Consider the following 57,671-nt stretch of genomic DNA (forward strand, 5'->3'; position numbering starts at 1 on the left):
GGACTTGGTTTTTCTTGTTTGTTAGCACCTTCAGCGTTACAGGCACAAATTACTGTGGATCCTAACGCTAATGCCGCCCATCGCCTAGATATAGTAGCAGCGCCCAATGGGGGGGCCCCTCGCTTGATATTATTACACCCAATGGCAAGGGCTTATCACACAATAAATATTACGATTTTAATATTGGCAATCCAGGTGTCATTCTCAACAATCCTGTCGCATCAAAATATCGCCATTCAAGCACAACCAGAAACAAATGCTCCGGTTCATTTTGGGCAACTTTTAGCTCATGGCAAGGAAAATATTGAGGGTGGGGCGGTTGACTTTTCTTCGCTGATGACAGGTGGCGGTTCAGGGGATCTTGTTTTAGATGAAAAGGGCTTTCTTTTTATTATAGCAAAAGAAGGGGTGAAGGTTGGGCAGATTGCCAGTGGTGGCAATATTGAAATTTTTGCTGGCAACGACATTTATTATGATCAGGTCATTGGCTATGGCAAAGCAACATTGACATCGGTATCTGGAGAGATCAGTGTTGAGAATATGCTGTCTGCTAAGGGGGATGTGAGATTGACAGCAAACACTCTCGATTTAAGCAATAATCGTTTTCATATTTACACGTCGCAAATGCTGTATTTAATTGCAGATCATATTGATGTCTCAGGCAGCGAATTGACTTATGGCGGTTTAGATTTTAACAGCACCAATGCTCTTGAGATTCACAATGCGTGGCTACAAGCCGTGACAGATGAGGGGGACTAAAGATGTTCTCACTATTGCTCCAAGCGTTATGATGGCTGGTAAGCTTTGTTTTTTATGACGTTGTTTGCCTAAGAGCGCGCGTGCTTTTTCTACTGCTTGTAAATCAACATCTAACCCTAATGCAGCCGCATGTTTGAGACAAAGATTAAGACGCATTAGTGCTGTTCGAGCAGTTCCAGCTTTTGTATGCCAAATAGGGGCAAGGGTATCGCGTATCTCTGTTTGCGTAATCTCTGAAACGGGCAGACAGCCTAATTTAGGGAGAATATGGAGGCGTAAATGTAAAAACCAATTACAAGCCTCACCATCATTTTTTAATTCAGCTTTACGGCTTTCAAAAGCATCTAGAGCAATATCTTTTAAATAATGAAGTTTGCGCATTGCCTCACGCTTTTGTTTGTTGCGTTCTTTAATGGGGTCTCGCCCCTCACGTAAAATAATCCGCCACCCAGTTGCCAATTCACGGGCTTGTTTTAAAGAAACATCTCGCAAGGCACCCAAGCCCATTTCGCGGCGCCGACCATGAATGGTATAACGATAAAGCCATTGAGCACCTCCATCTTTACGCTTATGAAGTAATAAGCCGGGCACCATCACACTATTTTCCAGCCCCCAATGTTGCGACAGCCCTTGCATTAAGACGATTCATAAGAACCATTTTTACTCCTTTCTTGTACAATTTTTACCCACACATCAACCCCGCTTGTGACGTGCAAGCAAGTGGTTTTGATTGATTTGAGAGAAGCTTACAGTATTTGAGATCTTTTACTCAAGTGATAAAATGATAAATTATTATAAATCAATATATTATCTTATAAAGCTGTATTTATACTTGAAAATTTAAAACTAACATATAAAGATATAAAAATAATATTATAGTAAAAGGTATTTTTTCTTCCCTATCCATTATGCTCAACAACCCATGTAAGGGAAGATGGGTAACTTCTTATAATTTTAGCGCTTCGAATCTATGCAATATTTTGCAGTGAAATTGTTCCTTTATTGAAACTTCAAAAAGAAGATTAAAGAGTACCTATACAATGATGAAGAAAGGGGGGGAAACGGAAAATTATTGATAAGTGAAGAAAATAATAATATTTTTCTTCAAAAGGTGTTGACCAAATGAAAAGTCGACCGTATGTTCCCTTCACTTTCTGCAAATTAGATAGTCTACAAACTAGATAGCTTGTGTGAGAGCGCGTAGCTCAGCTGGTAGAGCAACTGACTTTTAATCAGTAGGTCCAGGGTTCGAATCCCTGCGCGCTCACCAACTTCAGATAATATCAATAGACTATATAAAAATTTAAGAATCTTTCTTGTTTTGATTCTTTTTGAAGTTTTTTATTGATTCTATAATCACTCATTTTTTATCAGATATTTTGGAATAGAGCGGTGCTATACTGTCTCCTGTCCAGCAAAAAAGAGCTTTAAGCTTACGATACGGGTTGTACCTGCGTTGGCAGCACATGTAGTTGCTATTTTTCTCAATCCATAGGCTGATTTTTTTATACCCACTGCTTTACATGATTCGCAAAACAAGTTGCTAAAATCACCACTTATTCACAGTTTATATTATGAAATAACTTTTCTATAAGATGTTGATTTGTTTAATTTTTATTCTTTTAAACATTTACTATAGTACATTTATTTCTTGCGAAAATCATAAAAAAGTTAACAATGTGTTAATTTCTTGATAAAAGGAGCCAATTCAAGGGTGGTATATGCGCGAGGGAAATCATTTAAAAACGTAAATTCTTCCGTCGCATATAAAAAGCGTGACAGCGTGACGTGGTTTTTACAGTAGTACTTAACAGAAATAAGTGGACTGAATAGATGCCTTCAAATAGAAAAAAGAAATTTACTTTTATTATTAAACCATCACTTCAATTATTTTCTATGATCGTCATTTCTCAGTCACTGGTATCTTGTTGCGCAAGCCAAACTATGAATTTTTCAATAAAAGATTCCTATCATAATAAACCAATTGACGTAAACACTTCTGTACTACCTCAACAAGTATCCAATAAGAAGAATCAATCGGAAGAAAAAAAGCGTGGACGAGCTGTTGTTGGTAAACCTTATCAAATAAAAGGAAAGTGGTATTATCCTCAAAATGATCCAACTTATAAACGTGTTGGCGAAGCATCATGGTATGGTTCAGATTTTCATGGACGTTTAACTGCCAACGGTGAAATTTATGACATGAATCTTTTGACTGCTGCTCATCCTACAATGCCTTTACCGAGCTATGCTCGTGTTACTAATTTGAAAAATGGATCTTCAATCATTGTTAGAGTGAATGATCGCGGACCTTTTATGAAAGACAGAATCATTGATTTATCAAGGCAAGCTGCCGCAATACTGGGGTATGTAGATAGGGGGGTTGCAGATGTTAAGGTAGAATATATTGCTGAAGCACCCGTTGGCTATTATGATGGTGCATATTTAATGGCCTCTTATACTCCTGGAAATGCTGCCTCGTATTCATTAGCGTCAGAAAATGTTTCGAAAAAAAGAGGGACTGTTTTGTTAAAAGACAAGCGCAATACAGGAAACAAAGAAGGATTAGCTAAAGCAGCTGCTGTTGAACAGGAACAACGTAATAAAACTGTTGCAGTTAAATTGCCAGAAATTGGTCCTATCATGGTTGATAAGCCGATGCCATTCGATCAAGTTGCTTCTATAAATAAGCTAAACAAAAAAACAAAAGTCAATTGGCTACAACTGTTTTAAGAGAAAATGCGTTGATTTTTTATCTATATAATTCTCTAGTAAAAAAGATAAGAACTTACGGATTTAGTGGAAGGTTTTCATCTTAAAGCGCGTTGTCCTTTTAAAAAAGCGTGGTTGGGTGCTATTATAAATTCAGTACGTCCTTTCCACTCCATTACTGGTCTATTCGTCGTTTTATGATATTGCTTACTTAATAAAGCGCGTACTTTTCTTGTTGTAATAACTTTTTCTAGACGAGGGTAGATTATTGTATCGGTCTGTTTGTGTAATCTCCAAAGCAACTATACAATCAATTTGATAGGAATAAAAAGCTTAAAAAGTAAAAAAATATTTTCTTTTAATTCGGTTTTGCAGCTTTCCAAAAAACATCCACGGTAATATCTTATGAAGAAATTATGCATTACTTCATGCTTTTGTTTATCATGTTCTTTAATGGAGTAAGTCCCCTCACGAGAAACAGAGCGTCTCAAACAAAATACACTTACATTGCCAATTCACGTATTTATTTAAAAGGGAAATATTTCAACACGTTACAAGCCTATTTTACGATAGTGCCCATGAATGATATGATTGTAACGCCTTTAGACATCACTATCTTAACACTTGAGAGGTTGATAAGAAGTATTTTTACTCTTTTTTTAATAATTTTTATCCATATACGAACCTTACTTATGACGCGTAAGCAAACGATTTTATTAAATTCAATAGAGAGGAAATATAACAAAGAAAACTTACAGTATTTTGAATCATATACAATTAAAATATTATAACTTATCATAATAAGTTACTGTAATGTCAATATAAAATAACAAATAAAAAATCTTTTCTTGAGTTGTTAATAATTCCTCAATTTGCGGAAATAAAAAAGTTTTTTCCTATATAAGGTTCTTTATGTTGATCTTTGGGATGGGAGGAGAGCTATGTATACAACATTAAGGATCTTATTGACTTTATGGGGGATATTGGCATTTGACACGTGGGGGAGAGCAGAAGATTTTCAAATTTCTGCATCACAATTGTTGTTACTCGATGATGATACAGGAACAATACTTTATGAAAAACAAAGTGATATTCCTTTTTTCCCTGCTTCATTAGCAAAATTGATGACAGTAGAAGTCGTATTTCATCACTTAAAGGAGGGACTGTTAAAGAGTACTCAGAAATTCAAGGTCAGTGAAAATGCTTGGCGTAAAGGTGGAGCACCTTCCGGTACAACCACTATGTTTGCAAAAATAAAGACAGAAATCAGTGTTTCTGATCTTTTACGTGGTTTAATTATTATGAATGGAAATGATGCTGCTATTATTCTTGCTGAAGGAATATCTGGACATGAGTCCCATTTTGCAAAACTGATGAATCAGCGCGCGAAAATAGTCGGATTATCTCAGAGTCATTTTGTTAACGCAACAGGGCTACCTGAAGAGGGACAATTTGTAACCGTGCGTGATATGATTATATTAGCACGTCATATTGTTCAGAAATATCCGGATTATTATGCACTTTATCGTGAGCCTCATTTTACGTGGAATAATATTTTTCAACGTAATAAAAACCCTCTTATTTCTAAGGAAATTGGTGTAGAAGGATTTGGTTTTGGTTACAGTGAAAAAGAAGGGTTTTCAATGGTTGCCACCATTTCTAAAAATCATCGACGTCTTTTTTTAGCAATCAATGGTTTGCAAGATGGTAAAAAATATACAAAAGAAATAGAACGCATTCTTCAATGGGGAATGACAGCATTTGATCTCAAAACGATTTTCACAAAAGAAGAAATGGTTGGTCGTGCTTCTGTTTATGGTGGTAAGCAAAATTTTGTTCCACTCATTGTTAAAAAACCAATAAGTCTTATGCTTTCGAATGAAAAAAAAGTAAATGTTAAAGCAAAAATTAAATATCATGGTCCATTGAAAGCTCCCATCGTTTCTGGGCAATCAGTTGGCGTTATTCAAATTTTAGAAGATAAAAAGCTTCTTCTGGAAAAACCGGTTTTTGCCGGAATGAATGTTCAGGAAGGAAGTTTCTTTGCAAAAGTAAAAAATGCATTCTATGAAATAACAATTGGATGGTTACGGAAATATTTGTAGTTACGTGCTAATAAGGTTAAGGTCATACGTGTCAGGTTATTTTATTACATTCGAAGGAGGGGACGGGGTAGGAAAAACGCTGCAGATTTCTTTACTTGCTGAGTCTCTCTCTCACCAAGGTTATGGTGTTGTCACAACACGAGAACCAGGAGGAACGCTAGGAGCAGAAGCAATCCGGCATATTTTGTTGTCGGGGCAGGCGCAACAGTATGGACCGTTGATTGAAGCTGTTTTGTTTACAGCTGCACGTGTCGACCATGTTACCGAGGTTATCGCGCCTTCTTTGCAAAAAGGTAAAATCGTTTTATGTGACCGCTTTATTGATTCTACACGCGTTTATCAAGGACTCAATGATACAGTCAGTTCTTCTCTTCTTGCTGTTTTAGAGTGTATTGCACTCAATGGTATCTTGCCTAATTTAACATTTTTATTAGATATGCCAGCTATGTGTGGTATGAAACGTGCAAATTTACGAAGAAAAAAAACAGAAGAAATTGATTATTTTGAAAAAGATCAGTTGGAAATTCAAGAACAAAGGCGTCAAGCTTTTCTTCAATTAGCTAAACAGGAACCCCATAGATTTCGAGTCATTGATGCCACTGGCTCAGTGGAAGCAATTGCACATCAAATAAAAAATATTTGTCATCAGGTATTGTTGGATCAGCTTTCATGAGTAATGTAAATATCTTACGCCAATATGACGATATTGATACAATTTTGTCACCATCCCAGAATGATGTTGTCTTTGGTCATGAGGGTGTTCGTCATTTTTTGACACAAATGCTTAAGGAAGAGCGTTTGCATCATGCATTATTATTTGAAGGAGAATATGGAATTGGAAAGGCTACATTAGCCTTTCATCTTGCTTGGAACATTTTAAGTTCTCAACAGGGTGCTTTCTTGAAACCCGATCCTTATTCTACTCCATGGCGCCAAATTACACAAGGAAGTCATCCTGGTCTTTTGTATATTTCACGTCGATTTGATGTAAAAACGCAAAAGTTTAAAACAGGAATACTCGTTGATGATATCCGTGATATTATGCATTTTTTAAGCCGAACCTCGCAAGATAATGGATGGCGTATTGTTATTATTGATTCTGCAGATGATATGAATAGAAATGCAGCAAATGCAATTCTCAAAATACTTGAAGAACCACCTATAAAAACGTTATTTGTTATTATCGCGCATTCTTCAGGAAAATTGCTTCCAACAATCCATTCACGGTGTCAAAAAATTTCTTTTCGTCCGTTGAATAACGATGAAATGAAAAAAGTTATTACACATATTTTGGCCAATCAGAACTTACCTGATGAGAAAACAATTGAAATAATTATTAAAAAATCTAAAGGAAGTCCTCGAAAAGCTGCTTTACTTATCTGCCATGGCGGTCTTGAAATTATTAAAACAATTGATGCTCTCTTAGAGAAACCTGTTTGTAATGCAACGATTGTACATACTCTTGCACAAACATTTTCATCTGTCTCTTCTACATTCCAATTTCAACAATTTTGTGACGAAATTCTTAATAAAATTCAAAAAAAAGCAATCATGCTCGTTGAAAAGGGAGACTTATTTCTCTCAAAAAAATATGCGGAAAAATGGCAAGAGATTCATCAAGAAATAGAGGAAATACAACTGTTTAATCTCGATAAAAAGCAGTTTGTTATTAACTTACTTTTCAAAGTTCATAAGATCATTCATGAGGATTAGTTTTTCCGTGACAATATGATGAACAGACGTTATGTCATTATATCTTTTATTTATAGCGTTTTACAACGAGTATGACATGCGTGACACATATTACATAACAACTCCCATTTTTTATCCTAATGGTGCTCCACATATTGGACATGCCTATAGTGCAATTGCAAGCGATGTCTTAGCCCGCTTTCAACGATTAAACGGAAAAAATGTATTTTTTCTTTCTGGTACAGATGAGCATGGTCTAAAGATGCAACAAACCGCAGCAGCATTAGGCATGACACCTCAGCAACTTGCAGATCGTAATAGTGCTGTATTTCAAAAAATGCTTGCAGTATTAAATTGTTCTAACGATGATTTTATCCGTACGACAGAAGAACGCCATTATCAAGCTTGTCAAGAAATTTGGAAAAAGATGGAAACAAATGGCGATATTTATCTCGGTCGTTATACGGGGTGGTATTCGGTTCGCCAAGAAGCCTATTATGAAGAAAAAGATACGGAAATTGGACCAGACAACATCCGTCGTGAGAAGGAGTTAGGCTCTCCAGTTGAATGGAATGAAGAAGAAAGTTATTTTTTTAGACTTTCTCATTATGAAAAGGCTCTTCTTGAATATTATGAAAAACATCCTGATTTTATTGCTCCATTTGAGCGGCGTAATGAAATTATAAGTTTTATCAAATCAGGTTTAAAAGATATCTCTATTTCACGCGCAAGTTTTAATTGGGGCATTGCTGTTCCTGAGAATCCAAAGCACGTGATGTATGTCTGGGTTGATGCGCTTACAAATTATCTATCAGCAATTGGTTTTTTCAATGAAAATTCAAAAAAACGTGATTTTTGGCCTGCAAATACGCATATTATTGGTAAGGATATTATTCGTTTTCATGCAGTCTATTGGCCGGCATTTTTAATGTCTGCTGGAATTGAATTGCCTAAAAATATTTTTGCACATGGTTTTTTACTTAATCGTGGTGCAAAAATGTCAAAATCTATTGGAAATGTCGTTGATCCTTTTGAAATGGTTGATCATTATGGTCTTGATCAGGTCCGTTATTTCCTTCTCCGTGAAGTACCATTCGGACAAGATGGTAGTTATAGCCATGAAAGCCTTGTGAACCGTATTAATGCTGATCTTGCTAATGATCTTGGTAATTTAGCACAGCGCTGTTTGTCTATGGTTGCCAAAAATTGTAATGCACAAGTCCCGAGACCAACTTCATTTTTAGCTCAAGATAAACAGCTTTTAGAACAATCTCTTCAAGTACTTGAAACTGTACATCAAGCTATGTCTTCTTATAGTATGCATTTAGCACTTTCAGCTATTTTTTCAATTGTAGCAGATGCCAATCGCTATTTTGCCAACGAACAACCTTGGAGTTTACGTAAAAATGACCAAGAGCGATTTTCTACAGTTCTTTATATCACTGTAGAAATATTGCGGAGAATAGGAATTATGCTTTTACCTTTCATACCCCAATCAGCAGCGAAACTTCTTGATAGCCTTGCGGTTGCTGAAGATGATCGGTTATTGTATCATATAAGTCATTCAAAAATTCAAGAAGGGCTTGATCTTCCGCCACCAGAACCGATTTTTCCTCGTTATATCTTGAAGAAAGAAGATACTTATCATGTTGATTGATACACATTGTCATCTTGATTTTGAAGATTTTTCACAAGATTTGGATAATGTCATCCAACGGGCTTTAGATGCTGACGTTAAACGTATGATAACAATTTCAACCCATGTTCATAAGTTAGATAAGCTGTTAGCTATTGCGCAAAGCTATGATCAAGTCTTTTGTTCCGTTGGAACACACCCCAATCATGCACATGAAGAACAAAATATTACAGCGGAAAAGCTTATACAGCTCTCAAATCACCCTAAAATTGTTGCGTTTGGGGAAGGGGGGCTTGATTATCATTATGATTATTCTACACCAGAAGAGCAAAAGAAAGTTTTTCAAGAACATATCATTGCTTCTCGAGAAACACAGATTCCTCTTGTTATACATTCACGCAATGCCGATATCGATATGGAGAAAATATTACGTGAACAGATAAAAGAAGGAGATTTTCCCTTTGTCCTTCATTGTTATTCGTCTGGAATGCAACTTGCTCGTGCTGGAATCGAACTTGGTGGTTATATTTCTTTTTCAGGTATTCTTACTTTTAAAAACGCACTTGAAATCCGTGAAATAGCAAAAATTGTGCCCCATGAGCATCTGTTAGTGGAAACAGATGCTCCATTCTTAGCACCTAGTCCCCATCGGGGGAAAACAAATGAACCATCTTTTGTATGCTATACAGCAGCTGTTTTAGCTGAAACAATTGGCTTATGCATTGAAGAAACAGTTCAAATAACAACGCGTAATGCTTTTCGTTTATTTAGCAAAATGGAATAAGGCAAAAGATATGTGTGATCAATACCGATTTACAATATTAGGTTGTGGTCCTTCTCCAGGAGTGCCACGACCCAATGGTGATTGGGGAACATGTGATCCGAATAACCCTAAAAATAAACGCTACAGAAGTTCTTTATTAGTTGAACGTATTAAACCTTCAGGAGACAAAACAACGATCGTTATTGATACAGGTCCAGATTTTCGCTCACAAATGATTGATGCGCGTGTAAGCCATCTTGATGCTGCTCTTTACACACATTCTCATGCAGACCATATCCACGGTATTGATGATTTACGCAGTTATGCACTTGCACAAAAATGTTTAATAGATATCTATGCCGACAGATTTACACTAGAGCATCTCAAAAGTGCTTTCGGATATTGTTTTCAAACACCAAAAGATTCATCTTATTTTCCCATTTTAAAAGAGCATCTTATCAATGAAGATAGCCAATTTATTATTCAGGGGCAGGGCGGAGCAATAAACGTCAATACACATTTACAACACCATGGAAACATTCATTCCTTAGGTTTTCGGATTGGGAATGTTGCCTATTGTACGGATGTTAGTGAATTTCCTGAAAAAACTTTATCCAAATTAAGGGATTTGGATGTTCTCATCATTGAAGCTCTTCAATTTAAATCCCATCCGAGTCATTTTTCTGTTGATCAAGCATTACAATGGATAGAATATTTAAAGCCAAAACAAGCAATACTTACACATATGGATAGATCGCTGGATTACAACAAGGTTATAAATTACGTTCCCTCCTCTGTAAAACCTGCATATCAAGGACTTACTTTTGAAACAGATACGTAAACTTATTATGCGCAATATTTTAAGTTAAATAAAATACTTTTAAATTTATCCTTTATTTTATTTCAATTTTGACATATTTAGTGCTTTTTTATGTCGAAAATGAGGCTTTTATGTATAAGAATTTTAAGCGGGGTGTATGTATTGTGGTTTTAGCGGTTTCCTTGACAGCATGTGGAGGGCGTTTAGAAAAAAACATTTCAACGACAACAATACATGACGGATCAATGAGTTGTGCCGATATTCAACGGGAGTTTTTCGCTAATAAACGTCAGATTAATGATACAATTGTAGAGCGTTCTAAAGCAAGAAATAAAAACGTGGCTTTAGCAGCAGCAAGTGTTGTATTTGTACCTGCTTTGTTTTTTATGGATGTGAAATCAAACGAAAGTAATGAAATTTCAGCTTTAAATAATCGTAATGCTGTTTTGAGTGATCTTGCACGTATGAAACGTTGTAAAATAGTACAGTAACTTTTATTGTTTATACGACGTAATTTCATTACAACTATTTTGGTCTTTGAGGAATATTCTTAAAGACCAAATATTTTAATGTGCTGTTCAATTATTATCGCTGTTACCATATTATTTACCCAATGATACAGCCTGTTGAAAACGTATTAATTCACTATCAGAATAAGCTTACTAGTTTTATTGTTGCGCAATTAAGAGAACATCAATGGGAAACGCAAAAAGATTATGTGGTTAAAGTTATACGAGGTTTTACAACTTTAACACCTATCCATTACGTGTTGCAGCAAGGGACGTCTCCTCTTGATTTTCGTAATATTCCTGCCATTAAAAGCAATATTAAAAAGCTTGTATTCAGCAGCTTTAGAAAATGCTGTTATCCTTTACAAAAGTTTGATTCAGTAGAAGGGGAATTACGATTTGCTCAAATATTAGAGGATGATGTACAAGTATTGAAATGGATGAAACCCGCTCGAGTTTTTTCAAGATAGAATATGATAAAGGATCAATCTATGAATCGGACTTTGTTGTAGAAACGAAGGATGCCAAATATCTTTGTGAGCCTAAAAAAGCCTCTGAAATGTAAAATCCTATTGTGTTAAAAAAGAGAGAAGCTGCAGTTCAATGGTGTTGTCATGCAACGCGCTATGAGGCTACTTATGGCGGTAAAAAATGGTATTATGTTCTTATTCCCCGTGATGCTATTAAAGCAAATAATAGTTTTGAAGGTTTGTGTGCAGAGTTTACCATTGCAGATCTATACTTGAGAGCCATAACTTATTTTCTTAAAAAATAAAACACATAAGTTTTTTAATCGACGGATGTAAGGTTCAATCAAATGTTTGAATAATTATCTTTAATTTTTTGCACTATCGCATTATTAATTTAAAAATATTAGGAGTTTCTTAAATCAGAAAATTAATATTTTTTTCTAACAACATTAAAATAAAAGGAAAAATGTATAGAAACGTTACACAAGATTATGATTTTTTATGGGGATTTTTAGCACATTTATAATTTTTGATAAAAGTACAATCTTACTTTCCTTATGTGAATAAGATCTTTGAGTTTATAGTCACAAATTCAAAAAAATATTTTAATTTTATTGAGTAATTTGATAAATATGCTTTTTTTAAAAAAACTTAAGTAGTTTATTGTTCTTTCATTTAAAATCCTGAATATAATGAAATATCCAGAGGGTGAAAGGGGGAAGTTTTTCATATGACTTTGAATTTAACAAACACTGTTTTTAATTTTTTAAAGAAAAACCCGACAAAAAATTTACAGCTCGAGAAATTGCTCAATGGATATTTGAAAATTACCCAGAAAAATGCCGTCAAAAACAAAAGTATTCAACGGCAATAATTACTCCCCTTAATAGTGATGCTGCTCTTATTCAGCAAATTGTTGCTGAAATAGGAGCAAGACGCTCTCAGTTACAAAAACGTTATTCAGAAATTAAAACCACTGAAGGACGACCACGGCAATATTATTTTACTAAACAAACAGATAGTGCTGAAATTGATGCAGTAGAGGACAATGCAAAGAGTAGAACAGAATATGGCTCTGTTAAAGAGCATGATCTTTATCCGTTATTATCTAAATTTTTATGGTCAGAGCTTGCAGTTTACAGCAAGCGTATTAATCAGAAATGTTCTCGTAATAAATATGATGCAGGCGGAAATAAATGGCTTTATCCAGATCTCGTAGGAATGCAAGATTTAAGCAGTGAATGGAATCGTGAAATCAAAGATTGTGTTTTGCAATATTTTGATAAAAAAACGAAGCTTTGGTCTTTTGAAGTAAAAATTTTCATCAATCGTTCAAATTTACGAAAAGCATTTTTTCAAACAGTCAGTAATTCGTCATGGGCTAATTTGAGTTATTTAGTTGCTAGTGAAATTGAAGGGGTTGATACATTAAAAGAGCTTCGAATGCTTTCAAGTTTGCATGGAGTTGAATTTATAAGACTTAATAAGGAAAACTTTCCCGAGAGTGAGATCTTAATTCCTGCCAAAAAACGTAGTGATATTGACTGGGATACTGCTAATAGATTAATGGAGGAAAACAAAGACTTTCTTGATTATATTAAGCTCATTCGTCAATTTTATCAAACTGGCGAAATGCGTCCACTCGATTGGGATCATATATATCCATGAGATGGTATTTTAAAAAAGATTCTATTGTTTAAAAGCCCTTTTTTCAGAGTGATAAAAAATTACATAACTATTTTATTTGACTTATTATATTGATATTGTATCAATCAAAATTGTTTGCGTGCACCTCATGAGTGGGTTTGAGTAGGGGAAGAGTAAAAATTCTGTTTTAGACTCGTTCTATTTTGTGCGTGGGGCGTGATTCCATTAGATACTAGACTTAATGATTAAATTTATTACAAACTTGATATTTTAGAAAATGAAATTCAATTTTCTTACTTTGTTTACATCAAACATTGAAAATATTACTTTCTCATATTGAAGTCTTCTTACGGAGAATTTATACTGCTATTTCTCTAATTTCCATTGCTGTTCGTTTTGATTATTATTAAGTTTTTTGTTATCCAAATTAAATATTCAAAAAAACTTTACTCTTATAAAATATTCACACAGTTTGCCACAATATTCTCTTTATTTTTCAACAATATCGCGCGCTAAACGCGCACCACCTCCGCCAAGCGGTAATGGTTTGTCTGATTGATTATCTGCTCCTAAATGAATGACTGAAGAGTGCCCTTTAATTTCAGAGATTTTTTGTAATCGTAGAGCAAGAACGCTCATCATAGCATACCCTTGCTTATCAACATAAAGTGCTGGTAAATCACCAAGATGACCATTGACATTATAAGGTCCTAAATGTTTTCCGGTATGTTCCGGATCATAATGTCCACCTGCGCTTCCACCAATTACGCCATCTTTTGTATCACATGAAGGATTTACATGTACATGAAAACCATGCATCCCTTCTGATAAAGTAGATAAACTAGGGATGAAAATCAAACCGTATGTGTTTTCTTCAATTTTAATGCTACCAATAGCCTTTTTGGAATTATTATCTTCTAATTTATAAATATTTACTTGTGTTGATAGTGTTAATGCAGAATTTTTATGAATTAAAAATGCCATAAAAACCAATAATGATAATAATATTTTTTTCATAAAATACATTTATACTTATATTTAAATAAATTTTATCTATAAAAATAATCTATATTATTAATATATATATTATTTTCTTAAATAAAAATTTAAGTAAAATAATTTACATAGAAATATTATTTCATTTATAATACGATAATCGTTTCATTAAAAACAGAACATATAATTTGTTGATGACTTAATTGTTTTTCATAAAAAAAATGACGAAAAATTTCTATTCATTATGAAATTTATAAGAGAAAGAATTATTATGATTCATATAAATTTCCCATAAAATACAGCATATACCGACACTTCCTCCCATTCCTGATCCAATCAGTGCTCCTATTATCATTCCGGCAGAAAGTGCTACTCCTATACCCATTGAGATAACTGGACCAAATCCTGGAAGAGCAATATAACCATAAGCTGCAAGAGTTGCTGCGATAGCTCCTGATATGCTACCATTTAAACCGCCAATGAAAGCAAATTCTTTAATAGAATGGCAGCACTTTTTTAATTTTTTTTTCATACAGCTATGAACAGGAACGTTGCTGTAAGTTTTAAAATCAATCATATTTTTTTCTTTCATTTTGAATGCTAACTGTTCCTGAATAGTCAACCGATACGAAAAAATGGGACTTTTTAAATTTTACTAAAGCACGCCAGATGCCTTTGTCATCTAAACGCAATCGTTTAATATTCTCAAAACCATTTTGCATAAGACAATTTTTAACTTGTGAAGCAGTAAATGAGTTCTGACCTATTTTAGTGACATTTTGAGTAGAGCTATAGGTAAAGGCTTGACAATAAGGAAGATAAAAAACCTCACAGATTGAAGTAGTGACTGTCAACGAGACACATACAATCATTATAAAAAAAATACTTAATTTCAAAAATTTATTTAGTTTCATCTTGTCACCATTTGTTGAAACAACACTTCATTAACCTCTGTGTTACTAACAAGTTCCCAAGATGATTTTATTTTTAATATTATACTTAACGATAAAAAGTTTTGAAAATTTATTGATTAAATAAAACTGTTTTTTATTACTTATTTTCTTATTAAAATTAATGTTATAAAATAACTATTTCCAAACGGTATTATTTTTTATTTGCTTTATATTGCAAAATTTAACAGACATGATTTAGCAAGATATCTTTACAATTCCATCTTTAGTCTATAATTAACTTAATTATTATGCTTATTAGTTTTTTATCTGTAATTTTGATATTTCATACAAACCTATAAGAAATATATATATATATAATAATTTTTCTTTGAATATTTATACTTTATTTAATTATTATTATTTGTTTATTTTACGTTATTATCCATTATTGCTCAGTAAAGCTGTTTAGATGATTTTGTTGGAAATATTTGCATAATTTTTTTGAATCCACAACCGGGATACATTCCTTCGCGCATAAATAAATTACGTAATGGTGAAAAACTATGTAACAAACCAAGCCCAACGCTTCGTATGATATGAACAGGCAACATATGAGAAACTAGAGCAGAATTAAGTGTATGAACAGCTCCACTTCGGATTAATATATCTGGTTTGCGGCATTTGTTATAATGCGCAACAATCATTTCAGAGTTAGAATTGGACATTTTATTGAGTAAAATATCAATCAAAGTTTGGACATCACGGAATCCTAAATTCAATCCCTGTGCCCCAATAGGGGGGAAAACATGAGCGGCTTCACCCACTAAAATTGTTCGATTAGCAGCAAAATGATGAGAAAGAAGTCCTGAAAGCGGCCATGCTTGAATTGATGTTTCTAAGCTTAGCTTTCCAAGCATTGATTGCATTTGGTTTTCGATCATTTTTGCAATTTCTTTTGGTTCTATATTCAACAATTCCTCAGCACGAGAAGGATGAACAACCCATACAAGACTAGATCTTCGCCCTGGTAGAGGAACCTGTGTCAATGGACCATGCTCTGTATGAAATTCGGTTGATGTATTTTGATGAGAAAACTCATGAGAAAAGTTGAGAACAAGTGCTTTTTGTGGATAATTCCACTGTTTGACACTTATTCCTGCTGCGGCACGTGTAAGAGAGTGACGTCCATCAGCAGCAACAACAAGTGGTGCTTGAATGACTCTATGATCAGCAAGAGTAATACATACATGTTTTTTTGTGTGATGAAAAGATTTGGCTGCCGAAACAAATCTTGTAATATTGGGCGTATGTGTAATAGCATCGACTAAAGCACTGTTCAATTTTACATTAGGTATATTATAGCCAAAAGCTTTTTCACCAATTTCAGCAGAAGAAAAATGCACCGTAGGAGCATGCATAATTCTAGAAGTTATATCTACAATTCTCATGTAGGATAAAGCAGCAGCGTATTTTTGAATATTATTCCAAATATTGAGTTTTTGAAGCATGCGTATTGCAGGCATCATAAGAGCAGTTGTCCGTAACTCATCTGTATGAGTAGGGGGGCCAACAAGAAAAACAGAAAACCCCTCATGTGCAAGACTCAGTGCCGTCAACATTCCCACAGGACCTGCACCAATAACAGCAATATCTTTATGCTCTTTCTTTTCAAATATCACAACAATTTGAACCTTTATCCATTGAGAAAATATTTTAACATTTCCAAATGATCACTCTCCTTTTATTATATGAAGCTCTTCTATTATAGTATGTAATAAATAATGCGATATAAAAAAGTAACCTTTTTATGATTTTTTTAAATGCTGGGTTATCATCGGTAAAAAATGGCGTATTGATAGATGGTTAAAGACTTTAAAAACGAGGATAAGAAAACCTTGAAACGTAAACTAACAAAGAAAATCAAAACAAATGCTAAATTATTACGCCATAAAAAAGTAACAATGCCACAAGCAAAGGCTTTTTCTGTTCATTTACTAACAGCTTCGGGATCATTTTTAGCATTTCTTTCTCTTATATCAGCCTCTCAAAAAGAATGGACAGCTATGTTTTGTTGGCTTGGGCTTGCACTTCTCGTTGATGGTATAGATGGACCAATTGCACGCAAACTTGATGTTAAATATGTTCTTCCAACATGGTCTGGAGAGCTGTTAGATAATATTATTGATTACGTGACTTATGTCTTAATTCCTGCTTTTGCACTCTATCAAAGTGGTTTTATGGGGGTAGGGTTATCGTTTTCATTGAGTGCAATTATTGTTATTTCATCTGCTATTTATTATGCAGATACTAGCATGAAAACCAAAGAAAACTTTTTTAAAGGATTTCCTGTTGTTTGGAATATGATGATTTTTACGCTTTTTGTCGTAAGACCGGGAGAGTGGATTACTTTTATCATTATTGTTTTATCAGCGATTATATCTTTTTTGCCAATTTATTTTATCCATCCAGTAAGAGTCCTTCGTTTACGCAGAGTTAATTTTTCAATTTTTCTCTTATGGTGTTTTTTTGGTGTTTCTGCATTCTTTTATCAACTAGAGGCTCCCTATTGGGTTAAAATAGGAATTTCAGTAACAGGAATTTATATATATTGTATTGGCGCAATCATGCAAATGTTTCCTCAACTTGGGGCAAAAAATATAAAAAAACAATAAATAGTTGTTTTAAGAAGGATGTAAGATGAAAATTGATTTTGGAGCAGATGATGATATTTTTTTTACGAAAGAAGGGCGTGCTGGTATTATAAAGCTCACACGCCCTTCAGCATTAAACGCTCTTAATCAACGAATGGTTTCAGCTTTAAAAAAAGCTCTCAGAACATGGGAAACAGATGATAATGTTTCTTGTGTTTTAATTGAAGGGGAGGGGCGTGCTTTTTGTGCTGGTGGAGATGTTGTAGAAATCTACCATATGGGGAAAAGTGTCTCTGCTTGTCAATACTTTAGTGATGAATATAGTTTAAATGCTTATATCAAACATTTTTCAAAGCCCTACATTTCTTTCTTAAACGGTATTTGGATGGGAGGAGGGGTAGGTATTTCTCTCTATGGTTCGCATCGAATTGTTACAGAAAATACAGTTTTTTCTATGCCAGAAGGTGCAATTGGATTTTTTCCAGATGTAGGTGCAAGTTTTTTCTTACCATCTCTTCCCAATCATTTTGGCATCTATCTTGCATTAACGGGCGCACGCATAAAGTGGGGAGATTGCTTAAATTTAGGATTAGCAACACACGCCATTGCTGAAATTGAATTCGATATGATTAGAAAAGCTATCATTGAGCAAGGAGATCCTACTTTAGCTTTAAACGAGCGAGCAATTACAAAAGACTATGAAACGAGTCATGAAATACGTTGTATTATTGACACTTGTTTTAGTGCCCATACCTTAGAAGGATCTCTTGAGTTGCTACATAAAAAAAGTAATGAAGGTATTTTATTTGCTAAAGAATGTTATGATATTTTGCAGTCACGTTCTCCGATAAGTTTAAAAGTTATCTGGAAACAAATGAAACAAAATTCTTCTCAAACGTTGGAAGATTGTATGAAAATTGAAAACCGCATTGCACATCATATGATTAATTCACATGATTTTCATGAAGGTATACGTGCTATGTTAATCGATAAGGATAAAAGACCTCAATGGCAGCCAGATAAACTTTCAAATGTGACAGATGAAATGGTAGATTCTTATTTCCAACCTGTTGAGCAAGAGTTATTATTGTGAAAAATAATTCTCACAAACGGATTTCAAAAATCAATTTAATCTATAACTGTTATTTACGGTTTTTGGCACTCATTTGCTTAATCCTAGGTATTTGTTATTGGATACGCCTTGTTGGTGTTTTTCCAGGTATTCTATGGCGTTTTGATCTTATGCCTTGGCAGTGGCAATTTGCATCAGCTATATTAGCTATTCTCTATCCTATTGCCTTAGTTGGACTTTGGATGTATTCGTTATGGGGTATCATTGTGTGGTGTATTGCAGCATTGATTGAAGCAATAACAATATATTATTCTGATTTTATTTATCAGCCATTTGTACCATTATTTTATGGAATATTGTTTTTAGCTTTTATAATACTACAAATTGTGATGATTTTTTTTAAAAGAGTAAAAAATAAAAAAACATCGTGATTGAAATTTTCGAGCCAGAATAAAAGGCTAATGCTAGATATACTCTTTCCATAAAGTTCCATAATATATATTATGCGATATAGAAAAGCAAAGCAAACCCTACTTTAAAACACATATTTGTAATCGTACAATTCACTTTTAAAACATAAGAATGGCTATCATAATCAATTTGACATATTCATTCTTAGAAGAGAGAAAAATACTTTTATGGGTACGCAATTCTCGAATTAAAAGTTCTTTACTAACGGGTTGCAAATTTAAGCTTTCTAGATTTTTCGAATCGAAATCAGAAAAACCATAAGTCACGTCACGCGAAGGTATGAATACAATATTGGGAATATCTATTATCAATTCTGCTAATTGTTTTGTCAAAATTGTCACCACTTTTGATACAAGAGACTTTTGTGATGAAGGCTTAATATTCATAACTTTATTAGCAATTTTTTCTTGTATCTGTGCAGAATAAAGCATTTGAGAACTTGGCAATTTATCATTCTCTTTTTCAATATCTCACGCGATCGCTGCAATTTCTTGCTCCTCAGGCGTTAATGTAGGGTAATCTGTTTACGTAACATGATACCTTGTAAATCAGATGTTCCATTTATATTGGAATTACGTGTTACTATCGTTCTTATAAATAAAGCTTCTACTTGACTTAGAACCGTCACTATATCTGTCTTTTCAGAGGGTATATCCCCCCTTTTCCAATCTCAATATGCTTTTTTATAATTTTTATAATTGAGTTTGAATCGTTTGCACGATCAATAATATCTTGAAAACGATCATGCGCAATAATTGTTAAACGATCAATGGCTTCCACGGCTGTTTTATACCCATAAGGCAAATAAGGCAAACGCAATCCACGCCCAATTGTTTGCTCTGTTAAAATTTCTGAAGCCGATGCACGCAATGGTACAATAGTATAAAGATTCGTAACATCCCATCCCTCCTTTAATTTATTAACGTGAATAATAAATTCTGTTAGTTCATGAGAATCTTCAATTGCAATAAATTTTTGAATATTTTTGTCTTCTTCTTATTCAACTGTTTTGTATGAATCTCTAAAACTTTTCCCTTATAAGTCTCTGCGAAAAATTCATCTGATTCCAATAAATTTCGTAGTTTTTGTTATAATCTTTGGTATAGGCAATTAAATCTGCTTTCACATTTTCATGGGCATGAATTGCATCTTGTAATTTGATATGTTCTAATTGCTCAGATGTATAATTTTGAGGCGGAAGCACGATAACGGTGTGCTTCATCTATTAACAAAACTAAATCAGGAAGATTTGCGAGATAATTAAAATAACTTTCGCCAATCATTTCTTGCAAGCCTTTAATTCGTGGAATACTGGATTTTAATGCACCTTTTTTGTTATCTGTTGTATTAATTTTAGAAATATTGATAAAGGCTGTATCCCTACTCTCAAACAAACGCTTTTATCCTTGAAAATAGTGATCATCAGTGCTAAGATCTTTACCACTTTCATAATCGTCACCTGTAATAATAATAAGTCTATTTGCAATGAATTCACTTATTCCACTAAAGACATACTTTGGGCTTTGGGGACTAAAATCCTATTTCAATTTTTTATAAATAGTTAAATTTGGAGCTAAAACAAAAAAATGGCGACTGCGACCTGTTAAATAAAGATAGCTGATAAAAGCACCTATAAGTCGCGTTTTTCCCACACCCGTTGCTAAAGAAAAACAAAAAGAAGGAAAGTTTTGTTCAAAATCTTGTACAGCTTGTACAGAAGGATAAAGATTTTTTATCATTTCCAACTCTGTAACCAAATCAGCATTTTTAGAAAGCTTTATATTTTCTAAGATTTTTATTAAAATATTTAAAGATTCACGTTGAGGATCACGCAACGATAAGCGAGCAGAAATCTTTTTTTCAACAGTGTTCATGAAAAACTCCGCTTTTTATCTCTTATTCAAATAGATCTAATTTTTTTTGTGTAATATCTTTATCTTTGTTGCTTTCTTTTACCTCAATTATTGGTTCAAGATTGGCTACATTTAAACTGTAATCATCCCCTCCCCATTCGCATTTTCTAATACTACACGGGGAATTTTGGTGAGTGTTAGATTTTCAAATGATGCTGATTTTGTATCAAAGGCTGTACAGCAAATCAGCAACGTGCGATGAGAACCTACCTCTTTGCTTATAATACGGAGGTGTTCATGAGTCATGGCGCTTGTTGTGACATAAATATAATCTATTTTAGTTGAATATCCCTGCATCCAATAATGATTTTCATCAGGTGCATAGGTAAACCCCATATGTTTGCACATTGCTTCTGAAAGCATCGCAGCATTATATTCGCGATTAATAATCCATTGTCCCTATGGATCTTTTTGCAACAAAGAAGGTGCAAGGCGATAATAACGGAATCCACCGCCACCTTGCCAATTTACACTTTTAGAAATTCCCCCTTGATCAGTTCCATCAATGACTTGTTTTAAACGAGGGATAATATGGGTGTGACAATGTTCACCAAGTTCAATCATAATCCACTTTCTTCCCATTTTATGAGCAACAGCACCGGTCGTGCCAGAACCAGCAAAAGAATCCAGTACAAGATCACCGGGGTTGGTAGCAAGTTGAATGATGCGTTCCATTAACCGTTCTGGTTTAGGAGTTGTAAAGACATTATCAGAATTAAAGACTTTGACTTCTTTTTTGGCATCTTGGTTGTGCCCCACTTCTGTATAGGGCCAAATCGTCATTGAAACCGTACCATTTTTTACTTCTGATAAAAAACGCTTCAGAGAAGGAACATTGCTTCCTGTTGGACCAAACCAAATACGATTATCTTTCAATAATTCAAAGAATTTTTTTTCATTCATAGCCCAACTTCTACCCTTAGGGGGCATCACCTTGCGTCCAGAAGGTGTGATGATTTCATAAATATCATTAAGCGTCACTCTTTTTACGGATAGATCTCCAGATTTCCAAGGACCGCGAGGATCATTATCAGGATTTTTATAGCGCGCATCCATATCGCTTGAACGAGGAAGCAATTGAGGACGCCAAATCGTTTTATCTTTGGCATAAACCATTATAAAATCATGGTTATCAGAAAGCCATTTTGTATCATTTTGTGGAGCATATTTCTTTTGCCAAATAATATTGTTGATGAAATTTTGGCGACCAAAAATTTCATCAATTATCACTTTAAGATAGGCTTGTTCATCATCATCAATGGAAATCCAGATACTTCCATCATCCGCCAGTAAACGATGTAATAATTCTAGCCTGTCTCTCATAAGACTTAGCCATATGGAATGCTCTAAACCATCTTCATAATGTTCAAAAGCATTACCTGTATTATAAGGTGGATCGATACAAATACATTTTACCTTGCCTGTATATTCTTTCTCAAGAGCTTTGAGTGCGAGTAAATTGTCACCAAAAATAAGTTTATTATCAAAAATATCTTGGGATGATATTCGATGCGAAGCGTGATAAGATTTTTCAAGATCTTCTAATAAGATACGAGGTTTCAGTTTGGGGCGTTTCTCTTTTCCAATCCAGTTAAGTTCTAATTTTGGTTTATTATGATGCATGTAATCGTTTTTAAATCCAAATGTTTGCGAAAAACGATGCATTCACGAACAGTATTGTTAGTACCATCCGACAGCAATTTGAGCTTCTTCTGACATACAATCAGGTGTCCATGGTGGATCAAAAGTCATAGTGACTTCAACATATGAAACCCCTTCAACTGCACTGACTGCATTTTCTACCCACCCCGGCATTTCACCAGCAACAGGACATCCCGGTGCTGTAAGAGTCATTTCAATTTTTACTGAACGATCATCTTCAATATCAATACGATAAATCAGTCCTAGCTCATAAATATCAGCAGGAATCTCTGGGTCATAAACTGTTTTGAGAGCAGCAATAATATCATTCGTCATACGATCAATTTCATCTGCTGGAATTGCTGATATATAAGATTTTTTATTTCCGCTTACAGTTTCAACAGATTCTGTAGAATGACGCTCTTCAATTGATTCAGCCATTAAAAAATGTCCTTGTTTCTTTCAATGCTTCTACTAATTGATCTACATCTTCTTGAGTGTTATACATGGCTAACGATGCCCGACAAATAGATGTTAGACCAAAGCGCTGTAATAAAGGCTGTGCACAATGGGTTCCCGCGCGTATTGCAACTCCTTTTCTATCAATAAACATAGCGATATCATGGGCGTGAATCCCTTCAATTGTAAATGATATAATAGCTCCTTTATTGGGAGAATGACCATAAATACGCAATGACTCAACCATTTTAAGTTTTTCCTGCGCATAAGCTAAAAGGGACCTCTCATGGGCATGAATCGTGCTACGACCTTTCTCTTGTATATAATCAATAGCTGCAGTTAATCCAATAGCTTCAACAATAGGAGGAGTGCCTGCTTCAAAACGGTAAGGAGGAGCATTATAAAAAACCTTATCGGTTGTTACCTCCTCGATCATTTCCCCTCCCCCTTGAAAAGGACGCATTTCTTCTAATCTATCTTCCTTACCATACAAAACACCAATACCAGTGGGACCATAAAGCTTATGACCTGTAAAGACATACCAATCACAATCGAGATCTTTCACATCAACGGTTAAATGTACTGCTCCTTGAGAACCATCAACAAGAACAGGAATAGAATTTTGATGTGCGAGCTTAATAATCTCTTTAACAGGAGGCACAGTTCCTAATATATTGGACATATGCGTTATAGCCACAAGCCGCGTTTTTTCGCTTAAAGCCTTTTGGAAATCTTCAATGTGCAGAACACCATTTTCGTCGACAGGAACAAAAATAAGTTTAACACCTTTTTGTTCACGGAGAAAATGCCAAGGAATAATATTTGAATGATGTTCCATGATCGTTAGAACAATCTCATCACCTTCTTTGAGTTTGGGCATAGCCCAACCATAAGCAACAGTATTAATAGCTTCTGTTGCATTTTTCGTAAAAACAATTTCTTCAGCTTTTTGAGCATTTAGAAAAACACGAACGGTTTCACGAGAATTTTCATATGATTGTGTTGCTATATTGGCTAAAAAATACATTCCCCTATGCACATTAGCATAACTATAGTGATAATAATTATTCATTGCATTGAGTACTGACACTGGTTTTTGGGCAGAAGCACTACTATCAAGATATGCTAATCGCTTTCCATAAACTTGATGGTGCAAAAGAGGAAAATCACGCCGAATTTCTTCGACATTATAAGTAAATGTTTTTACGTTATTTTCCATTTTTTCTACCTTAAACATTTTTTTCAAGCCATTTACTAATGATATTCTCCAAAGCAATTTGAATATTATCTTGCTTGATGTCATCAATGAGCTCAGAGATAAATCCTTTAATCAAAAGTGCACGAGCCGTTTTAAATGGGATACCACGCGCCATAAGATAAAAAAGATAATCATGATTAATATTAGCAACTGTTGCACCATGACCGCATGCAACATCATCAGCAAAAATCTCCAGTTCAGGCTTTGCATTAAATTCTGCATCATCTGAAAGAATAAGGCTATTACAAGCCATGCGTGCATCTGTTTTTTGCGCTTTTTGAGACACACGTATTATTCCTTGGAAAACACCAACAGCCTTATCTGTAACCACATTGCGTATAATTTCGGTTGATGTTGATTTTTCTTCCACGTGACGAACAGTCATTGTAAGATCACTATGTGTTTGTCCTGATAATAAATTTATAACGCGTAATTGAAAATCAGATTCTTCTCCCTGTAATTCAATATCGACTTCTTGGCGATTTAATTGGCTCCCTATATTAATGACATAAAGTGATAACTTCGCTCTTTGATCAAGAACAGCACAAAATCGACTAAATTGTGTAGAATTAAAATCACGATTGCGAATGAGAATCCACGTAACATCACTATCAGCAGCAACATTTAATGAAAATATTGAACTGACAAAGGTATCTTTATCATTGCCAATCTGATGTTCAATAAACATAACTTGACTATTTTTATCAACTTTTATATCCGAAAAAATATGAGACTGTCCCCCCATTTGTATATTTTGTAATTCAATGGGTATATTTAACTTTGTATTTTCAGGGATGTGAAAAAGCCAACCATCTGTAACAAAAGCTGTATTTAACTGTCCAATAAAATCCTCATCAGAAATGTTTTGATTTATCTGTACAGAATTATCTTCTAATGCGTCTGAAAGGCGTTTTACTGTAATATTATCTACCTTTGACTCTATCGATGTTTTTCCATTGTTTATGGAGAAAACAGCACTTTCTGAAAGCAAAGAATCAACCAATTGATTGTTTTGAACTTTTGAAAAATTGCTAATAGACTTCAGTAAGGTACGCAGATTGGTATAATGCCAGCTTTCGATTTTACGGGAAGGAAGCCGTGTTGTTTGAAACTGCTCAATAGTTTTCTTGCGGATTTCCTGTACAGCTTTATCACCAGGTAAGTCGTTTACACACTGATTGAAATTACTGAGTATATTTTCTTCAACTGCTAACAAGTTTTGTTGTGTATTCATATTCAATAACCTCAAACCGCTTCCCTGATAAGATCAGCATACCCATTTTGCTCTAAATAAAGCGCTAAGGATTTATCTCCACTTTTGATAATTTGTCCTTTATAAAGAACATGTACCGTGTCAGGAATAATATAATTAAGCAGCCGTTGATAATGGGTAATCACCAAAAATGAACGTTTTGAATCCCGAAGTTTATTAACACCATCTGCAACAATTTTTAATGCATCAATATCTAAACCAGAATCCGTTTCATCTAAAATGCAAAGTCTAGGTTCAAGAAGTGCCATTTGTAAAATTTCAGCGCGTTTTTTTTCTCCACCTGAAAAACCTACATTTAATGGACGCTTTAGCATATCCATATCTATTTCAAGTTTGGCTGAAACTTCTTTAACACATTTTATAAATTCAGGAATTTTAAGCTCTTTGTCACCACGCGCTTTGCGTTGAGAATTCATCGCAACTTTTAAAAATTCCATTGTCGCAACACCAGGTATTTCCATTGGATATTGAAATGCAAGAAAAACACCATATGTAGCACGTTCTGCTGGATCCATTTCTAAAAGCGATTTTCCATTATAGAGAATATCTCCTTCTGTTATTTCATAATCATCACGACCAGCAAGCAAATAAGACAAAGTTGATTTTCCGGCTCCATTTTGTCCCATGATAGCGGCAACTTCTCCATCTTGAACTGTCAAGTTTAAACCACGAATAACTTCTGTATCGGTCCCAGCAATACGGGCGTGCAAATTTTTTATCTCTAACATAATTTAATCCTGTTTTGGCTGTTTTTCAGATACCAATGCGTATTATTTTGCCTTAGCATCCATCTACTTTTGTCATTACCATAGAGGTCATTTTTAGCATTATTTGCTACTGTTACAGCCCTTTTACATCAAGTCTTCTATTTATCTAATTCAATAAATTATCCAACACTACCTTCAAGGCTGATACCAATAAGCTTTTGTGCTTCGACAGCAAATTCCATGGGAAGTTTTTGAATGACCTCTTTTACAAAACCATTTACAATTAACGCGATAGCTTCTTCTTCGGGAATTCCTCTCTGCATAACATAAAAAAGTTGGTCATCAGAAATTTTTGATGTTGTGGCTTCATGTTCAAACTGAGCTGTTGCATTTTTTGCTTCAATATAAGGGACTGTATGCGCACCACAATCATTTCCGATTAACAAACTATCACATTGCGTAAAATTACGCGCATTTTGTGCTTTTCGATGTGCTGTAACTTGTCCTCGATAAGTGTTATTTGAAAAACCTGCAGAAATGCCCTTGGAAATAATACGACTGGAGGTATTTTTTCCCAAATGAATCATTTTTGTACCGGAATCAATTTGTTGATGACCGTTTGCAACAGCAATAGAATAAAATTCTCCACGCGCATTATCACCACGGAGTAAGCAGGATGGATATTTCCAAGTAATCGCAGAACCAGTCTCAACTTGTGTCCATGAGATTTTAGAGCTATCACCTCGACAATCTCCACGCTTCGTCACAAAATTATAAATACCGCCCTTTCCATCTTTATCGCCAGGATACCAGTTTTGTACTGTAGAATATTTAATCTCTGCATTTTTAAGGGCAATAAGTTCAACGACAGCCGCATGAAGTTGGTTTTCATCACGTTGGGGTGCTGTACACCCTTCAAGATAAGAAACATAGGAATCTTCAGCGGCGATAATCAATGTTCGTTCAAATTGGCCAGTGTTGCGTTCATTAATCCTAAAATAAGTTGAAAGCTCCATAGGACAACGAACCCCTTTGGGAATATAAACAAATGAACCATCTGTAAAGACAGCTGCATTTAAGGCCGCATAATAATTATCACTTATAGGTACAACTGTTCCTAAATATTCCTTAATAAGCTCAGAATGTTCAATAATCGCCTCTGAAATAGAACAAAAAATCACACCAGCACGTGCCAGCTCTTTTTTGAATGTTGTTACAACAGAAACAGAATCAAAGACTGCATCAACAGCCACCTGCCCCGATACAGACATACTGTCATCGAACGTAGAGGGATCAGACTGTTTTCTTACTCCTGCCAAAATCTCTTGTTCTTTAAGGGGAATGCCAAGTTTTTCGTACGTTGCTAATAACTCAGGATCCACTTCATCCAAAGATTTTGGTCCTGTATGATTTTTTGGAGCAGCATAATAATAAAGCTCCTGAAAATCAATTTTAGGATATTCAAGACGCGCCCAATGAGGCTCTTGCATTGTTAGCCAACGGCGGTAAGCTTTTAAGCGCCATGTTAGCATCCATTCAGGCTCATGTTTTTTAGCAGAAATAAATTTGATAATATCTTCATTTAAGCCTTTTGGAGCTTTATCTGTTTCAATATTGGTTTCAAAACCATATTTATATTGGTCAACATCTATTTCACGTACTTGGCGTATTGTTTCTTGTACTGCCGGCATCAATTTTCTCCATTTTTTGGCGTCAAAAACCGGTAACTAAAAGTCTTGTTTTTTTACAAGGTTAAAGTAGCAAGTTATTTCCTAGGCTATAGGTAAAGTGCAAAAATTTCAATCAAACTTATCTTATTTTTAAAATAATTCTAATTTTATAACTTTCTGATGATAAATCTTACCCTTTTTTCTTGCTTATAATTTGAGAAAAAAACGACAGAAAATCATCAATATCCTCAGAAGTTGTGTCCCGCCCTAGCGAAATGCGAATGGCTCCATTTGGAACATCATACCCCATTGCCTCCAACACTTTGCTTTGTTTTACTTTTCCCGAAGAACAAGCAGAGCCGGATGATATAGAAAACCCTTCTAAATCAAAAGCAATTTGCATCGTTTCAGCTTTTATATTTTTCACGGTAAAGTAAGTTGTATTTGGCAAACGTTGAACTCTTTTGCCAAAAATTTTAACATTTTTACTTATTTTTTGTAGTCCTTCTTCTAATTTATTGCGTAAATATATTAACTGTTTTATTTCCTCCTGTGTGAAACAATCAGCCATTGCTGCCCCAAAAGCAGCAATAAGGGGCAATGCTTCTGTTCCTCCACGGAGACCTTTTTCTTGTCCTCCCCCAATAATAAGAGGGTGTGGCATGAGAAGATTACCACATGAAACAAAAGCACCGATTCCTTTAGGACCACCAATTTTATGTGCAGACAGTATAAAAAAATCTCCTCCTAGCTGATTAATATCCACGAAATTTTTATCGACATATTGTGTCAAATCAACAATAAGAGTACCTCCTAAATTCCGAACAATAGCGGCGATTTCTGTTAACGGTTGAATAACACCCGTTTCACTATTTGCAGCTTGAATAGCAACAAGAGGTAAACCTTTTGTTTTATCGTGAACCGTTAAGAATGATGTTAATTTATCTTGTTGAATAAGCCCATCTTGATCAACAGCAATGACGCTTATCAATTCTTTAGAAAAACGCCCTCCCTCCGCAACAGAGGGATGTTCAGTCGCTCCAAGGTAAAGATGAGAAAATTGAACTTTTGCATTCCCCATATTGTAAAAGGGTGTTAACAAAGTCATTGCTGCTTCGCTCGCACCAGAGGTAAATATCACGTGATCTGGATCTGTTTTAAGATTTTCAGCGATTTGTCGACGTGCCTTTTGCAACAAGGTTTTAGCCGCACGCCCTTCCTTATGAACCGATGATGGATTACCAAATATCTCTAAAGATTCCACTAACGCCATCCGTGCCATTTTTTTGAGCGGTGTTGTTGCGTTATGATCAAAATATCGGCGTCTTATAACCATTTTACATCGCAATCATTAATCTTATGAATTGATTAAAAAAATAGCGCAATTTTCTTGAAAAGTGCACTAAAAAAAGAATATCTAATAATTATTTAAGAGATTCTATGGTAAAAGTCGACCAAGGTCAATGAGAGCCTTTTATTGCATTTAAGGAGCATTTTATGCCAGAAATTATTTTTAACGGTCCCGCGGGTCGGCTCGAAGGGCGTTATCAACCTTCACAACAAAAAAATGCACCCATTGCGATCATTTTGCATCCTCATCCCCAATTTGGTGGAACTATGAATCATAAAATTGTCTATGACCTCTTTTATATGTTCCAACAACGTGGCTTTACAACTTTACGTTTTAACTTTCGTGGTATTGGTCGTAGTCAGGGTGAATTTGATTATGGAATAGGAGAACTTTCAGATGCTGCTGCTGCTCTCGATTGGGTGCAAACACAACATCCAGACTCTAAAAATTGTTGGGTAGCAGGATATTCATTTGGAGCATGGATTGGTATGCAGCTTTTAATGCGCCGACCGGAAATTGAAGGATTTATCTCAGTTGCCCCTCAGCCTAATGTTTATGACTTTTCATTTCTTGCACCTTGTCCCTCTTCTGGACTTATCATTCATGGCGGTATCGATAAAGTTTCCCCCCCAAAAGATGTTCAAATACTTGTCGATAAATTGAAAACACAAAAAGGAATCATCATCACACAAGAAATATTGGAAGAGGCTAATCACTTTTTCAGTGGATGTCATGAAGAACTTATTGAACGATGTGCCCACTATTTGGATAACCATATCACCAATGAACTTCTCGCTCCTCCTCCTGAAATACTTTCATTAACTTAGGAAAACACGATAGATTTATAAAAAATCAGAAAAAGTCGTCTTTGATCATAACAAAGTAATTTTTTTAGTCCGTACTTAAAACTTTTCTAAATTTTATTCTAGGATAGAAATGAGAATAACAGAATGCCTTTTTTCTATCACTGAGAAGTCTGTTTTTTAGCGTAAAAAGCAAATAATACCTGTATTATTATCTTTATATTATCAATATGTCTCTTTCTCTTGTGATGTATGCATCAGTTATGATAGATAACGCTCCATTATATAATCACCTATTATATGAAATGAATGCACTCTTAAAATTAGGAAATTGAATCTGTGTTTGCCTTTAAATCTGATTTTTTACACATTATGAGCGAACGTGGTTTTATCCACCAAATTTCAGATGAAAAAGGCTTAGATGATCTTTTTTCAAAAGAAACTATAAGCGCTTATACTGGATTTGATCCAACAGCATCGAGTTTACATGCTGGAAGTCTTCTTCAGATTATGATGCTTTATTGGTTACAAAAAACGGGTCATCGTCCCATTGCTTTAATGGGCGGAGGGACCGGATTGATCGGTGATCCTTCCTTCAAAGATGAAGCGCGACGTCTTCTGACACAAGATGATATTGCTGCAAATATTGATGGTATTAAAAAGGTATTTGCTAACTATTTGACATTCGGTGACCGAGAAACAGATGCTTGTATTGTGAATAATGCTGAATGGTTATGCAATTTAAACTACTTAGAATTTTTGCGTGATGTAGGAAAACATTTTTCTGTCAACCGTATGTTGTCATTTGATTCTGTCAGACTCAGACTTGAGCGTGAGCACTCTTTGTCATTCTTAGAGTTTAATTATATGGTTCTGCAAGCTTATGACTTTGTTGAACTTTATAAACGTTATGGGTTGCGTATGCAAATGGGGGGCTCTGATCAATGGGGCAACATTATTAACGGAATTGAATTAGGGCATCGTTTAGGAACACCACAATTATATGCGTTAACATCACCATTGCTGACAACCTCTTCCGGTGCCAAAATGGGTAAATCATTGAATGGGGCTGTATGGCTGAATGCGGATATGCTTTCACCTTATCAATTTTGGCAATATTGGCGCAATACGGAAGATGCTGATGTAACACGATTTCTAAAGCTCTATACCCCATTGCCAATGGATGAGATTCTTAAACTTTCTGTATTACAAGGGACAGAAATTAACGAAGCAAAAAAAATTCTTGCAACAGAAGTTACAGCAATGTTGCATGGACGTGTTCTTGCCAATGCAGCAGCAGAAACTGCTCGCAAAACGTTTGAAGAAAAAACTCTGGGAGAAAATCTCCCAACTGTTGAAATTAATGCCTCAGAATTAAAAAAAGGTGTTGGATTGCTCACTCTTTTAGTACAAGCAGGACTCGCTAAATCTAATAGTGAGGCACGCCGACACGTTCAAGGTGGAGGTGTACGTGTAAATGATCAAATTATTGAGGATGAAACACATCTTATTATTGAAGGGGATGTCAGTGCAGAAGGAATCATTAAACTTTCTTTTGGTAAGAAAAGACATGTTGTGATGAAACCAGTATAATCTTTTGTTGTTTTGTTTATGTTGTTCACGTCGACCTTGTTTTTTCAATCCAATCGTTGTGAGAGGGCGAGTTTTGTTAAGAAAATAAAGGTCTCTTTAAAACAATAATATTCTAGAGAGTTGAATAGTTATTTTCTTCTGTGTACTCTGATATCTTATACTTGTTACACAAGAAAGAAAGATGAAGACAATGACAAGACCAATGAAAGGTGCTCTTGCTCCTGATTTTAATTTGCTTCGCGATGGAGGAGAAACAGTATGTCTTTCTGACTTTAAAGGAAAACCTGTTGTTTTATATTTTTATCCGAAAGATGACACCAGTGGCTGCACAAGCGAAGCGCTTGATTTCACAAAATTAAAGATGAAATTTGATAAAATCGGTGTTGCTGTTATTGGAATCTCTCCAGATAATGTAAAAAAACATGATAAATTTAAAGTAAAATATGAACTTGATGTCATCTTGGTTTCTGACGAAGACAAAACAACCCTCGAAGCTTATGGTGTTTGGGTTGAGAAAAGCATGTATGGACGCAAATATATGGGTGTTGAACGGAGCACTTTTTTAATTGATGCAAATGGAATAATAGCAGAAGAATGGCGCAAAGTAAGCGTATCTGGGCATGCTGAAAATGTTTTAGCGACTGCAACACTTTTACATCATAACGGTAACTTATAAATTGAGTGTTTAATTTAACTTAAAAAGCAAAAGTTATCCTCCGAATTGATTTTAGTTTTTCAATGGATTCAATTGTTACAGTATATTGATTTATAAGGATAATGAATTGTTTTATATTCATATTAGTCCCTCAAATATCAAAATTTTTTCTTATTGCAGCTTTCTATCACTTGCAATATCATAAGCAGGATTGGCGTGTGAGAAAAAAATTGAAAAAAGGAACAAGAAAATCCCTCTTTGAACCTTTAAAGTATCAAGAGCTATCGTAGTATCACAACATCAATAAAACAAACAACTTAAGAAAAAAATCTACATGGTTGAAAGAAGGATATATAATTAACGAATATCCTCAATTTCTTTGTCTTGTCCATAAATGCGCCGTGCGAGCGCTGCCTCTATAAATGCATCTAAATTACCATTCAGTACGGACTGTGGGTCCGTATTTTCAATCCCTGTACGCAAATCTTTGACAAGCTGATAGGGTTGAAGAACATAAGATCTAATTTGATGTCCCCATCCGATTTCTGTTTTAGAAGATTCAGCAGCATTGATTTCTTCTTCTCTTTTTTTAAGCTCTTCTTCATAAAGCCGTGCACGCAACATCGACCAAGCCGTAGCGCGATTTTTATGTTGAGAACGCTCTGTTTGACATTGAACAACAATACCTGTTTTTATATGTGTGATGCGAACAGCGGAATCTGTCGTGTTAACATGTTGTCCTCCTGCTCCTGATGCACGATATGTATCAATACGCACATCTGCCTCTGAAACATCAACTTCAATATTGTCATCAATAACTGGATAAACCCAAATGCTTGCAAAAGAGGTATGGCGCTTTGCATTCGAATCAAATGGAGAAATCCTCACCAAGCGATGAACGCCTGATTCTGTTTTTAACATTCCATAAGCATTATGCCCTTTTACAAGAATAGTCGCTGACTTTATTCCTGCTTCTTCTCCATCATGAATTTCTAAAATTTCAACCTTCATTTCATGCTGTTCAGCCCAGCGCATATACATACGTAAGAGCATAGAAGCCCAATCTTGGCTTTCTGTTCCCCCTGCTCCAGCATGAACTTCTAAATAGGTATCATTTGGATCTGCCTCTCCTGAAAGAAGTACATCTATTTGCCTTTTATCTATCTCATTTTTAAGATTACGTATTGAATTTTCTGCATCAGCAATAATTTCAACATCACTTTCTTCTTCGCCCATCGCGATAAGCTCAATGCATTCTTCAAGTGTTTTTGTAAATGATAAAAGACCATTGATTGAATCATCAAGACGTTGACGCTCACGCATCATATCCTGTGCTTGTTGTGCATCATCCCATAATGACGGATCTTCCGCTTTTTGATTAAGATATTCGAGACGTTTTAGTGATTGATCCCAGTCAAAGATGCCCCCTTAGCAATTGAATTGCTTTCTGGATTTCATCAACTAATGTTTCTATTTCTGCTCGCATAATTTAACACCGTATTTTTTAACACTCTTTCTGGTTATGTCACTAGAATTTTATACAAATTTGATAGCTGCTGTGAGGAAATAGCATGGACTTATCATTCTATTTACAGGACCGACACTGTAAAAAAATAAAAACTATAGACTCATGGCAAAAGGAGATTTTGTTGATTAATACAGCCCACCTGCCCCACTTTCAAGGGCTTTATTGACTTGTGGAGAAGTGGTTACTGCAGGAACACCTTCTTGAAAAGAATTTGTACTCCCAATAACTTGATATATATCAGCAGGACCAGTCCCTGGTTTAAATGCTTCTATAATGACATCTTGATCTCCTCTTTCCGCAAGCATTCCTGTTTTCCGATTAATTGGCATTAAAATCATACCCTTTGGCATCTTAAAGGGAACATCTGGCTTCCCTTTAAGAGCATTTGCCATAAACTCACCAAAAATAGGTGCAGCTAATGAACTTCCGGTTCCATTATATCCTAATGGAGCAGGTTGGTCGTAGCCGATAAAAATACCAACGACAATGTCAGGAGTAAATCCCATAAACCAGACATCTTTAGAGTCATTGGTTGTCCCTGTCTTAGCGGCAATATGTCGATTAAGATAACGTAAACGTGCTGCAGTACCACGCTGAACAACCCCTTCCATCATGGATGTAATCTGATAAGCTGTCATAGGGTCAAGAACTTGATCTCGCTCATCAATCAATGTGGGTTCACGTTGATTATTCCATGAAGGCGTATTACAATTTTCACAAATACGATCGTCATGACGATAAATTGTCTTTCCATAACGATCTTGAATTCTGTCTATCAGAGAAGGCTTAATAGAGCGTCCCCCATTGGCAATAACTGAATAAGCTGTAACCATTCGTAATACTGTTGTTTCACCAGCCCCTAAAGCCATGGGAAGATAAGGCTGCAATTTATCCACTATGCCAAAGCGTTCTGCATATTCAGCGACAAGAGGCATTCCCATATCATTGGCAAGCCGTATTGTCATAAGATTACGAGAACGCTCAATACCATAACGCAACGTTGAAGGTCCTGCAAAGGTACCACCATAATTTTTTGGTTGCCAAACTTCCCCATTATATTGACGAACTTCAATGGGGCCATCTAAAACAACGGATGCTGGTGTATACCCATTATCAAGAGCTGCTGCATAAACAAAAGGCTTAAAAGCAGACCCCGGTTGGCGATAAGCTTGGGTTGCACGATTGAATTCAGATGCAGCAAAAGAAAATCCTCCCACCATAGCAAGAACGCGCCCTGTATGAGGTTCCATAGCAACAATTGCACCTTCAACCTTTGGAATTTGTTGTAAACGATAAGTGTTGTTTGGATTGGATAGTTTTTCAACAAAAATGACATCCCCAACTTGCAGAACATGAGATAAGTTCTGAACAGTTTTTCGATAACCATTTTCTTTTACAACATGGAGTGCCCATTTTGAATCAGATTCAGATAAAACAGCAATTTCCCGTTTTTTTGATAATATACCTGAAGCTTCGCGCTGTGGTTGTAAACCAATCTCTACTTTATTGGGATTAGCAGAAAGAACAACAGCTAAACGCCATTCAGGAACATCACTTAGCCCCGTGATATTTGCAAGTTCTATCCCCCAATCACCTTTTTTATCGATATGCGCATAAGCTCCACGCCATCCTTGCGAATGATCAAATCTAATTAACCCAGCGTGCAAAGCACGTCGCGCAATAAGTTGTAAATATGGATCAAGCGTTGTACGAATGGAAAGCCCACCTTCATAAAGTGTTTTAGCCCCATAGCGATGTATTAAACGACGCCGCACTTCTTCAGTAAAATAATCAGCCGCAAAAACATAGCTATCACTCCCACGTATTGTTGCTCCTAAAGGTTTAGCTTTCGCTTTTTCACCTTGTTCACGCGTTACATATCCATTTGCAATCATCCGATCTATAACCCAATTGCGCCGATCAATAGCACGTTGTGTATTCTTAAATGGATCATAATTTGCTGGTCCTTTTGGAAGAGCAGCCAAATAAGCACATTGTTCTAGCGTCAGATCATTGACGGATTTATTGAAATAGGTCAAAGAAGCAGCTGCTATACCATAAGTGCCACGACCCAGATAAATTTCATTGAGATAAAGTTCGAGAATATGATCCTTTGAATAAGTTTTCTCAATACGCATTGCTAAAATAGCTTCCTTAAATTTACGCTCTAACGTTGTTTCTGAACTTAAAAGAAAGTTTTTAGCGACTTGTTGCGTTATAGTTGAAGCACCCTCTGGACGTCTTCCAGAACCAATATTACGAATATTATTGATCAAAGCTCGAGAAAGTCCTTCGGGATCTAAACCAAAATGATGATAAAAGTTTTTGTCTTCAGCCGAAATAAAAGCATTTATAACAATCTTTGGTATTGATTGAATTGGTAAATAGAGGCGATGTTTTGTTGCAAACTCTGCCATAAGACGGCCATCAGAAGCATGGACGCGGGTCATTACCGGCGGCTCATAAAGTGAAAGAACTTCGTAATCAGGGAGTGCATTTGCTTGACCACTGGTCATAACACCCCATGTTATTGCTCCACAAAGTCCAATAGCAACAAAAAAACGAAGAAGATATCTTAAAAAAATCATCATAAAAACGGCTATCGCTTTCTTAAAAATTAATCAAAGAAAAAATACGTTACTTCAAACACACCAAGCGGATATCACCACAAGATTGAGATCAAGAGAAATTATTTTCTATCTTTTATTTATACTAAGGTACACTAGAACCCCATATTGATACTCTATTTTCTCACAAATTTAAAGAGGCTGTATCATTTTCTGCCTATAATGAGCAAATTGACGAATAGAATGAGCAATAGAGGCTGCCATTTGTTTTCTCCAATAAGGATCATTTAATAACTTTTCGTCCTCTTTATTGGATAAATAACCTATCTCTATCAAGACGGAGGGTATATCTGAAGCTCTTAAAACTTGAAAATTAGCATACCGATGTGGGTTATTAATCAAGTTAATATGATTCTTTGATAAACTTGAAATAACACTATTTGCAAAATTAACCGAAAATGTATGTGTTTCACGTCGTGTAAGATCCATCAAAATATCTGTAACTTCGAGTGTTTCATCTGCAGGCAAACCATCCAGCAAATCAACTTTATTTTCATTTTCAGCTAAAGATTTTGCAATGGCATCAGAGGCTTTGTCTGATATGGTATACACTGTAGCACCGCGAAGAGAATGTAGATCAATCGTATCTGCGTGAATAGATATAAAAAGATCAGCATCGAGCTCTTGCGCTTTTTTAACTCTTTCACTTAGTCTTAAAAAAATATTGGAATCTCGTGTTAAAGCAACAGTAATGTGAGAATCCTTTTTAAATTCGTCTCGCAATGCACGCGCAAAGTCTAAAGTCACATCTTTTTCTAAAACTCCAGTAACACCCCGTGCACCGCCATCAATACCACCATGACCAGGATCAAGAACAACACGGAAATTATATGCTGGCATTAACTGCGTTTTTGTATCAAAATTGGTTCTTTGCTGTTTTTTTAATATCTCATCAAATTTTTCTGGTGTACTTTTACGAATATCAATTAGCAACTGCCATAAACCATTATTTAATTTTTTTACGACACTTTTTTCAACCACAAAAGCTGTTTTACTTGTCAAAATAATGCGTGAAGTTTGTATGTCAGAGAAAGCATAACGCACATCTGAAAGCATAGCGGATAATGTATTCTGTTTCTTTAAAAGCGTATTTTGCATCGAAAAGTCAATTGTAGGTAAATTGATAACCAACCGTGCTGGCCTGTCTAAAATCTGTAAACGAACATTTGGTTTTGAATTGAAAACCGCAATAATACGCGTATGAACACTATCACCAATGGTTCGAAAATTAATAAGTCTCAGAGGATCTGCAGCTTGAACACTGATTTGGAATAGCAAAAAAAATAATGAAAAGTATGTGACGAGCACAATAATATCCCCATAAGCTGTTTTCAGCTTTTTGGTAAAAAAAAATCTTATCATAAGCAAAATACTCTACATTACATTTGTAATAATTTATCTTGGTTATATAAAAACGATACAGCAATTTATTCTCTATTTTTCAATAAAAGCTAAATAAACACTCAAAAACGAAATCAAGGTCATAAAGATATTATCATTATACATGATTTACATTGTTACTTGCCAAACGCATAATATCAACATAAAAGAATATTTATGCTTCCTAGCTGATAATAGTCATCTAAATTATCTGTAACTCATATTAAGTTGTCTTTAGAGGTTTTTTGCCTATTATGCGTTGAGACTTTTTTATGGATGAAAAATTTCTATGTTATAACATTAGGATTGCATTACTTAAGATTCGTTGGTTCGGATGTCCGAACTGTTTTAAAGATTATTTTACCGGAGACTTTTAAGAAATATGAGTCATAAAAAACAGATGGAGATAATGATGAGAAATGGTGTAAATGCAGTCATGCCTCTGCACGTGGTGTTCCGTCCTGTTTTTCTGGTACCTCCCTTTTATGGCAGACAGCCTTTTATATTTACGAATAGTTATAGCGTTCGTTTGAATAAAATTGCGCATGTCGCCTTCAGGATATTAACTTATGTCAAACAAAATGCTTATAGATGCCTCCCATCCGGAGGAAACACGTGTTGTTGTTGTTCACGGCAACAAAATTGAAGAACTTGATTTTGAATCAGAACATAGAAAACAGCTCAAGGGGAATATTTATCTCGCACGTATTACGCGTGTAGAACCGTCTCTCCAAGCAGCTTTTGTTGAATATGGTGGAAACCGACATGGTTTTTTAACATTTTCTGAAATTCATCCTGATTATTATCAAATTCCTATTGCTGATCGCCTTGCTCTTCTTGAAGAAGAGGAAAAAGCAGCTGTAGGAGAAAATTCTGTAGATTCCTTTACAGAAGAAGCAACTAAAAATAAAAAACGCTCCAGAAGAACAAAAAAAAATGGAAAAAACAATGTCATAGCAGCCGATATTGAAAATGATATCACATCTGAATCAACAATAATTGATAATACAGAAGAAGCATTAAATGCCGATATCTCTTATGATGAGATCGAAATGGTTGGTGCTGAGGACATCCGTGAAGAGCTCCCAATTTATCAAAGAAAACAAGGGCGCCAGTATAAAATTCAAGAAGTCATTAAACGACGTCAAATTTTGTTGGTACAAGTCATCAAAGAAGAGCGTGGTAATAAAGGTGCTGCCCTTACAACATATCTGTCTTTAGCAGGTCGTTATTCTGTTCTAATGCCCAACACAGCACGTGGTGGTGGTATTTCACGAAAAATTACGAACGTACAAGACCGTAAGCGTCTTAAAGAAATCGTAAAAGAATTAGCAGTTCCAAAAGGTATGGGCGTTATCTTACGAACCGCTGGTGCCAATAGAACAAAAGCTGAAATTAAACGTGATTATGAATATCTTATGCGGTTATGGGATACTATTCGCACTTTGACACTCGGGTCAACGGCGCCATGCCTTGTCCATGAAGAAAGTAATCTCATCAAGCGTTCTATACGAGATCTTTACAATAAGAACATTAGTGAAATTCTTGTCTCTGGAGACCAAGGATATCGTGAAGCGAAAGACTTTATGCGTATGCTCATGCCAAGTCATGCAAAAGTTGTGCAACCTTACCGTGATCCTACACCCATTTTTGCAAGAAATAATATTGAAATTCAACTTGATAAAATGTTGCAACCACAGGTTTCTTTAAAATCTGGTGGTTATCTTGTTATTAATCAAACAGAAGCACTTGTTGCTATTGACGTAAACTCTGGCCGCTCTACGAAGGAATTCTCTGTCGAAAAGACAGCTTTACAAACTAACCTTGAAGCTGCTGAAGAAGTAGCGCGTCAATTACGCTTGCGTGACCTTGCTGGTTTAATTGTGATTGATTTTATTGATATGCTTGAAGAACGCAATGTGAAGCTGGTCGAAAAAAAATTAAAAGATTGTTTAAAAAATGATCGTGCTCGTATTCAAGTAGGTCATATTTCACACTTCGGCCTTTTAGAAATGAGTCGTCAACGTATTCGCATATCGGTTTTAGAAAGTACAACACAGCCCTGCCCACATTGCGCAGGAACAGGAAATATACGTTCTGAATCATCAATTGCGTTACATGTCATGCGCTCAATTGAAGAATATCTTCTTCATAATTCGCAATATAATATTATCGTGCGCACACCCGTAGCAACAGCGCTTTATGTATTAAATCATAAACGCAACATTCTTGTTAATTTAGAAGCTCGTTTTAAGCTTAATATTAGTATTGAAGCAGATGATAGTATTGGAACGCAACATCTTGTTATTTCTAAAGGCTCAATAGCAGAGAGCATTTCTCAATCTTCATTGGAAGATGCTAATAAGCAAGAAATTGAAGATTCTGTTTTCATAAAAAGTGAATCTATTGAAAATTCTTCTCCCATTGAAACAAACCAAAAGCGTCGACGCAAAAATCGTCACGATGAAATTACTGATCATTCTCTCTCCAACGTTCACAAAAAAGAAGATATTTTGAGTGATGATTCTTATCGTCGAGGACGTCGTCGAGGACGTCGTGGTGGTCGACGCAATCAAGATAATAGTTTTCATCAGATTCGCGTTCCTTATGCAGAACCAGTGGGAGATTTTGCTAAGCAAGCTTTAGCGGAAATTAAAGCAGCACATCGCAAACATCGTGTTTCACTTGCTAAATCTTTTGAACTTGAAGAAACAAAAAATAATACACAAGCTCTAGATATACAACAACAGGATGAATCTGAAAAAAATGATACAAGTATTAAACCTAAAAAACGTAAAGCACGTTCTTCAAAAGTAGTAGAAAATCAACTTTCTTTAGAGAATGATCAAAATGTCGTAGAACAAAAATCTCTTGAAGAAAAACCTAAAACTAGTTCAGTACGTAAAGCTAAAACAAAAAAAGCAGACAAATCTATTCATAAAGTAGAAGATAAAACTCTTGAAAATAGTAAAAAGTCAACACGTGGAGCACGTAAAAAATCATCTTCTAAAGAGACAACGCAAATACAAAAAGTATTAGAGAAAGAAACTATAATCGAGATGGAGGAAGTTGTCGAAACCTCTCCTTCCCAAATTGAAAAAACAATTAATCAACCCGTTGTTGTTTCATCAACGCCTAATGATTCTTCCAAAACTGAACGTATTGGTTGGTGGAAACGCAGAATTCTTTCGAAAAATTAAAAAACCGCCACAGAAAACTGTGGCGGTTTAAATAAACAATTATAGAAGACGTTTTAACCAATTCTATGGTGTGGGTTTATCACTTTTGTTTTGCTTTTTCTTGCTCAGCCCGCATACGATCTTCAATTTCTTTTTGCTTTGATTGAATGGCTTGCTGCATCTTTATTTGTTCTTGTTGAAAATCTTTTTCCTCCATACCAGGACCGGTATAGGCTGCTGTAAACCCATTAAGAGAAAATTCAATAGGATTAGCTGAACCACGGAAATTAACTGTGGTTACAACCATTTTTGTACCACTTTTCATAGCTGCTATAAGCTTATCATCTAAGACATCATTGGCAATACAACTTGGTCCATTACAAATAATATAAGGAATTTTTTTAGAGAAGTCGTCACCAATTTTAATTTGAACACCTTCTGGCAAAAAACGACCTGTAGGTACTTGAATACCTATACGTTTTTCATTTTGCTTCCCTTTTATTTCAACAAGATTAAAAGCCGTTAAAGGTTGTCCCGTATTCGATAATACAGTATTCATTGTATTACAAATATCAACATCATGCTGCTTACTGCAAACTTTGTACCAACCTTGTGATAAAGTTTGCGCATTTGCAGAAATACCAGCTATAAGAAAAAGGGCAGCGGCTCCAACTAATACTGAAACAGCAGAATAAACATTTTTATGCGACATGATTAAGTTAATCCTTTCAACGCGCTTTTAAGTAACTTCAAAAAAATATTAAATATAATTTCAACTTAAATTTATTAAATTATAATGAAATAACACTTAATTTTACTATTTTTACTTCAATATAAAAAAAAAAGTCAAATTTAGAGAAAAAAATATGACGAGCTATTCTAATTTTTATACACCCATATAATTCCCCTCTTTATCACATTGGTGTTTGATGCAATCTATCCATAAAACACCTCTGTGCATTTGAGCTAAGATTACACAAACGAATCAATATTGCAATATTAATTAAAATAAACTCCTATAATACTCTAAAAATCTTACTAATTAAACTTTTTACATTTATTAGTCTTCATGTTAAGCTTATGGAACCTTAGTAACAGGTGTTGCGATACGTGAAACTCCAAAATGTCAGATAAATTTTACTGTTTTCCTTATGTGCCTCGTGTGATACACAAAAACAAAATCATTTACGGTATTATTGAAACATTTGATGAATTAAAACCTCTGACTGTCTAAAATTTCTGCATAATTGTAAGAGAAATTTTTGCTAATAGACAATTTTCTGCCCTTGTTTACAACAGAATGGTGATACGCTTATGTAATAAAAATTTCATATTTTATAGCTTCTAACTGAAAAGTTAAGTTTAAAAATACGCTACTAAAGAAGTGCTTTTTCTTATTCATAATTAAGCAACATATTAATTTATAATAATAATTTATTCTTTTACATCATCAAATATTTTTTTCATAGCTATTAAGAGCCTCTGTTAACAATTCTTTTATATTACTATAAACTGAGGCTTATCGAATTAATTGCGTCTTTTGCTCAATAAAAATCTTTATCTTTCCAATCAAAATCTTTGCGTAAAATAGCACCTATATCACTTTGCAATATATCCGCTAAAATTTTGCAACTAATAACAAATATGAGGATAATTTTCCATTTATTAAATAATTCAGCTTTTCTTACTATTCTCCTACTTCGTACTCTCTCGCTATATCTACCTAGAGATAAATTTTTATTTTTTTCAAATAGATCCTGTAATTTCGAACCAAGATTATAATATTCATTCTTCAGATTTTTTAGTTCTTTTAAAAACTTATTCCGTTCCTGCAAACGCTTATAGTATTCTGCTTTAGAAAATTTTTTTCCCAAAATATCTAAATGATAAATACTCATCTTCAATAAATTGTATGCTATCTTTAATATTCTTTCTTTTGTTTTTTTAATGTTATATTGTTCCTTAGAAGATAAATCAGCGTAAGCGTTTTTTATGCTATATATTACAAGGAGTAAAAAACTATCGTTAGCAACTTTTGTAATTAAGAAAGCATGTTATCTTGGCCTAAATTTTTGCTTTTTAGAGAAGATACTTATATGCACGTTCTATTTATTGCGGTTACACCGTCTAAGCTATTTTCTTCATTGTATCAGTATGTCTTATGATAAGGAACGCAAAATGAATATGTGAGGAGTTCTTTTATTATAAACTTAAATTTTATTCTTATAAAAAATCAATAACTAGTTGTTTTATAGAATAATTTTATAAAAATGAGTAACAATTCTGAAACAATAATTTTTTTAACCAGAATGTTTTTCTGCCATTTCGACAAGCTGTGTCATAATATTAGCTGCTCCAACAAGCCTTTCATCCGCTGTGGACCAATCACGAATAAGAGCGATACTTTGATCTGGTCGAATTTTTGCCATCGAACCTTGTCTTCCAACCCACTGAACAAGAGAAACACTATTTGCAAAATAATTATTGCGAAACTGTATAACAATCCCCTTTGGTCCAGTATCCAATTTTTCTACATGCGCTTTTCGACACAATGTTTTGATATAAAAGACTTTTAGAAGGTGTTGAACTTCAAGCGGTAAAGGACCAAAGCGATCAATTAACTCCGCTGCAAATTCATCAATTTGTTCTAAATCATCAAGTTCTGTTAAACGACGATAAAGCCCCATACGTAATGGCAAGTCAGGCACGAAACTTTCTGGTATCATCACTGTTGTACCAAGTGAAATTTGAGGAGACCATTGCTTATCTTCATTTAGCTCTCCATCTTTTAATTCAGCAACAGCTTCTTCAAGCATTTTTTGATAGAGTTCAAATCCAACTTCTTTAATATGCCCCGATTGCTCTTCACCTAAAAAATTGCCTGAACCGCGGATATCCATGTCATGGCTTGCCAATTGAAAACCGGCCCCCAAGGTGTCAAGAGATTGTAAAACTTTGAGACGGCGATCAGCAGCAGCTGTTAAAACTTTACCAGCAGGAAATGTAAAGAGTGCATAAGCACGTTGTTTTGAGCGCCCTACCCTCCCTCGTAACTGATAGAGTGCAGAAAGACCAAACATCTCAGCGCGATGCACAATTAGGGTATTGGCTGTTGGAATATCAAGACCAGATTCAATAATGGTTGTCGATAGCAAAACATCATATTGCCCATCATAAAATGCATTCATGATATCATCAAGTTGTCCAGCCGGCATTTGTCCATGAGCCACAACGAATTTCAGTTCTGGTACATGTGTTTTGAGATATTCTTCTACAAAAGCCAGATCAGAAATACGAGGACAAACATAGAAACTTTGTCCGCCACGATAATATTCTCGAAGCAGGGTCTCCCGTATAACAAGTGCATCAAAGGGTGAAATAAAAGTACGAACCGCCATTCTATCAATGGGGGGCGTTGTTATCAATGAAAGTTCACGTACACCCGATAATGCTAACCCTAAAGTGCGTGGTATGGGAGTTGCTGAAAGTGTGAGAACATGAATATCACTTTTAAGCTCTTTTAAACGCTCTTTGTGTTTGACACCAAAATGCTGTTCCTCATCAATGATGAGAAGGCCTAACCGTAAAAAATTAACTGCACCACTTAATAATGCATGGGTTCCAATGACAATATCGATTGTACCATCTGAAACACCTTTTTTTACTTGTGCAAGTTCTTTCGCTTTTACAAGTCTTGAAGCATGTCCAATTTTAACCGGTAATCCTTGAAACCGCGAAATAAATGTCTTGTAATGTTGACGTGAAAGCAAAGTTGTCGGTACAACAACAGCAACCTGATATCCATTTAATGCTGCGACAAAAGCACTTCGAATGGCTACTTCAGTTTTTCCAAAACCAACATCACCGCATATCAAGCGATCCATAGGCTTTCCTGAGGCTAAATCGTCTAAAACAGCATCAATTGCATTCATTTGATCTTCCGTTTCTTCATAGGGAAAGCAAGCAACAAACTCATCAAATGGTCCAATTGGTGGAAGTAAAGCAGGCGCAGCACGAGTCATACGCTCTGCAGCTATACGAATTAATTGCCCTGCCATTTCCAATAAATGTTTTTTAAGCCGAGCTTTACGTGCTTGCCAAGCAACACCCCCTAATTTATCTAAAGTTACCTCTGTTCCTTCTGAGCCATAACGTGAGAGAAGCTCAATATTTTCAACAGGTAAAAAGAGTAAATCGCCTCCAGCATATCTAATTTCAAGACAATCTCGTAAAATTCCAGTGGTTTTGATGGTTTTAAGACCAACAAATTGGCCAATACCGTGGTCGATATGCACAATAATATCACCAGAATTTAAAGCAGAAATTTCAGAAATAAAATTTGTATTATTTTTACGCCGCTTTGGCGATCTTATAAAACGATCGCCAAGGATATCTTGCTCTGCTATAACAGCCAAATCCTCAGCCTCAAAACCATGTTCTATCATGATAACAGCTGCTAATATGCGATCTCGTGGTGTTGCTTTGACAGTTTGCAAGGATTTTGCAACATCTATTTTTTTCAATCCATGCTCATCGAGAACTTGTAGCAAACGATTGAGAGATCCTTCACTCCAACACGCTAAAAGCACTTTTTTACCAGCAGTGCGTAAAGATGCGATATGATCAATAACACTTGAAAAAACATTTTTTTCCTGCGCATTACGCTCTTTTACAAAATCATATCCCTGTTTAACATTGGTGTGAATAACAGTTTTTTCCAAACTTTGTGGAATATTAAAAGGCGAAAAATCAATACGCTGTGAAGATTGTTGCACACCCTCCAAAACACGCTCTGGCGTTAAATAGAAAAGACTAGGATCTATTGGATGATAAGAAATAGAAATTTTTTCATCATTTTCGCGCTCTTTGCGCGCGTTATAATAGTCCTCAATAAGACGATAGCGCTCAATGAAGGCTTCTTCTATGAGATGCTCAAAAACTATCGGTAAGTTACCACAATGGTCAAAAAAACTATCAAGGTTTTCATAAAAAAATGGAAGCCAATGTTCCATACCGGCAAAACGCCGACCTTGAACAATTGCTTCATAAAGCATGTTATTTTTTTGTGATACACCAAATGTACGGGTATAATTGCTCTTAAAACGGCTTATGCGTTCTGGTGTAAGAACAACCTCACTCATTGCCTGTAATAAAAGTTCAGTTTTTTGACCTGTTGTCCTTTGACTTTCTGGATCAAATATGCGGATACTTTCTAGGGTATCTCCAAAAAAATCAAGACGTAAAGGTTCAACATCCATGGGAGAAAAGATATCAAGTATTCCTCCTCTTACAGCAAACTCACCAACATCACGGACAACCGTAACGCGTTCAAAACCATTGGTTTCTAAAAACTGAATAAGATTTCCCATGTTATTGCGCTGGCCAACACGTGCGTGAATAAGCTGAGCTTCTATCATTTCACGAGGAGGTAACTTTTGCATAATCGCATTTGCTGTTGTTAATATAATTGCAGGATGTGGGTCTTTACGTAAATTTGCTATGTGTGCCAATGCTGATAGTCGACGTGCCATAACAGCAATTCCTGGTGACACACGATCATAAGGCAAACAATCCCATGCAGGAAATTGAAGTATGGGTAAATTGGGCTCAATAAAATTTAAAACTTGTTGTAAATGAACAATTTTTGTTCCGTCGCGGACAACATAGATGAGTGGTTTACCTTGTGCAATTTCTGAACTTAATTTAGCAAGCGCAAAGGCTTCAAATCCATCAGGAACTCCATCAAAAATCATACGAACAGAATTATTTTTGGGAATAACAATTTTTTTAAATATAGGCATCAGGATTAATAACTTAAGCAAATACGATAATTGGCAATATCACGAAAAAGTGGACTATCAACTTCAGAGGGTGGCAAAACTTCTCCAGTAATCCATGTGAGTAAATCACGATCATTAAAAGACATAATATATTCAAGTTCAGAGAGCGTTTTATCATTCATTTCAGCAATATGAGCATCGACATAATGTCCAAAAATGAGATCCATTTCACGAATACCGCGATGCCATGCACGAAAAATCAATCGACGACGACGCACATCTAATTGATTTTTGTCAACGACAAAAACTGTCATAAAAATCTCCTTGAATAAAGTAATATAAACTATTCAATTAGTCGTATAAAATTTGTACCTTGCTTTTAAGGAAGTTCTATAATCTTTTGTTCTTTAAGTGTAATTCGACGATGCATTTGCTTAGCCAAAGCGTAATTATGTGTTGCAATAAGAGCAGAAAGACCCGACTGACGAACAAGGATAGACAAAGCTTGAAAGACATAAGCTGAAGTTACTGGATCAAGATTTCCTGTAGGTTCATCAGCCAAAAGAACCGAAGGGCCATTTGCTACTGCACGTGCAATAGCAACACGTTGTTGTTCTCCTCCCGATAACTCTGAGGGACGATGGTTAGCACGATGAGAAATACGCAGATACGTCAATAATTTGCGCGCACGATCTTCTGCTATGGATTTTTTTAATCCTGCTATCATTTGCGGTACCATGACATTTTCTAACGCCGTAAACTCTGGAAGTAAATGATGAAATTGATAAACAAAACCAATATCATTTCGTCTTATAGCTGTTCGCTCACTATCAGAGCGCTTTGCACAAGAAACACCCCGTAACATCACATCACCAGCTGTTGGTTTTTCTAATAATCCAGCAATATGAAGAAGTGTTGATTTTCCAGCACCAGATGGTGCAACAAGTGCGACAAGTTCTCCACGATTAAGAATAAAATTTGCTTTATCTAAAACAATGAGCGGCTTGTGACTCTCGAAAAAGTGTCTTTCAATCTCTACAAGCTCTAAAATAGCTGTCATTATTCATACCTCAAAGCTTGTACGGGATCTAGCTTAGCAGCACGCCATGCCGGAATGAGAGCAGCAAGAAACGACAAAAATAAAGCCATCATAGCAACCAAGATGGTCTGTTTCCAGTCAATTTGTGCAGGCAATTTTGTTAAAAAATAAAGTTGAGGATTAAAAACGTCGACATTAAATAACCAAGATATAAAGTCTTGGATATGATTAATATTCGCGGTCGCGATAACACCTAAAACTAAACCCAATATAGTTCCAATAAAACCAATCATCATTCCTGTAATGATAAATATACGCAAAATCGCACTCTGTTGAGCCCCCATCGTGCGTAAAATCGCAATATCATGACTTTTATCTTTTACAAGCATAATCAGCCCTGAAATAATATTTAAAGCAGCAACAAGAACGATCAGAGAAAGAATGAAAAACATAACATTTCGTTCAATCTGTAAGGCTGAAAAAAAAGCCTGATTGCGTGTACGCCAATCAATTAAATAGACCTGTTGATCAACTGTTTTTTCTACAACAGGTTTTATTTGATCAACAGCATCAGGATCATTTAGAAATAATTCTAAAGACTGAACCTTATCTCCCAAATTAAAAAACATTTGTGCTTCATGGAGAGGCATAAAGATAAATATTGAATCATATTCAGACATACCAACTTCAAAAATAGCAACGACTTTATAAGCTTTCACGCGTGGGGTAACGCCAAAAGGAGTCTCATCACCATCTGGAGTAATAATACGAATATCTCTTCCAACTGTCAGCCCTAATTTTTCTGCTAAGCCACTTCCAATTGCAACACCTTCTTCTTCATCAAACCGAGAAATCGATCCTAATTTAATGTTTTGAGAGACTGTTTTAAGCTTTTCTAGATCTTGTTTGCGCATACCACGAACTAATGCGCCAGAGCCACCTTGAACTTCACCTTGAACAAGCGCTTGACCTTCAATAACAGGCAAAGCAAACTTCACACCATTTGTAGATTCTAAAGAAGAAATAAGAGTCTTATAATCAGAAAAACCAGAATCAACTGTTTGAACAATAAGATGCCCATTCATACCAAGAATACGATTGAGAAGCTCTGTACGAAAGCCATTCATCACCGCCATAACAACAACCAGAGCAAATACGCCCAACATAATCCCAATAAGAGAAATAATTGAAATAACAGATGCAATGACATGTTTTTTATTGGGAATCATGTAACGAAAAGCGATCATCCACTCATAAGATGAAAACCATTTGTCTTTCAGCCTCTTCATAACATTTCCTATTAATTCATAGAAAGTTGGCTGAGTACATCTTCAACCTTTAGAGATTTTTTTACACCTGTTTTTCGATCTTTAATTTCAACTTCATTTTGTGCAATGCTGTTAGGACCAACAATGATTTGCGTTGGTAAACCAATCAAATCCATTGTTGCAAATTTTGATCCAGGACGTTCATTTCTATCATCTAATAATGGATCAAAACCAGCCTCCTTTAATCCCTGATAGAGAAACTCACATGCCTTCGTGCATTTTTCATCATCGGATTTCATATTGATAATCCCAAAATCAAACGGTGCCATCGACTTTGGCCAAATAATACCATTTTCATCATGAGAAGCCTCTATAGCGGCCGCAACAAGACGCGAAGGTCCAATACCATAAGATCCCATAGCGACTACATGCTCTTTTCCATCTTGTCCCATAACTTTTGCTCCCATTGGAGCAGAATATTTCGTGCCAAAGTGAAAAATATGCCCGACTTCAATACCACGCGCTGAAAGACGATTATGATCAGAAACTTTAGCCCACTCCTCTTCATTATGCATTTCTTCCGTCGCTGCATAAAAAGATGTCCATTGTTTAACAATATCATCTAAAACAGCTTTATCACTAAAATCGATTGAACTATCAGGAACAGTAAGTTCAAGAAATTGTTTATCACAGAAGATAGCGCTCTCTCCCGTTTCAGCCAAAATGATAAATTCATGACTGAGTTTCCCCCCTATTGGACCTGTATCTGCACGCATAGGAATTGCTTTTAAGCCAAGACGAGAAAAAGTGCGTAAATAAGCAACAAACATACGATTATAAGATGTTTTAGAGCCTTCATAATCAAGATCAAAAGAATAAGCATCTTTCATTAAAAATTCCCGTGCCCGCATCACACCAAAACGTGGGCGAATTTCATCACGAAATTTCCATTGAATATGATACAAATTAAGTGGAAGATCTTTATAAGAACGAACATATGAGCGAAAAATATCTGTTACCATCTCTTCATTGGTTGGACCATAAAGTAAATCACGCTTTTGACGATCTTTAATGCGAAGCATTTCCAAACCATAATCATCATAACGACCGCTTTCACGCCAAAGATCAGCAGATTGAATTGTAGGCATCAATATTTCTATTGCACCCGCACGTTCTTGCTCCTCACGAATAATTCTACAAACTTTATCAAGCACTTTTTTTCCCAAAGGAAGCCAAGAATAAATCCCTGATGTTTGTTGTCGAATCATTCCAGCGCGTAACATGAAGCGATGAGAAACAATTTCTGCTTCTTTAGGATTCTCTTTTAAAAGTGGAAGGAAATATTGAGAAAGACGCATTGAAATAATTAACTCCTAATCACACCTATTATATCGAAACAATTTATCATACCCTCTATTCATCTATATCCGCATTCTGAATACTTTCAAATATAACGATCTTATTATTTAAAAATTTATTGGGCTTTATTTTCTATTTTTCTTATTTAGCAATAAAATAAAAATGCTCTTCTCTTTTTAAATAACGTAATATGAAAGTTCCTTATTTTGACCGATGTAAAAAAACTGTACAGATAGGTTTTTTTTGCCAAATTTCATGAACAGCCGCTCTCACAGCACGTCGTGTTGCCTCTCGAATAAGTTCATTATTTTTCTGTTTCATGCGTGGGATATTATAAACTGTATTTTCTACAATATCTAAAAGAATATCTTTTAAACTTTCTCCCTTTCCATTGCTTTCAGGTAACCCGAATGTTGTTAGACCTATATCCCCTAATAATTCATGCTTACTATTTATATGGAGAGAAATAGTAACATGACCAGCATAACTTAGTTTGCGACGTTCACGAATCCCTAGTTCATTTTCATCTCCAATTAGGCAACCATCCTTATAGATGCGGCCAACAGGAACTTGATCAACAACTTCTACAGGCTCTGGTGCAAAACGTAACATATGTCCATTTCTGATATCTGTAACAATTTTAATACCCGCTTGACGTGCTAAAGTTGCCTGAGCCTTAAGATGCATTGCTTCCCCATGTACAGGAACAAGTATCTGTGGTTTTACCCAATCATACATCTGTAAAAGTTCTGAACGACGGGGATGACCTGAAACATGAACAAGTGCATCTTCATTCGTAATAATTTCAATACCCAAATCAATGAAACGATTTTGTACCTCAATAATCGCTTTTTCGTTTCCTGGAATACTTCGTGATGAATAAATAACGGTATCACCAGCAGAAAGTGCAATATTTCTCATTCCATCACGTGACAGTTTAGCCAAAGCAGCACATGGCTCACCTTGGCTCCCTGTAACAATTAAAACAAGATCTTTTCGCGAGATGTAACCATAATCATCTTCCGTTACAAATGGTGCTAAACCATTCATATAACCAAGTTCTTGTGCAACCATAATACTTCGCTTAAGGGAACGCCCAATAACAAGCACTTTACGTCCAGCAGCTTCAGCTGCAAGAGCAATAGAACGTATCCGACCAATATTAGAAGAAAAAGTTGCTATTGCAACGCGCCCTTCAGCTTTGGAAATAATCTCAGAAAGACTGGCTTGAACCTGCTGCTCTGATGGAGATATACCATCCCGACACGCATTTGTAGAATCACAAAGTAATGCTAAAACACCTTTTTTTCCTAACGCACGAAATCTTTTTTCATCCGTCACGGCCCCAAGTGAAGGAGTATGATCAATTTTCCAATCACCAGTATGAATCACAGTCCCCAGAGAGGTTGTAATTGCTAAAGATACAGATTCTGGTATTGAATGGTTAACAGCTATAGACTCTACAGCAAAGGAACCTACCTGAAAACAATCACCAGCTTGAAAAATATTGAGTAAAATTTTTTGAGATTCAAAATCTAATTGTTTTTTAGTTTCCAATAATCCTGCCGTAAAAGGCGTACAGTAAATTGGAACTTGTAACTTTGGCCATAAATCAAGAACGGCCCCATAATGATCTTCGTGTGCATGTGTTAAAACAAGACCCCGTATATTATGTTTTTCACTTTCTAGAAAACGAATATCAGGAAAAACAAGGTCGATTCCTGGTAATTCAGAACCAGCAAAACTAATTCCCATATCAACCAGCAGCCATTCACGAAGATGTTGGGGACCAAATCCGTAAGCAGCTAAATTCATCCCTATTTCACCTACACCTCCCAGAGGTAAAAAAACAAATTCATTCTTATTGGCTGCAACCATAAACATCTCCCAAAATCATTAAGGTATCTGATGGTAAAATAATTTTTTAATAACGACCTGCATTAATAGAAGCAGCCGAACCAAAATGAACATCTCCAGCTGTTATAATGGCTGTCTGACCATTTTTTTGCTTTATGATGCAGTTAAAATCACTATCAAGACCATCAAAAACACCCTCAATGACTTTTTCATCATTCACCACTTTGACATGTTTCCCAAGGTGAGCAGAATATAAAAGCCATTTTTTTCGGATTATTTCACATCCTTTTGGTTGTTTCCAAAGAAGGTAATTTTTAGAAAAACACTCCGTCAAAACCGTAAATAATTGTTCTGCTTCAATATGCAAACCGATATTCTTTAAGCTTGAAGTGGGATAGGGTGCATTTTCATAATTATATTTCACATTTATTCCAATACCAATAACCAATGCATATTGTTGTGATGACAATTTTAAAATCTCAAGCAAAACTCCAGAGCTTTTTGCTCCTCTGAGCAAAATATCGTTTGGCCATTTTAAACTCACAATATTGTCTGTCTGCTTTTCATCTTTTATCAATTGTTTTATTGCCTCTGCCACACTTATTCCAGCAACAAAACCAAGTTGAGCTGCAGTTTGATGAACAATATCATCAATTAATAAAAGACTAGAATAAAGGTTCCCTTTGGGACTAGACCAAGTCCTCCCTCTTCTTGCTCTTCCTTGTGATTGTTCTTGTGCAACAATCCAAAGATTACCTTGATGACCAGTTTGCGCTTTTCGTTGCGCAATGAGATTTGTTGAGTCAACACTATCGTACGCTTCAATAGTGTATCCTTGTTCTTGAGCAAAATCTGATAAAATATAAACCATATTCATTAAAACAATGCAGCTGCTGCTTTTTCTGCTAATTCAGCAAACCAAACTCCAAAAAGTGTATAAAATAAAATAAACAATGCAGAAAGACCGAGACAAAATTGAAGCTCATTCGATAAAGCAACAAAATGCGCTTTTGCGTCATCAAACCACATAATTTTAATGACTCGTAAATAGTAAAAAGCTCCAACGACAGATGCTATCATCCCAACAACTGCAAGTGGCGTCAGACCAGCATGGACAGCAGCAGAAAATGTATACCACTTCCCAAAAAAACCAGCCATAGGTGGTACACTAGCTAACGAGAAAAGCTGTATTGTCATAACAATAGCCATAAACGGATTTGTCTTTGCTAACCCTGAAAGATCATAAATATTTTCAACATTGCTATTCTGAGAGCGCATTCCAAGAATAAAAGCAAACGAGCCAATCGTCATTCCAAGATAAATCGTCATATAAAGAATAACACTTTTTATTCCTAGCATATCTCCAGCAGATAAACCAACAAGTGCATAGCCCATATGACTGATCGACGAATAAGCCATTAAGCGCTTAATGTTATTTTGACCAATTGCAGCAAATGCACCAAGTATCATTGATGCAATCGCCATGAAGACCAAAATTTGTTGCCATGCAGGCATCACATTATCAACATGCCCTAGGGGAATAAAGGTCATCACAATAATACGGATGATTAAAGCCATTGCAGCAACTTTAGGAGCACCAGCAAAAAATGCTGTAATCGGTGTTGGCGCTCCTTCATAAACATCAGGTGTCCACATATGAAATGGAACAGCAGAAATTTTGAAAGCCAAACCAGCTAAAATAAAAACAATTCCAAAGATAACTCCCAATTGCAAATTTTTACTTTTTAAAGCAACAGCAATTTCGTGAAAACCAATTTGACCCGTAAAACCATAAAGCAAAGAAATACCATAAAGCAGCAATCCTGAAGATAATGCTCCTAAAACAAAGTATTTTATACCGGCTTCAGAAGATTTTACATTATTACGATTAATCGCTGCTAAAACATATAAAGCTAAAGATTGCAGTTCTAACCCCATATAAAGCGACAGCATATTACCCGCTGAAATCATAAACATCATTCCAAGGGTTGCTAAAAGAACAAGCACTGGAAATTCGAATATATTAAACTTTTGTGCATTGGCAAAACCAACAGACATGATAAGAGAAAAGAGTGCACCAATAAGCATTAAAATTTTCATATAACGACTAAAGGAATCAATAACGAGCGCATTGGTTTGAAATGAACCATTTTTCGGAAAAACTATAAGAATAATAATGGTTGCCACAAGAAGTGCCATGGCTAAACCTGTTACTGTTAAAGAAGCACGTGTATTGGAATAAACACCAATCATAAGCAACACGACAGCTCCTAATGCGATTAAAAGCTCCGGAAGAATTAAGACTAATTGCGCTATTATTTCAGTTTGCATGTGCATTCTTCCCTTATCTAGTGCAGTTTATTGATGAGGGTTTCTACGGAAAACGCCGTTGCTTTAAGAATAGGCGTTGGATAGATACCAAAGAATATTGTAAGAATAACCATTGGATAAAGGATGAATTTTTCTCTTAAAGAAAGATCTATTAATACTTTTAAATTTTCTTTATCCAAGGAACCAAAAACCACACGCCGATAAAGATAAAGGGCATAGGCTGCCGATAAGATAACACCTGTTGTTGCTAGAACAACAACCAATTTATTTACTTGAAAAACACCTATTAAGGTTAAAAATTCACCCAAAAATCCTGAGCTTCCAGGCAAACCAACATTTGCCATAGTGAAAATTAAGAAAACAACTGCATATTTAGGCATATTATTCACTAAACCACCAAACGCTGAAATTTCACGTGTATGCAAGCGATCATAGATAACTCCAACACAAAGAAACAACGCTGCTGAAACAATTCCATGGGATAGCATCTGATAAATAGCCCCTTGTATCCCTTGTTCATTCGCAGAAAAAATGCCCATTGTCACATACCCCATATGCGCTATTGAAGAATAAGCAATAAGCTTTTTGATGTCATTTTGAACAAGTGCAACCAACGACGTATAAATAATAGCGATAAGCGATAATGTGAAAATCAAAGGTGCAAAATCTGCTGAAGCGATAGGAAACATAGGCAAAGAAAAACGAAGAAAACCATACCCACCTAATTTGAGTAAGACACCAGCTAAAATAACGGAACCCGCTGTCGGTGCTTCCACGTGAGCATCAGGAAGCCATGTATGAACTGGCCACATTGGCATTTTAACTGCGAAAGAAGCAAAAAATGCAAGCCATAACCATATTTGCATATGAGCAGGAAACTGGTAATTGAGTAAAGTTGGTATATCAAGTGTCCCAGCCTCCCAATACATAGCCATAAGAGCAACCAGCATAAGCACTGAACCAAGTAAAGTATATAAGAAAAACTTTATACTTGCATAAACACGACGTGCTCCACCCCATACACCTATAATGATAAACATTGGAATAAGGCTGCCTTCAAAAAAAACATAGAACAGCATTGCATCAAGAGCACAAAAAACGCCAATAATCGCAACTTCTAGAAGAAGAAATGCAATCATATAAGCCTTTAATCTCTCTTTAACATTCTCCCAACTTGCTAAAATACAAAAAGGCAAAAGAAAAGCCGAGAGAACAACAAAAAGAATAGAAATACCATCAACCCCCATATGATAGCTAATGCCCCCCCCTAACCAACTGGACTTTTCAACCATTTGAAAATTTGGGTTGCTAGAATCAAATCCTATCCAAATAATTAAAGAAATAATAAAAACAAATAGAGTCGTAAAAAATGCGACATTACGTATATTATGGCGTGCTACTTCACTATCATCTTTGATAAACAAAATCAGAAGCACACCAACAAGTGGCAAAAATGTAACCGTAGAAAGAATAGGCCAATCGGTCATTAGTTTACGCCCCCGATCATCATCCATGTAATGAGTAATGCAACGCCGATAAGCATTGCAAATGCATAGTGGTAAAGATAGCCTGTTTGCAATCGAACAATTCTATTTGTAATATCAACAACACGCGCTGCGATACCATTAGGACCTAGACCATCAATAATCTTACCGTCTCCCACTTTCCAAAGAAAAGAACCAATTCTAAAGGTAGGACGAACAAACAAAAAATTATATAATTGATCGAAATACCATTTTTGGTACAGAAAATTATATGCTCTTGGCATAATACGAACCATTTTCTTAGGAAGAGATGGAATAGAAACATAAAATAAATAAGCTAAAATAAACCCAAGAACCATCGCTATAAAGGGCGACCATTTTACCCAATTAAAGACATGGTGGGCATCATGAAGAATGTGATTGTGTCTGCTTGTAAATAATGCTCCCTTCCAAAAAGCATTATACAAGTCACCAAAAAAGTAAGGTTGGAAAACGACACCAGAAAATATTGCTCCAATAGATAAAAGAAAGAGTGGAATCAACATAACTGGAGGTGATTCATGAACATGATGCATAACATCAACTGTTGCCCGTGGTTTACCATGGAATGTCATAAAGATAAGCCGCCATGAATAGAAACTTGTTAATAAAGCTGCAAAAACAAGAAGATAAAAAGCATATCCTGAAGCAATATTATGGGATACAAAAGCAGACTCTATAATCGCATCTTTTGAGAAAAAACCTGCAGTCCCGAAAAGTGTTCCTGGAATTCCAACACCTGTCAATGCAATGGTCCCGACCAGCATCATCCAATAGGTGACTTTTATATGTTTGCGTAACCCACCCATTTTTCGCATATCTTGTTCATCAGATACAGCATGAATGACAGAACCTGCACCAAGAAACAATAAGGCTTTAAAAAAAGCATGCGTAAAAAGATGAAAGACAGCAGCGCCATAAGCTCCAACACCTAATGCCACAAACATATAACCGAGCTGAGAGCATGTAGAATAAGCAATAACACGTTTAATATCATTCTGCACCAACCCCACAGTTGCTGCAAAAAACGCTGTTGTTGCTCCAACAATAATAATCACGGTCAAAGCAGTTGAAGAAAGTTCAAAAATTGGCGACATACGCGCAACCATAAAAACACCAGCCGTTACCATTGTAGCAGCATGAATAAGCGCTGATACAGGGGTTGGTCCTTCCATTGCATCAGGCAGCCAAGTATGTAAAAGAAATTGTGCTGATTTTCCCATCGCGCCAATAAATAATAAAAGGCATGTAATGGTAATTGCCGTCTGCCCATCAAATTGC

Annotated in this window: 49 protein-coding genes, 1 tRNA gene and 2 pseudogenes (1 of these 52 running past the window's edge); 20 read left to right on the forward strand and 32 right to left on the reverse strand. The window is 35.5% G+C overall.

All coding sequences use genetic code 11. From position 1 onward, the window contains the following. Nucleotides 1-207 precede the first annotated feature (207 nt). A pseudogene (locus ACFIKR_RS06180) lies at nucleotides 208-793 on the forward strand (hypothetical protein); the annotation flags it as partial. Here ACFIKR_RS06180 and ACFIKR_RS06185 read toward each other — a convergent pair. Continuing rightward, a pseudogene (locus ACFIKR_RS06185) lies at nucleotides 790-1,417 on the reverse strand (tyrosine-type recombinase/integrase); the annotation flags it as partial. The pseudogenes ACFIKR_RS06180 and ACFIKR_RS06185 sit on opposite strands and share 4 nt — an antisense overlap. A gap of 536 nt (nucleotides 1,418-1,953) precedes the next feature. Here ACFIKR_RS06185 and ACFIKR_RS06190 point away from each other — a divergent pair. The 12 genes from ACFIKR_RS06190 (at nucleotide 1,954) to ACFIKR_RS06245 (ending at nucleotide 13,134) form a co-directional block, all read left to right on the forward strand. Next, nucleotides 1,954-2,029: transfer RNA gene (locus ACFIKR_RS06190), tRNA-Lys, on the forward strand. Between the two features lie 563 nt (nucleotides 2,030-2,592). After that, on the forward strand, nucleotides 2,593-3,492 hold the full coding sequence (locus ACFIKR_RS06195; protein ID WP_375659242.1) for a septal ring lytic transglycosylase RlpA family protein: 900 nt from the start codon (nucleotides 2,593-2,595) through the stop codon (nucleotides 3,490-3,492). Nucleotides 3,493-4,412: 920 nt separating this feature from the next. Then, complete coding sequence (locus ACFIKR_RS06200; protein ID WP_375659243.1) at nucleotides 4,413-5,576, forward strand: D-alanyl-D-alanine carboxypeptidase family protein; 1,164 nt, start codon at nucleotides 4,413-4,415, stop codon at nucleotides 5,574-5,576. Nucleotides 5,577-5,604: 28 nt separating this feature from the next. Continuing rightward, nucleotides 5,605-6,249 (forward strand): dTMP kinase, encoded by a 645-nt coding sequence (gene tmk / locus ACFIKR_RS06205; RefSeq protein ID WP_375659244.1) that lies wholly within the window; start codon nucleotides 5,605-5,607, stop codon nucleotides 6,247-6,249. Beyond that, the gene (locus ACFIKR_RS06210; RefSeq protein WP_375659245.1) at nucleotides 6,246-7,289 is read left to right on the forward strand and encodes a DNA polymerase III subunit delta'; all 1,044 of its coding nucleotides are present in this window, start codon (nucleotides 6,246-6,248) and stop codon (nucleotides 7,287-7,289) included. Before tmk ends, ACFIKR_RS06210 begins: the two co-directional genes overlap by 4 nt. 76 nt (nucleotides 7,290-7,365) lie before the next feature. After that, nucleotides 7,366-8,925: a methionine--tRNA ligase gene (gene metG / locus ACFIKR_RS06215; protein WP_375659246.1), complete on the forward strand. Its 1,560-nt coding sequence runs from the start codon at nucleotides 7,366-7,368 to the stop codon at nucleotides 8,923-8,925. Beyond that, on the forward strand, nucleotides 8,915-9,688 hold the full coding sequence (locus ACFIKR_RS06220) for a TatD family hydrolase (protein ID WP_375659247.1): 774 nt from the start codon (nucleotides 8,915-8,917) through the stop codon (nucleotides 9,686-9,688). Before metG ends, ACFIKR_RS06220 begins: the two co-directional genes overlap by 11 nt. 10 nt (nucleotides 9,689-9,698) lie before the next feature. Next, nucleotides 9,699-10,508 (forward strand): MBL fold metallo-hydrolase, encoded by an 810-nt coding sequence (locus tag ACFIKR_RS06225; protein ID WP_375659248.1) that lies wholly within the window; start codon nucleotides 9,699-9,701, stop codon nucleotides 10,506-10,508. 110 nt (nucleotides 10,509-10,618) lie between these two features. Beyond that, entirely contained in the window at nucleotides 10,619-10,978 is a 360-nt protein-coding gene (locus ACFIKR_RS06230) for a hypothetical protein (protein WP_375659249.1), read from the forward strand. Between the two features lie 122 nt (nucleotides 10,979-11,100). Continuing rightward, on the forward strand, nucleotides 11,101-11,466 hold the full coding sequence (locus ACFIKR_RS06235) for a hypothetical protein (RefSeq protein WP_375659250.1): 366 nt from the start codon (nucleotides 11,101-11,103) through the stop codon (nucleotides 11,464-11,466). 104 nt (nucleotides 11,467-11,570) lie between these two features. Next, nucleotides 11,571-11,771, forward strand: coding sequence for a hypothetical protein (locus tag ACFIKR_RS06240; RefSeq protein ID WP_375659251.1), 201 nt, complete (start codon nucleotides 11,571-11,573; stop codon nucleotides 11,769-11,771). A gap of 916 nt (nucleotides 11,772-12,687) precedes the next feature. Further along, nucleotides 12,688-13,134 carry a hypothetical protein gene (locus tag ACFIKR_RS06245; protein WP_375659252.1) on the forward strand — a complete coding sequence of 149 codons (447 nt, stop codon included), beginning with the start codon at nucleotides 12,688-12,690 and terminating at the stop codon, nucleotides 13,132-13,134. A gap of 468 nt (nucleotides 13,135-13,602) precedes the next feature. Here ACFIKR_RS06245 and ACFIKR_RS06250 read toward each other — a convergent pair whose 3' ends face one another. The 4 genes from ACFIKR_RS06250 to ACFIKR_RS06265 all read right to left on the reverse strand — a co-directional run bounded on the left by ACFIKR_RS06250 (nucleotide 13,603) and on the right by ACFIKR_RS06265 (nucleotide 16,681). Then, the gene (locus ACFIKR_RS06250; RefSeq protein ID WP_375659253.1) at nucleotides 13,603-14,130 is read right to left on the reverse strand and encodes a superoxide dismutase family protein; all 528 of its coding nucleotides are present in this window, start codon (nucleotides 14,128-14,130) and stop codon (nucleotides 13,603-13,605) included. Between the two features lie 214 nt (nucleotides 14,131-14,344). Further along, nucleotides 14,345-14,701 carry a hypothetical protein gene (locus tag ACFIKR_RS06255; RefSeq protein ID WP_375659254.1) on the reverse strand — a complete coding sequence of 119 codons (357 nt, stop codon included), beginning with the start codon at nucleotides 14,699-14,701 and terminating at the stop codon, nucleotides 14,345-14,347. Continuing rightward, nucleotides 14,679-15,023: a hypothetical protein gene (locus tag ACFIKR_RS06260; RefSeq protein WP_375659255.1), complete on the reverse strand. Its 345-nt coding sequence runs from the start codon at nucleotides 15,021-15,023 to the stop codon at nucleotides 14,679-14,681. The genes ACFIKR_RS06255 and ACFIKR_RS06260 overlap by 23 nt, the downstream gene beginning before the upstream one ends. Before the next feature lie 431 nt (nucleotides 15,024-15,454). After that, nucleotides 15,455-16,681 (reverse strand): UbiH/UbiF family hydroxylase, encoded by a 1,227-nt coding sequence (locus ACFIKR_RS06265; protein ID WP_375659256.1) that lies wholly within the window; start codon nucleotides 16,679-16,681, stop codon nucleotides 15,455-15,457. Between the two features lie 180 nt (nucleotides 16,682-16,861). Here ACFIKR_RS06265 and pcsA point away from each other — a divergent pair, with 180 nt between their 5' ends. Genes pcsA through ACFIKR_RS06280 form a run of 3 tightly spaced genes read left to right on the forward strand, consistent with a single transcriptional unit; the run spans nucleotide 16,862 to nucleotide 19,156 of the window. After that, the gene (pcsA, locus tag ACFIKR_RS06270; protein WP_375659257.1) at nucleotides 16,862-17,674 is read left to right on the forward strand and encodes a phosphatidylcholine synthase; all 813 of its coding nucleotides are present in this window, start codon (nucleotides 16,862-16,864) and stop codon (nucleotides 17,672-17,674) included. Nucleotides 17,675-17,699: 25 nt separating this feature from the next. Further along, the gene (locus tag ACFIKR_RS06275; protein WP_375659258.1) at nucleotides 17,700-18,746 is read left to right on the forward strand and encodes an enoyl-CoA hydratase/isomerase family protein; all 1,047 of its coding nucleotides are present in this window, start codon (nucleotides 17,700-17,702) and stop codon (nucleotides 18,744-18,746) included. Beyond that, the gene (locus tag ACFIKR_RS06280) at nucleotides 18,743-19,156 is read left to right on the forward strand and encodes a DUF6163 family protein (RefSeq protein ID WP_375659259.1); all 414 of its coding nucleotides are present in this window, start codon (nucleotides 18,743-18,745) and stop codon (nucleotides 19,154-19,156) included. Before ACFIKR_RS06275 ends, ACFIKR_RS06280 begins: the two co-directional genes overlap by 4 nt. A 138-nt stretch (nucleotides 19,157-19,294) precedes the next feature. Here the strand turns inward: ACFIKR_RS06280 and ACFIKR_RS06285 are convergent, their stop codons facing one another. The 12 genes from ACFIKR_RS06285 to ACFIKR_RS06340 form a co-directional block, all read right to left on the reverse strand. Beyond that, nucleotides 19,295-19,642 (reverse strand): hypothetical protein, encoded by a 348-nt coding sequence (locus tag ACFIKR_RS06285; RefSeq protein WP_375659260.1) that lies wholly within the window; start codon nucleotides 19,640-19,642, stop codon nucleotides 19,295-19,297. Between the two features lie 181 nt (nucleotides 19,643-19,823). Further along, nucleotides 19,824-20,066 carry a hypothetical protein gene (locus ACFIKR_RS06290; RefSeq protein WP_375659261.1) on the reverse strand — a complete coding sequence of 81 codons (243 nt, stop codon included), beginning with the start codon at nucleotides 20,064-20,066 and terminating at the stop codon, nucleotides 19,824-19,826. A gap of 305 nt (nucleotides 20,067-20,371) precedes the next feature. After that, entirely contained in the window at nucleotides 20,372-20,590 is a 219-nt protein-coding gene (locus tag ACFIKR_RS06295) for a hypothetical protein (RefSeq protein WP_375659262.1), read from the reverse strand. A gap of 144 nt (nucleotides 20,591-20,734) precedes the next feature. Beyond that, a complete protein-coding gene (locus ACFIKR_RS06300) occupies nucleotides 20,735-21,070 on the reverse strand; it encodes a DEAD/DEAH box helicase family protein (protein ID WP_375659263.1) in 336 nt (111 codons plus the stop codon). Between the two features lie 111 nt (nucleotides 21,071-21,181). Beyond that, nucleotides 21,182-21,445 (reverse strand): hypothetical protein, encoded by a 264-nt coding sequence (locus tag ACFIKR_RS06305; protein WP_375659264.1) that lies wholly within the window; start codon nucleotides 21,443-21,445, stop codon nucleotides 21,182-21,184. A 63-nt stretch (nucleotides 21,446-21,508) separates the two neighbouring features. Continuing rightward, nucleotides 21,509-22,732: a site-specific DNA-methyltransferase gene (locus ACFIKR_RS06310; RefSeq protein ID WP_375659265.1), complete on the reverse strand. Its 1,224-nt coding sequence runs from the start codon at nucleotides 22,730-22,732 to the stop codon at nucleotides 21,509-21,511. A 57-nt stretch (nucleotides 22,733-22,789) separates the two neighbouring features. Continuing rightward, complete coding sequence (locus ACFIKR_RS06315; protein WP_375659266.1) at nucleotides 22,790-23,191, reverse strand: SUF system Fe-S cluster assembly protein; 402 nt, start codon at nucleotides 23,189-23,191, stop codon at nucleotides 22,790-22,792. Then, nucleotides 23,184-24,428, reverse strand: coding sequence for a cysteine desulfurase (locus ACFIKR_RS06320; protein ID WP_375659267.1), 1,245 nt, complete (start codon nucleotides 24,426-24,428; stop codon nucleotides 23,184-23,186). The genes ACFIKR_RS06315 and ACFIKR_RS06320 overlap by 8 nt, the downstream gene beginning before the upstream one ends. Before the next feature lie 10 nt (nucleotides 24,429-24,438). Then, nucleotides 24,439-25,701 (reverse strand): Fe-S cluster assembly protein SufD, encoded by a 1,263-nt coding sequence (gene sufD, locus ACFIKR_RS06325; protein ID WP_375659268.1) that lies wholly within the window; start codon nucleotides 25,699-25,701, stop codon nucleotides 24,439-24,441. Nucleotides 25,702-25,712: 11 nt separating this feature from the next. After that, nucleotides 25,713-26,468 (reverse strand): Fe-S cluster assembly ATPase SufC, encoded by a 756-nt coding sequence (sufC, locus tag ACFIKR_RS06330; RefSeq protein ID WP_015856380.1) that lies wholly within the window; start codon nucleotides 26,466-26,468, stop codon nucleotides 25,713-25,715. Between the two features lie 158 nt (nucleotides 26,469-26,626). Then, nucleotides 26,627-28,138: a Fe-S cluster assembly protein SufB gene (sufB, locus tag ACFIKR_RS06335; protein ID WP_015856379.1), complete on the reverse strand. Its 1,512-nt coding sequence runs from the start codon at nucleotides 28,136-28,138 to the stop codon at nucleotides 26,627-26,629. Nucleotides 28,139-28,307: 169 nt separating this feature from the next. Continuing rightward, nucleotides 28,308-29,453: a cysteine desulfurase family protein gene (locus ACFIKR_RS06340; RefSeq protein ID WP_375659269.1), complete on the reverse strand. Its 1,146-nt coding sequence runs from the start codon at nucleotides 29,451-29,453 to the stop codon at nucleotides 28,308-28,310. A gap of 161 nt (nucleotides 29,454-29,614) precedes the next feature. Here ACFIKR_RS06340 and ACFIKR_RS06345 point away from each other — a divergent pair, with 161 nt between their 5' ends. From ACFIKR_RS06345 to ACFIKR_RS06355, 3 genes are all read left to right on the forward strand, one after another. After that, nucleotides 29,615-30,295 carry an alpha/beta hydrolase gene (locus ACFIKR_RS06345; RefSeq protein ID WP_015856377.1) on the forward strand — a complete coding sequence of 227 codons (681 nt, stop codon included), beginning with the start codon at nucleotides 29,615-29,617 and terminating at the stop codon, nucleotides 30,293-30,295. A 315-nt stretch (nucleotides 30,296-30,610) separates the two neighbouring features. Then, nucleotides 30,611-31,864, forward strand: a complete 1,254-nt coding sequence (gene tyrS, locus ACFIKR_RS06350; RefSeq protein ID WP_375659270.1) for a tyrosine--tRNA ligase — start codon at nucleotides 30,611-30,613, stop codon at nucleotides 31,862-31,864. A 190-nt stretch (nucleotides 31,865-32,054) separates the two neighbouring features. Beyond that, complete coding sequence (locus ACFIKR_RS06355; RefSeq protein ID WP_375659271.1) at nucleotides 32,055-32,540, forward strand: peroxiredoxin; 486 nt, start codon at nucleotides 32,055-32,057, stop codon at nucleotides 32,538-32,540. A 336-nt stretch (nucleotides 32,541-32,876) separates the two neighbouring features. Here the strand turns inward: ACFIKR_RS06355 and prfB are convergent. From prfB to ACFIKR_RS06370, 3 genes are all read right to left on the reverse strand, one after another. Beyond that, nucleotides 32,877-34,005, reverse strand: a protein-coding gene (gene prfB / locus ACFIKR_RS06360; RefSeq protein ID WP_375659272.1) for a peptide chain release factor 2 whose coding sequence is annotated in 2 segments (ribosomal slippage) — nucleotides 32,877-33,935 and nucleotides 33,937-34,005 — 1,128 coding nt in all. Because the reading frame shifts where the segments join, the coding sequence is not laid out codon by codon here. A 167-nt stretch (nucleotides 34,006-34,172) separates the two neighbouring features. Then, complete coding sequence (locus ACFIKR_RS06365) at nucleotides 34,173-36,638, reverse strand: penicillin-binding protein 1A (RefSeq protein WP_375659273.1); 2,466 nt, start codon at nucleotides 36,636-36,638, stop codon at nucleotides 34,173-34,175. Between the two features lie 168 nt (nucleotides 36,639-36,806). Beyond that, nucleotides 36,807-38,036 carry an N-acetylmuramoyl-L-alanine amidase gene (locus ACFIKR_RS06370; protein ID WP_375659274.1) on the reverse strand — a complete coding sequence of 410 codons (1,230 nt, stop codon included), beginning with the start codon at nucleotides 38,034-38,036 and terminating at the stop codon, nucleotides 36,807-36,809. Between the two features lie 587 nt (nucleotides 38,037-38,623). On the opposite strand from ACFIKR_RS06370, the gene ACFIKR_RS06375 reads away from it, so the two are divergent. Beyond that, complete coding sequence (locus ACFIKR_RS06375; protein WP_375659275.1) at nucleotides 38,624-41,254, forward strand: Rne/Rng family ribonuclease; 2,631 nt, start codon at nucleotides 38,624-38,626, stop codon at nucleotides 41,252-41,254. Between the two features lie 79 nt (nucleotides 41,255-41,333). On the opposite strand, the gene ACFIKR_RS06380 is transcribed toward ACFIKR_RS06375, so the two are convergent. The 12 genes from ACFIKR_RS06380 to nuoL all read right to left on the reverse strand — a co-directional run. Further along, complete coding sequence (locus tag ACFIKR_RS06380) at nucleotides 41,334-41,945, reverse strand: invasion associated locus B family protein (RefSeq protein ID WP_375659276.1); 612 nt, start codon at nucleotides 41,943-41,945, stop codon at nucleotides 41,334-41,336. Between the two features lie 832 nt (nucleotides 41,946-42,777). Continuing rightward, nucleotides 42,778-43,137, reverse strand: a complete 360-nt coding sequence (locus ACFIKR_RS06385) for a hypothetical protein (protein WP_375659277.1) — start codon at nucleotides 43,135-43,137, stop codon at nucleotides 42,778-42,780. A gap of 396 nt (nucleotides 43,138-43,533) precedes the next feature. Next, nucleotides 43,534-47,034, reverse strand: a complete 3,501-nt coding sequence (gene mfd, locus ACFIKR_RS06390; protein WP_375659278.1) for a transcription-repair coupling factor — start codon at nucleotides 47,032-47,034, stop codon at nucleotides 43,534-43,536. A 5-nt stretch (nucleotides 47,035-47,039) separates the two neighbouring features. Beyond that, nucleotides 47,040-47,327: a succinate dehydrogenase assembly factor 2 gene (locus ACFIKR_RS06395; RefSeq protein ID WP_375659279.1), complete on the reverse strand. Its 288-nt coding sequence runs from the start codon at nucleotides 47,325-47,327 to the stop codon at nucleotides 47,040-47,042. A gap of 65 nt (nucleotides 47,328-47,392) precedes the next feature. Further along, on the reverse strand, nucleotides 47,393-48,073 hold the full coding sequence (locus ACFIKR_RS06400; protein WP_375636116.1) for an ABC transporter ATP-binding protein: 681 nt from the start codon (nucleotides 48,071-48,073) through the stop codon (nucleotides 47,393-47,395). Then, entirely contained in the window at nucleotides 48,073-49,341 is a 1,269-nt protein-coding gene (locus tag ACFIKR_RS06405) for a lipoprotein-releasing ABC transporter permease subunit (RefSeq protein WP_375659280.1), read from the reverse strand. Before ACFIKR_RS06405 ends, ACFIKR_RS06400 begins: the two co-directional genes overlap by 1 nt. An 11-nt stretch (nucleotides 49,342-49,352) precedes the next feature. Next, on the reverse strand, nucleotides 49,353-50,678 hold the full coding sequence (proS, locus tag ACFIKR_RS06410; RefSeq protein WP_375659281.1) for a proline--tRNA ligase: 1,326 nt from the start codon (nucleotides 50,676-50,678) through the stop codon (nucleotides 49,353-49,355). Nucleotides 50,679-50,880: 202 nt separating this feature from the next. After that, the gene (locus tag ACFIKR_RS06415; RefSeq protein WP_375659282.1) at nucleotides 50,881-52,557 is read right to left on the reverse strand and encodes a ribonuclease J; all 1,677 of its coding nucleotides are present in this window, start codon (nucleotides 52,555-52,557) and stop codon (nucleotides 50,881-50,883) included. Nucleotides 52,558-52,603: 46 nt separating this feature from the next. Beyond that, a complete protein-coding gene (locus tag ACFIKR_RS06420; RefSeq protein ID WP_375659283.1) occupies nucleotides 52,604-53,413 on the reverse strand; it encodes a biotin--[acetyl-CoA-carboxylase] ligase in 810 nt (269 codons plus the stop codon). Then, on the reverse strand, nucleotides 53,413-54,867 hold the full coding sequence (gene nuoN, locus ACFIKR_RS06425) for an NADH-quinone oxidoreductase subunit NuoN (RefSeq protein WP_375659284.1): 1,455 nt from the start codon (nucleotides 54,865-54,867) through the stop codon (nucleotides 53,413-53,415). The genes ACFIKR_RS06420 and nuoN overlap by 1 nt, the downstream gene beginning before the upstream one ends. A gap of 17 nt (nucleotides 54,868-54,884) precedes the next feature. Continuing rightward, complete coding sequence (locus ACFIKR_RS06430) at nucleotides 54,885-56,354, reverse strand: NADH-quinone oxidoreductase subunit M (protein WP_273787991.1); 1,470 nt, start codon at nucleotides 56,352-56,354, stop codon at nucleotides 54,885-54,887. Then, a protein-coding gene (gene nuoL, locus ACFIKR_RS06435) for an NADH-quinone oxidoreductase subunit L (RefSeq protein WP_375659289.1) crosses the window boundary here: on the reverse strand, nucleotides 56,354-57,671 show its 3' portion. It continues 647 nt past the right edge of the window; 1,318 of the gene's 1,965 nt are visible here — the last part of the coding sequence; its start codon lies off the right edge, out of view — the gene reads right to left on this strand; the stop codon is at nucleotides 56,354-56,356. The genes ACFIKR_RS06430 and nuoL overlap by 1 nt, the downstream gene beginning before the upstream one ends.

This window comes from Bartonella sp. MR30HLJHH (assembly GCF_042194195.1).
GTDB classification, from domain to species: domain Bacteria; phylum Pseudomonadota; class Alphaproteobacteria; order Rhizobiales; family Rhizobiaceae; genus Bartonella; species Bartonella grahamii.

What these genes read in the sequence shown, in the direction of transcription:
- ACFIKR_RS06195 (WP_375659242.1), top strand. Translation starts at nt 2,593, where the DNA reads ATGCCTTCAAATAGAAAAAAGAAATTTACTTTTATTATTAAACCATCA.
- ACFIKR_RS06200 (WP_375659243.1), top strand. Translation starts at nt 4,413, where the DNA reads ATGTATACAACATTAAGGATCTTATTGACTTTATGGGGGATATTGGCA.
- ACFIKR_RS06210 (WP_375659245.1), top strand. Translation starts at nt 6,246, where the DNA reads ATGAGTAATGTAAATATCTTACGCCAATATGACGATATTGATACAATT.
- metG (WP_375659246.1), top strand. Translation starts at nt 7,366, where the DNA reads ATGCGTGACACATATTACATAACAACTCCCATTTTTTATCCTAATGGT.
- ACFIKR_RS06220 (WP_375659247.1), top strand. Translation starts at nt 8,915, where the DNA reads ATGTTGATTGATACACATTGTCATCTTGATTTTGAAGATTTTTCACAA.
- ACFIKR_RS06225 (WP_375659248.1), top strand. Translation starts at nt 9,699, where the DNA reads ATGTGTGATCAATACCGATTTACAATATTAGGTTGTGGTCCTTCTCCA.
- ACFIKR_RS06230 (WP_375659249.1), top strand. Translation starts at nt 10,619, where the DNA reads ATGTATAAGAATTTTAAGCGGGGTGTATGTATTGTGGTTTTAGCGGTT.
- ACFIKR_RS06235 (WP_375659250.1), top strand. Translation starts at nt 11,101, where the DNA reads ATGATACAGCCTGTTGAAAACGTATTAATTCACTATCAGAATAAGCTT.
- ACFIKR_RS06245 (WP_375659252.1), top strand. Translation starts at nt 12,688, where the DNA reads ATGCAAGATTTAAGCAGTGAATGGAATCGTGAAATCAAAGATTGTGTT.
- ACFIKR_RS06250 (WP_375659253.1), bottom strand. Translation starts at nt 14,130, where the DNA reads ATGAAAAAAATATTATTATCATTATTGGTTTTTATGGCATTTTTAATT.
- ACFIKR_RS06255 (WP_375659254.1), bottom strand. Translation starts at nt 14,701, where the DNA reads ATGAAAGAAAAAAATATGATTGATTTTAAAACTTACAGCAACGTTCCT.
- ACFIKR_RS06260 (WP_375659255.1), bottom strand. Translation starts at nt 15,023, where the DNA reads ATGAAACTAAATAAATTTTTGAAATTAAGTATTTTTTTTATAATGATT.
- pcsA (WP_375659257.1), top strand. Translation starts at nt 16,862, where the DNA reads ATGGTTAAAGACTTTAAAAACGAGGATAAGAAAACCTTGAAACGTAAA.
- ACFIKR_RS06275 (WP_375659258.1), top strand. Translation starts at nt 17,700, where the DNA reads ATGAAAATTGATTTTGGAGCAGATGATGATATTTTTTTTACGAAAGAA.
- ACFIKR_RS06300 (WP_375659263.1), bottom strand. Translation starts at nt 21,070, where the DNA reads ATGAACACTGTTGAAAAAAAGATTTCTGCTCGCTTATCGTTGCGTGAT.
- ACFIKR_RS06305 (WP_375659264.1), bottom strand. Translation starts at nt 21,445, where the DNA reads ATGGGGTTTACCTATGCACCTGATGAAAATCATTATTGGATGCAGGGA.
- ACFIKR_RS06310 (WP_375659265.1), bottom strand. Translation starts at nt 22,732, where the DNA reads ATGCATCATAATAAACCAAAATTAGAACTTAACTGGATTGGAAAAGAG.
- ACFIKR_RS06315 (WP_375659266.1), bottom strand. Translation starts at nt 23,191, where the DNA reads ATGGCTGAATCAATTGAAGAGCGTCATTCTACAGAATCTGTTGAAACT.
- ACFIKR_RS06320 (WP_375659267.1), bottom strand. Translation starts at nt 24,428, where the DNA reads ATGGAAAATAACGTAAAAACATTTACTTATAATGTCGAAGAAATTCGG.
- sufD (WP_375659268.1), bottom strand. Translation starts at nt 25,701, where the DNA reads ATGAATACACAACAAAACTTGTTAGCAGTTGAAGAAAATATACTCAGT.
- sufC (WP_015856380.1), bottom strand. Translation starts at nt 26,468, where the DNA reads ATGTTAGAGATAAAAAATTTGCACGCCCGTATTGCTGGGACCGATACA.
- sufB (WP_015856379.1), bottom strand. Translation starts at nt 28,138, where the DNA reads ATGCCGGCAGTACAAGAAACAATACGCCAAGTACGTGAAATAGATGTT.
- ACFIKR_RS06340 (WP_375659269.1), bottom strand. Translation starts at nt 29,453, where the DNA reads ATGGTTATAAGACGCCGATATTTTGATCATAACGCAACAACACCGCTC.
- ACFIKR_RS06345 (WP_015856377.1), top strand. Translation starts at nt 29,615, where the DNA reads ATGCCAGAAATTATTTTTAACGGTCCCGCGGGTCGGCTCGAAGGGCGT.
- ACFIKR_RS06355 (WP_375659271.1), top strand. Translation starts at nt 32,055, where the DNA reads ATGACAAGACCAATGAAAGGTGCTCTTGCTCCTGATTTTAATTTGCTT.
- ACFIKR_RS06365 (WP_375659273.1), bottom strand. Translation starts at nt 36,638, where the DNA reads ATGATGATTTTTTTAAGATATCTTCTTCGTTTTTTTGTTGCTATTGGA.
- ACFIKR_RS06370 (WP_375659274.1), bottom strand. Translation starts at nt 38,036, where the DNA reads ATGATAAGATTTTTTTTTACCAAAAAGCTGAAAACAGCTTATGGGGAT.
- ACFIKR_RS06375 (WP_375659275.1), top strand. Translation starts at nt 38,624, where the DNA reads ATGTCAAACAAAATGCTTATAGATGCCTCCCATCCGGAGGAAACACGT.
- ACFIKR_RS06380 (WP_375659276.1), bottom strand. Translation starts at nt 41,945, where the DNA reads ATGTCGCATAAAAATGTTTATTCTGCTGTTTCAGTATTAGTTGGAGCC.
- mfd (WP_375659278.1), bottom strand. Translation starts at nt 47,034, where the DNA reads ATGCCTATATTTAAAAAAATTGTTATTCCCAAAAATAATTCTGTTCGT.
- ACFIKR_RS06395 (WP_375659279.1), bottom strand. Translation starts at nt 47,327, where the DNA reads ATGACAGTTTTTGTCGTTGACAAAAATCAATTAGATGTGCGTCGTCGT.
- ACFIKR_RS06400 (WP_375636116.1), bottom strand. Translation starts at nt 48,073, where the DNA reads ATGACAGCTATTTTAGAGCTTGTAGAGATTGAAAGACACTTTTTCGAG.
- ACFIKR_RS06405 (WP_375659280.1), bottom strand. Translation starts at nt 49,341, where the DNA reads ATGAAGAGGCTGAAAGACAAATGGTTTTCATCTTATGAGTGGATGATC.
- proS (WP_375659281.1), bottom strand. Translation starts at nt 50,678, where the DNA reads ATGCGTCTTTCTCAATATTTCCTTCCACTTTTAAAAGAGAATCCTAAA.
- ACFIKR_RS06415 (WP_375659282.1), bottom strand. Translation starts at nt 52,557, where the DNA reads ATGGTTGCAGCCAATAAGAATGAATTTGTTTTTTTACCTCTGGGAGGT.
- ACFIKR_RS06420 (WP_375659283.1), bottom strand. Translation starts at nt 53,413, where the DNA reads ATGAATATGGTTTATATTTTATCAGATTTTGCTCAAGAACAAGGATAC.
- nuoN (WP_375659284.1), bottom strand. Translation starts at nt 54,867, where the DNA reads ATGCAAACTGAAATAATAGCGCAATTAGTCTTAATTCTTCCGGAGCTT.
- ACFIKR_RS06430 (WP_273787991.1), bottom strand. Translation starts at nt 56,354, where the DNA reads ATGACCGATTGGCCTATTCTTTCTACGGTTACATTTTTGCCACTTGTT.